At 62.5% G+C, this 55,703-nt stretch carries 54 protein-coding genes, 1 tRNA gene and 1 pseudogene (2 of these 56 cut by a window edge); 30 read left to right on the top strand and 26 right to left on the bottom strand.

Features of this window, described 5'->3' with window-relative positions; all coding sequences use genetic code 11:
* Both ABIE49_RS20485 and ABIE49_RS20480 read right to left on the bottom strand, forming a co-directional pair.
* Positions 1 to 236 carry the beginning of an ABC transporter permease gene (locus ABIE49_RS20485; RefSeq protein WP_192739014.1) on the bottom strand. It extends 2,335 nt beyond the left edge of the window, so only the first 236 of its 2,571 coding nucleotides appear in the window; it begins with the start codon at positions 234 to 236; its stop codon lies off the left edge, out of view.
* Complete coding sequence (locus tag ABIE49_RS20480) at positions 233 to 952, bottom strand: ABC transporter ATP-binding protein (protein WP_192739015.1); 720 nt, start codon at positions 950 to 952, stop codon at positions 233 to 235. Before ABIE49_RS20480 ends, ABIE49_RS20485 begins: the two co-directional genes overlap by 4 nt.
* A gap of 55 nt (positions 953 to 1,007) precedes the next feature.
* On the opposite strand from ABIE49_RS20480, the gene ABIE49_RS20475 reads away from it, so the two are divergent.
* The 12 genes and pseudogenes from ABIE49_RS20475 (at position 1,008) to ABIE49_RS20420 (ending at position 14,925) form a co-directional block, all read left to right on the top strand.
* Positions 1,008 to 1,655, top strand: coding sequence for an arylesterase (locus ABIE49_RS20475; protein ID WP_502916001.1), 648 nt, complete (start codon positions 1,008 to 1,010; stop codon positions 1,653 to 1,655).
* 145 nt (positions 1,656 to 1,800) lie between these two features.
* A complete protein-coding gene (gene thpR / locus ABIE49_RS20470) occupies positions 1,801 to 2,337 on the top strand; it encodes an RNA 2',3'-cyclic phosphodiesterase (protein WP_192739017.1) in 537 nt (178 codons plus the stop codon).
* A 175-nt stretch (positions 2,338 to 2,512) separates the two neighbouring features.
* Positions 2,513 to 3,700 carry a cell division protein ZapE gene (gene zapE / locus ABIE49_RS20465; RefSeq protein WP_192739018.1) on the top strand — a complete coding sequence of 396 codons (1,188 nt, stop codon included), beginning with the start codon at positions 2,513 to 2,515 and terminating at the stop codon, positions 3,698 to 3,700.
* Between the two features lie 238 nt (positions 3,701 to 3,938).
* Entirely contained in the window at positions 3,939 to 4,907 is a 969-nt protein-coding gene (gene mdh / locus ABIE49_RS20460) for a malate dehydrogenase (protein WP_192739019.1), read from the top strand.
* A gap of 132 nt (positions 4,908 to 5,039) precedes the next feature.
* Positions 5,040 to 6,237, top strand: a pseudogene (sucC, locus tag ABIE49_RS20455) (ADP-forming succinate--CoA ligase subunit beta).
* Between the two features lie 2 nt (positions 6,238 to 6,239).
* Positions 6,240 to 6,716, top strand: coding sequence for a DUF1579 family protein (locus ABIE49_RS20450; protein WP_192739021.1), 477 nt, complete (start codon positions 6,240 to 6,242; stop codon positions 6,714 to 6,716).
* A gap of 36 nt (positions 6,717 to 6,752) precedes the next feature.
* Positions 6,753 to 7,637: a succinate--CoA ligase subunit alpha gene (sucD, locus tag ABIE49_RS20445; protein ID WP_192739022.1), complete on the top strand. Its 885-nt coding sequence runs from the start codon at positions 6,753 to 6,755 to the stop codon at positions 7,635 to 7,637.
* A 136-nt stretch (positions 7,638 to 7,773) separates the two neighbouring features.
* Positions 7,774 to 10,731 carry a 2-oxoglutarate dehydrogenase E1 component gene (locus ABIE49_RS20440; protein WP_192739023.1) on the top strand — a complete coding sequence of 986 codons (2,958 nt, stop codon included), beginning with the start codon at positions 7,774 to 7,776 and terminating at the stop codon, positions 10,729 to 10,731.
* Positions 10,732 to 10,850: 119 nt separating this feature from the next.
* Entirely contained in the window at positions 10,851 to 12,095 is a 1,245-nt protein-coding gene (gene odhB / locus ABIE49_RS20435; protein ID WP_192739024.1) for a 2-oxoglutarate dehydrogenase complex dihydrolipoyllysine-residue succinyltransferase, read from the top strand.
* A 79-nt stretch (positions 12,096 to 12,174) separates the two neighbouring features.
* Positions 12,175 to 12,924 carry an SDR family oxidoreductase gene (locus ABIE49_RS20430; RefSeq protein ID WP_192739025.1) on the top strand — a complete coding sequence of 250 codons (750 nt, stop codon included), beginning with the start codon at positions 12,175 to 12,177 and terminating at the stop codon, positions 12,922 to 12,924.
* Positions 12,925 to 12,954: 30 nt separating this feature from the next.
* On the top strand, positions 12,955 to 14,358 hold the full coding sequence (lpdA, locus tag ABIE49_RS20425; RefSeq protein WP_192739026.1) for a dihydrolipoyl dehydrogenase: 1,404 nt from the start codon (positions 12,955 to 12,957) through the stop codon (positions 14,356 to 14,358).
* Between the two features lie 36 nt (positions 14,359 to 14,394).
* Positions 14,395 to 14,925 (top strand): hypothetical protein, encoded by a 531-nt coding sequence (locus ABIE49_RS20420; protein WP_192739027.1) that lies wholly within the window; start codon positions 14,395 to 14,397, stop codon positions 14,923 to 14,925.
* A 42-nt stretch (positions 14,926 to 14,967) separates the two neighbouring features.
* On the opposite strand, the gene ABIE49_RS20415 is transcribed toward ABIE49_RS20420, so the two are convergent.
* Positions 14,968 to 15,558 (bottom strand): DUF4337 domain-containing protein, encoded by a 591-nt coding sequence (locus tag ABIE49_RS20415; protein WP_192739028.1) that lies wholly within the window; start codon positions 15,556 to 15,558, stop codon positions 14,968 to 14,970.
* 111 nt (positions 15,559 to 15,669) lie between these two features.
* On the bottom strand, positions 15,670 to 16,641 hold the full coding sequence (locus tag ABIE49_RS20410) for a tyrosine recombinase XerC (RefSeq protein WP_192739029.1): 972 nt from the start codon (positions 16,639 to 16,641) through the stop codon (positions 15,670 to 15,672).
* A 163-nt stretch (positions 16,642 to 16,804) separates the two neighbouring features.
* Here ABIE49_RS20410 and ABIE49_RS20405 point away from each other — a divergent pair, with 163 nt between their 5' ends.
* On the top strand, positions 16,805 to 19,015 hold the full coding sequence (locus ABIE49_RS20405; protein WP_192739030.1) for a primosomal protein N': 2,211 nt from the start codon (positions 16,805 to 16,807) through the stop codon (positions 19,013 to 19,015).
* 30 nt (positions 19,016 to 19,045) lie between these two features.
* On the opposite strand, the gene ABIE49_RS20400 is transcribed toward ABIE49_RS20405, so the two are convergent.
* Together ABIE49_RS20400 and ABIE49_RS20395 are read right to left on the bottom strand one after the other, a co-directional pair.
* Positions 19,046 to 19,669: an MSMEG_1061 family FMN-dependent PPOX-type flavoprotein gene (locus ABIE49_RS20400; protein ID WP_192739031.1), complete on the bottom strand. Its 624-nt coding sequence runs from the start codon at positions 19,667 to 19,669 to the stop codon at positions 19,046 to 19,048.
* A gap of 265 nt (positions 19,670 to 19,934) precedes the next feature.
* Positions 19,935 to 20,432 (bottom strand): septal ring lytic transglycosylase RlpA family protein, encoded by a 498-nt coding sequence (locus ABIE49_RS20395; protein WP_192739032.1) that lies wholly within the window; start codon positions 20,430 to 20,432, stop codon positions 19,935 to 19,937.
* A gap of 681 nt (positions 20,433 to 21,113) precedes the next feature.
* On the opposite strand from ABIE49_RS20395, the gene ABIE49_RS20390 reads away from it, so the two are divergent.
* The 6 genes from ABIE49_RS20390 (at position 21,114) to ABIE49_RS20365 (ending at position 26,777) form a co-directional block, all read left to right on the top strand.
* Positions 21,114 to 21,674 (top strand): F0F1 ATP synthase subunit delta, encoded by a 561-nt coding sequence (locus ABIE49_RS20390; protein ID WP_192739033.1) that lies wholly within the window; start codon positions 21,114 to 21,116, stop codon positions 21,672 to 21,674.
* A complete protein-coding gene (atpA, locus tag ABIE49_RS20385) occupies positions 21,674 to 23,203 on the top strand; it encodes a F0F1 ATP synthase subunit alpha (protein WP_192739034.1) in 1,530 nt (509 codons plus the stop codon). The genes ABIE49_RS20390 and atpA overlap by 1 nt, the downstream gene beginning before the upstream one ends.
* Positions 23,204 to 23,413: 210 nt before the next feature.
* Complete coding sequence (locus ABIE49_RS20380) at positions 23,414 to 24,292, top strand: F0F1 ATP synthase subunit gamma (protein ID WP_192739035.1); 879 nt, start codon at positions 23,414 to 23,416, stop codon at positions 24,290 to 24,292.
* Positions 24,293 to 24,349: 57 nt separating this feature from the next.
* Positions 24,350 to 25,795 (top strand): F0F1 ATP synthase subunit beta, encoded by a 1,446-nt coding sequence (gene atpD / locus ABIE49_RS20375; RefSeq protein ID WP_192739036.1) that lies wholly within the window; start codon positions 24,350 to 24,352, stop codon positions 25,793 to 25,795.
* Between the two features lie 110 nt (positions 25,796 to 25,905).
* Entirely contained in the window at positions 25,906 to 26,313 is a 408-nt protein-coding gene (locus ABIE49_RS20370) for a F0F1 ATP synthase subunit epsilon (protein WP_192739037.1), read from the top strand.
* Positions 26,314 to 26,510: 197 nt separating this feature from the next.
* Complete coding sequence (locus ABIE49_RS20365; protein ID WP_502915916.1) at positions 26,511 to 26,777, top strand: hypothetical protein; 267 nt, start codon at positions 26,511 to 26,513, stop codon at positions 26,775 to 26,777.
* Positions 26,778 to 26,786: 9 nt separating this feature from the next.
* On the opposite strand, the gene ABIE49_RS20360 is transcribed toward ABIE49_RS20365, so the two are convergent.
* The 11 genes from ABIE49_RS20360 to proB all read right to left on the bottom strand — a co-directional run bounded on the left by ABIE49_RS20360 (position 26,787) and on the right by proB (position 37,372).
* Positions 26,787 to 27,455, bottom strand: a complete 669-nt coding sequence (locus tag ABIE49_RS20360; RefSeq protein WP_192739038.1) for an HAD family hydrolase — start codon at positions 27,453 to 27,455, stop codon at positions 26,787 to 26,789.
* Positions 27,456 to 27,465: 10 nt separating this feature from the next.
* Entirely contained in the window at positions 27,466 to 27,972 is a 507-nt protein-coding gene (locus ABIE49_RS20355; protein WP_192739039.1) for an RNA pyrophosphohydrolase, read from the bottom strand.
* A 60-nt stretch (positions 27,973 to 28,032) separates the two neighbouring features.
* Positions 28,033 to 28,536: an RNA pyrophosphohydrolase gene (locus tag ABIE49_RS20350; protein ID WP_192739040.1), complete on the bottom strand. Its 504-nt coding sequence runs from the start codon at positions 28,534 to 28,536 to the stop codon at positions 28,033 to 28,035.
* Positions 28,537 to 28,630: 94 nt separating this feature from the next.
* Positions 28,631 to 29,836 carry a divergent polysaccharide deacetylase family protein gene (locus ABIE49_RS20345; RefSeq protein ID WP_192739041.1) on the bottom strand — a complete coding sequence of 402 codons (1,206 nt, stop codon included), beginning with the start codon at positions 29,834 to 29,836 and terminating at the stop codon, positions 28,631 to 28,633.
* A gap of 265 nt (positions 29,837 to 30,101) precedes the next feature.
* Positions 30,102 to 31,457, bottom strand: coding sequence for a S41 family peptidase (locus tag ABIE49_RS20340; RefSeq protein ID WP_192739042.1), 1,356 nt, complete (start codon positions 31,455 to 31,457; stop codon positions 30,102 to 30,104).
* The gene (locus ABIE49_RS20335; protein WP_192739043.1) at positions 31,454 to 32,866 is read right to left on the bottom strand and encodes a murein hydrolase activator EnvC family protein; all 1,413 of its coding nucleotides are present in this window, start codon (positions 32,864 to 32,866) and stop codon (positions 31,454 to 31,456) included. The genes ABIE49_RS20340 and ABIE49_RS20335 overlap by 4 nt, the downstream gene beginning before the upstream one ends.
* A 36-nt stretch (positions 32,867 to 32,902) precedes the next feature.
* Positions 32,903 to 33,385: a 23S rRNA (pseudouridine(1915)-N(3))-methyltransferase RlmH gene (gene rlmH / locus ABIE49_RS20330; RefSeq protein WP_192739044.1), complete on the bottom strand. Its 483-nt coding sequence runs from the start codon at positions 33,383 to 33,385 to the stop codon at positions 32,903 to 32,905.
* Positions 33,386 to 33,488: 103 nt separating this feature from the next.
* The gene (rsfS, locus tag ABIE49_RS20325; RefSeq protein WP_192739152.1) at positions 33,489 to 33,845 is read right to left on the bottom strand and encodes a ribosome silencing factor; all 357 of its coding nucleotides are present in this window, start codon (positions 33,843 to 33,845) and stop codon (positions 33,489 to 33,491) included.
* Positions 33,846 to 34,056: 211 nt separating this feature from the next.
* On the bottom strand, positions 34,057 to 34,683 hold the full coding sequence (locus ABIE49_RS20320) for a nicotinate-nucleotide adenylyltransferase (RefSeq protein WP_192739045.1): 627 nt from the start codon (positions 34,681 to 34,683) through the stop codon (positions 34,057 to 34,059).
* A 49-nt stretch (positions 34,684 to 34,732) separates the two neighbouring features.
* On the bottom strand, positions 34,733 to 36,025 hold the full coding sequence (locus tag ABIE49_RS20315) for a glutamate-5-semialdehyde dehydrogenase (protein ID WP_192739046.1): 1,293 nt from the start codon (positions 36,023 to 36,025) through the stop codon (positions 34,733 to 34,735).
* 204 nt (positions 36,026 to 36,229) lie between these two features.
* A complete protein-coding gene (gene proB / locus ABIE49_RS20310; protein WP_192739047.1) occupies positions 36,230 to 37,372 on the bottom strand; it encodes a glutamate 5-kinase in 1,143 nt (380 codons plus the stop codon).
* Positions 37,373 to 37,514: 142 nt separating this feature from the next.
* Here proB and ABIE49_RS20305 point away from each other — a divergent pair, with 142 nt between their 5' ends.
* Positions 37,515 to 38,483: a Bug family tripartite tricarboxylate transporter substrate binding protein gene (locus ABIE49_RS20305; RefSeq protein ID WP_192739048.1), complete on the top strand. Its 969-nt coding sequence runs from the start codon at positions 37,515 to 37,517 to the stop codon at positions 38,481 to 38,483.
* Positions 38,484 to 38,529: 46 nt separating this feature from the next.
* Here the strand turns inward: ABIE49_RS20305 and ABIE49_RS20300 are convergent, their stop codons facing one another.
* From ABIE49_RS20300 to ABIE49_RS20285, 4 genes are all read right to left on the bottom strand, one after another.
* Positions 38,530 to 39,210 carry an ankyrin repeat domain-containing protein gene (locus ABIE49_RS20300; RefSeq protein WP_192739049.1) on the bottom strand — a complete coding sequence of 227 codons (681 nt, stop codon included), beginning with the start codon at positions 39,208 to 39,210 and terminating at the stop codon, positions 38,530 to 38,532.
* A 17-nt stretch (positions 39,211 to 39,227) separates the two neighbouring features.
* Complete coding sequence (locus tag ABIE49_RS20295) at positions 39,228 to 40,853, bottom strand: alkaline phosphatase family protein (RefSeq protein WP_192739050.1); 1,626 nt, start codon at positions 40,851 to 40,853, stop codon at positions 39,228 to 39,230.
* Between the two features lie 177 nt (positions 40,854 to 41,030).
* Positions 41,031 to 42,089: a GTPase ObgE gene (gene obgE / locus ABIE49_RS20290; protein ID WP_192739051.1), complete on the bottom strand. Its 1,059-nt coding sequence runs from the start codon at positions 42,087 to 42,089 to the stop codon at positions 41,031 to 41,033.
* A gap of 314 nt (positions 42,090 to 42,403) precedes the next feature.
* Positions 42,404 to 42,883 (bottom strand): MaoC family dehydratase, encoded by a 480-nt coding sequence (locus ABIE49_RS20285; protein ID WP_192739052.1) that lies wholly within the window; start codon positions 42,881 to 42,883, stop codon positions 42,404 to 42,406.
* 250 nt (positions 42,884 to 43,133) lie between these two features.
* Here ABIE49_RS20285 and ABIE49_RS20280 point away from each other — a divergent pair, with 250 nt between their 5' ends.
* The gene (locus tag ABIE49_RS20280) at positions 43,134 to 44,048 is read left to right on the top strand and encodes a DMT family transporter (protein WP_192739053.1); all 915 of its coding nucleotides are present in this window, start codon (positions 43,134 to 43,136) and stop codon (positions 44,046 to 44,048) included.
* 143 nt (positions 44,049 to 44,191) lie between these two features.
* Here ABIE49_RS20280 and ABIE49_RS20275 read toward each other — a convergent pair whose 3' ends face one another.
* The 3 genes from ABIE49_RS20275 to rplU all read right to left on the bottom strand — a co-directional run bounded on the left by ABIE49_RS20275 (position 44,192) and on the right by rplU (position 45,743).
* Positions 44,192 to 44,785: a GNAT family N-acetyltransferase gene (locus tag ABIE49_RS20275; protein ID WP_192739054.1), complete on the bottom strand. Its 594-nt coding sequence runs from the start codon at positions 44,783 to 44,785 to the stop codon at positions 44,192 to 44,194.
* A gap of 124 nt (positions 44,786 to 44,909) precedes the next feature.
* Complete coding sequence (rpmA, locus tag ABIE49_RS20270) at positions 44,910 to 45,179, bottom strand: 50S ribosomal protein L27 (RefSeq protein ID WP_192739055.1); 270 nt, start codon at positions 45,177 to 45,179, stop codon at positions 44,910 to 44,912.
* A gap of 90 nt (positions 45,180 to 45,269) precedes the next feature.
* The gene (gene rplU, locus ABIE49_RS20265; protein ID WP_192739056.1) at positions 45,270 to 45,743 is read right to left on the bottom strand and encodes a 50S ribosomal protein L21; all 474 of its coding nucleotides are present in this window, start codon (positions 45,741 to 45,743) and stop codon (positions 45,270 to 45,272) included.
* A 365-nt stretch (positions 45,744 to 46,108) separates the two neighbouring features.
* On the opposite strand from rplU, the gene ABIE49_RS20260 reads away from it, so the two are divergent.
* A complete protein-coding gene (locus ABIE49_RS20260) occupies positions 46,109 to 47,245 on the top strand; it encodes an ROK family protein (protein WP_192739057.1) in 1,137 nt (378 codons plus the stop codon).
* A 361-nt stretch (positions 47,246 to 47,606) separates the two neighbouring features.
* On the opposite strand, the gene ABIE49_RS20255 is transcribed toward ABIE49_RS20260, so the two are convergent.
* Positions 47,607 to 48,470, bottom strand: a complete 864-nt coding sequence (locus ABIE49_RS20255; RefSeq protein ID WP_192739058.1) for an alpha/beta fold hydrolase — start codon at positions 48,468 to 48,470, stop codon at positions 47,607 to 47,609.
* A gap of 137 nt (positions 48,471 to 48,607) precedes the next feature.
* Between ABIE49_RS20255 and ABIE49_RS20250 the strand changes: the two genes are divergently transcribed.
* The 8 genes from ABIE49_RS20250 to ABIE49_RS20215 all read left to right on the top strand — a co-directional run bounded on the left by ABIE49_RS20250 (position 48,608) and on the right by ABIE49_RS20215 (position 55,279).
* Positions 48,608 to 48,697, top strand: a tRNA-Ser gene (locus ABIE49_RS20250).
* 161 nt (positions 48,698 to 48,858) lie between these two features.
* The gene (locus tag ABIE49_RS20245; RefSeq protein ID WP_192739059.1) at positions 48,859 to 50,148 is read left to right on the top strand and encodes a tyrosine-type recombinase/integrase; all 1,290 of its coding nucleotides are present in this window, start codon (positions 48,859 to 48,861) and stop codon (positions 50,146 to 50,148) included.
* A gap of 185 nt (positions 50,149 to 50,333) precedes the next feature.
* A complete protein-coding gene (locus tag ABIE49_RS20240) occupies positions 50,334 to 50,726 on the top strand; it encodes a hypothetical protein (RefSeq protein WP_192739060.1) in 393 nt (130 codons plus the stop codon).
* A complete protein-coding gene (locus ABIE49_RS20235) occupies positions 50,723 to 51,379 on the top strand; it encodes a hypothetical protein (RefSeq protein WP_192739061.1) in 657 nt (218 codons plus the stop codon). The genes ABIE49_RS20240 and ABIE49_RS20235 overlap by 4 nt, the downstream gene beginning before the upstream one ends.
* Positions 51,380 to 51,466: 87 nt before the next feature.
* Positions 51,467 to 51,676: a hypothetical protein gene (locus ABIE49_RS20230; protein ID WP_192739062.1), complete on the top strand. Its 210-nt coding sequence runs from the start codon at positions 51,467 to 51,469 to the stop codon at positions 51,674 to 51,676.
* 58 nt (positions 51,677 to 51,734) lie between these two features.
* Entirely contained in the window at positions 51,735 to 52,862 is a 1,128-nt protein-coding gene (locus tag ABIE49_RS20225; protein WP_192739063.1) for a DNA-primase RepB domain-containing protein, read from the top strand.
* Entirely contained in the window at positions 52,862 to 54,478 is a 1,617-nt protein-coding gene (locus ABIE49_RS20220; protein WP_192739064.1) for a DNA primase family protein, read from the top strand. The genes ABIE49_RS20225 and ABIE49_RS20220 overlap by 1 nt, the downstream gene beginning before the upstream one ends.
* A gap of 333 nt (positions 54,479 to 54,811) precedes the next feature.
* Positions 54,812 to 55,279 (top strand): hypothetical protein, encoded by a 468-nt coding sequence (locus ABIE49_RS20215; protein WP_192739065.1) that lies wholly within the window; start codon positions 54,812 to 54,814, stop codon positions 55,277 to 55,279.
* Between the two features lie 130 nt (positions 55,280 to 55,409).
* On the opposite strand, the gene ABIE49_RS20210 is transcribed toward ABIE49_RS20215, so the two are convergent.
* Positions 55,410 to 55,703, bottom strand: the 3' portion of a protein-coding gene (locus ABIE49_RS20210; RefSeq protein ID WP_192739066.1) for a restriction endonuclease. 894 nt of this gene lie beyond the right edge of the window; the window shows 294 of its 1,188 coding nt (coding positions 895–1,188); its start codon lies off the right edge, out of view; the stop codon is at positions 55,410 to 55,412.

Raw genomic sequence — 55,703 nt, 5'->3', positions numbered from 1 at the left:
CGCTGGATCAGCGAGAATGCGACGTCGCCGCCCAACAAGGTGCGGCCCTCCCGGCTCAGGCCGTCGCTGAGGCTGGCCGCGACCGAGCCGACGCCGGCAATCGCCATCACGCCGAGCGCGATGCAGGCGATGAACACGTAAAAGCCGCGCAGGCCGCTGCGCAATTCGCGAAGCGCGTAGCGCAGCGCCAGCGAAGACGCGCGGCTGCCGCCAGCCGCTTCCGACGCCATGGTCATGAAGTGGATTGTCCGTCGATGCGGCCCGAGCGCAGCCGCACCACGCGGTCGCAGCGTTGCGCCAGCGAGGTGTCGTGCGTCACCAGCACCAGGGTCATGCCGCGCTCGGAATGCTTGGTGAAGAGCAGGTCGACGATCTGCTTGCCGGTCGCCTCGTCGAGATTGCCGGTCGGTTCGTCCGCGACGAGGATCGCAGGATCCGGCGCCAGCGCGCGGGCCAGCGCGACGCGTTGCTGCTCGCCGCCGGAGAGTTGCGTCGGATAATGATGCAGCCGATCGCCGAGGCCGACCGAAGTCAGCTCCTGCTCGGCTCGCTTGGCCGCATCGGGATTGCCGGCGAGCTCCAGCGGCACCGCGACGTTCTCCAGCGCCGTCATGGTCGGGATCAGATGGAACGACTGGAACACGATGCCGACCTGGCGGCCGCGGAAGCGGGCGAGGGCGTCCTCGTCGAGGGCATTGAACGGCGTGCCTGACACCACCACCTCTCCGCTGTCAGGCCGCTCCAATCCCGCCATCACCATTAGCAAGGTCGACTTCCCCGAACCTGACGGTCCGATCAGGCCGATCGCTTCGCCCTGTGCCACACGAAGGCTGATATCTTTCAGGATATGAACGCGTGCCGCGCCCGTGCCGAGCGAGAGATTGACGTTGGAAATGGAAATGGTGTCCGGCTCCAGGCCGGTTAGTGAAGAGGGTTCGATGAGACTGTCCATGGATCGGTCATATGGCAATTCCGCCGCCGGGGTCGAGGGCCGGATAGGCATGTTCGTGCACATACTCGTGTTGATTATGGCCTTGATGACGACACAGACGGTTTTTGCGCAGACCCCGGTCACACCCCCGGTAAAGCCTATCAAGATGGTCGTGCTCGGCGATTCCCTGAGTGCCGGCTATGGCCTGGCGGCGACCGGGGCGTTCCCCGTCCGCCTGCAAAAGGCGTTGGAAGCCAAGGGGATAAAGGTCGACATGATCAATGCCGGGGTGTCCGGCGACACCACGTCAGGCGGCCGCGACCGGCTCGACTGGTCGGTGCCGGAGGGAACCGAGGCCGTGATCCTCGAGCTCGGCGCCAATGACGCCTTGCGAGGTACCGACCCGGCCGTCACCCGCGCCGCGCTCACCGATATCCTGACCCGGCTGAAGGCCCGCAAGATCGCCGTCCTGCTGTGCGGGATGCTGGCGCCGCCGAACTATGGCAGCGAGTATGCGGCCCGCTTCAACGCGATCTACCCGGAGCTTTCGAAATCCTTCGGCGTGCCGCTCTATCCGTTTTTCCTGGAAGGCGTCGCCGCTGAGGCCAAGCTCAACCAGCCGGACGGATTGCATCCGACCGCTGAGGGCGTCGACATCATCGTGAAAAATATTCTGCCCAGTGTCGAGGCATTTCTTGGCGCGATGGCTGCGCAACGCAGCTGAAAATACAGCAGTGAATAACCCTGCCCGTAGTTTTCCCCGTAGCTTTCCGGTCCAGTGGCGCCGGCTGCTTCGCAGGGTCATATAACTCAGGTAGAAATTGGTGATCGGTGATTCGTCATCGGGTTTCAGCATCGGGAGTCAAGCGATGCCGCGTTTGTTTGCTGGACTGGAAATTCCGGCCGAGATTGGCCAGACCCTTTCCAATTTGCGTGGCGGCCTTCCGGGCGCACGCTGGATCGATCCCGAAAATTATCACGTCACCTTGCGTTTCATCGGCGACATCGACGGCATGTCGGCGAATGAAATCGCCTCGATGTTGTTTCGGGTCAACCGCAAACCGTTCGAGGTCAAGGTGCAGGGCCTGCAAAGTTTCGGCGGGCGCAAGCCGCGGGCGGTGGTCGCCTCCGTCGAGCCGAGCCGGCCGCTGATCGAATTGCAGGCCGAACTCGAGCGGATGATGCAACGCATGGGGCTCGATCCCGAGGGACGCAAATTCACCCCCCACGTGACGCTGGCGCGGCTGCACGACGCCTCGAGCCAGGATGTCGCCGACTATCTGTCGGTGCGCGGCTATTTCCCGAGCCGCACCTTCATGGCCTCGCGCTTCGTGCTGTTCTCGTCGCGCGCCTCCACCGGCGGCGGTCCGTACGTGGTCGAGGATTCCTACGCACTGAGTGCGTGAGGCGTTGCCGGTAGCCCGGATGGAGCGAAGCGAAATCCGGGGCTAGTTTCGCCAACGGGTGGAATCCCGGATTGCGCTGTGCTCCATCCGGGCTACGGGTCTGGACAGCCGCGCATACCTCCACCACCAATTCACGGCTTGCAATTTTCGCACGCTTGGGGCCGTAAGGTGAGCCATGCCGTCGACCACCCCACCCACCTCGTTCCGCGCCCATTATCAGGGCCTGGTCACCTCCGGAGCGATCGAGGCCGACCCGGCGCAGGCCCGTGCCGCGGACGCCTTTGCGGCGCTGGAAGACCGGCTGTCCAGCTACAAGCCGCGGCGCAAGCAAAGCCTGCTCGGCCGGCTGTTCGCCGACAAGGACGAGCCGCCGCCGCGCGGGCTTTACGTCCATGGCGAGGTCGGCCGCGGCAAGACCATGCTGATGGATCTGTTCTTTCAGCAGAGCGCCATCGAGCATAAGCGCCGCGCGCATTTCCACGAATTCATGGCCGAGGTGCATGAACGGATCTACGGCTACCGGCAGGACATCGCGCGCGGCGAGATCGCCGACGGCGATGTGATCGCGCTGACCGCGAACGCGATCTTCGATCAGGCCTGGCTGCTGTGCTTCGACGAATTCCACGTCACCGATATTGCCGACGCCATGATCCTGGGCCGGCTGTTCACAAAGCTGTTCGAACTCGGCACCGTGGTGGTGGCGACCTCGAACGTGGCGCCCGACGACCTCTACAAGGGCGGCCTGAACCGCGCGCTGTTTTTGCCTTTCATCGCGCAGATATCAGATCACATGGACGTGCTGCGGCTCGATGCGCGCACCGACTTCCGGCTGGAAAAACTCGCCGGCGTGAAGATGTGGCTGGTGCCGGCGGACGACGCCGCCGGTGACGCGCTCGACAAGGCCTGGCGCAAGATGACCGGCAACGCGCCCTGCAAGGCGCGCGATATCGCAATCAAGGGCCGCATCCTGCGGGTGCCCTGTTCGTCGCACGGCGTCGCCCGCTTTACCTTCGCCGAACTCTGCGAGCAGCCGCTGGCGGCGTCGGACTATCTTCGGCTGGCGCACGACTATCACACCATCCTCGTCGACCGCATTCCGGTCATGGACTACGCCGAGCGCAACGCCGCCAAGCGTTTCATCTCGCTGATCGATACGCTCTATGACAATGCCGTGAAGCTGATGGCGTCGGCGGAAGCCGATCCGGTGTCGCTGTATCTGGCAACCGACGGCAACGAGGCCAACGAGTTCAAGCGGACCTCGTCGCGGCTGATCGAAATGAGTTCCGAATCCTACCTGGCGCTCCCGCACGGGCGGAAGGATTCAGCCGCGAGCGGCTCCAGCACCGGCCTGGTCGAGACGTAGGTCGCTCCGGCGTCACTGCAAGCGAAGCAATCCACCCTTCCGCACGGGGATAGATGGATTGCTTCATCGCAAGTGCTCCTCGCAATGACGGTTGGGAACGCCCGTGGCATACCTGATCGAAATGAAGGCAAGGCCTACAATTGGGCACGCCGCGACTTGAACGTATCATTCGAAAGGGATAACCAGCCTCCCAGTTCACTCTCCATCCTCCTCTACGTCTCAGAAGGACAAATTTCCCATGGCGCGCGACAAGATTGCTTTGATTGGCTCCGGTCAGATCGGCGGAACGCTGGCTCACCTCATTGGCCTGAAGGAGCTCGGCGACGTCGTCATGTTCGACATCGCCGAGGGCGTGCCGCAGGGCAAGGCGCTCGACATTGCGCAGTCGTCGCCGGTCGACGGTTTCGATGCGCATCTCACCGGCGCCAATTCCTATGAGGCGCTCGACAATGCCAAGGTCTGCATCGTCACCGCCGGCGTGCCGCGCAAGCCCGGCATGAGCCGCGACGATCTCCTCAGCATCAACCTCAAGGTCATGGAGCAGGTCGGCGCCGGCATCAAGAAATACGCCCCCGACGCCTTCGTCATCTGCATCACCAACCCGCTGGACGCGATGGTGTGGGCGCTGCAGAAGGCCTCCGGCATGCCGCACAAGAAGGTCGTCGGCATGGCCGGCGTGCTGGATTCCTCGCGGTTCCGCTATTTCCTCGCCGACGAGTTCAACGTCTCGGTCGAAGACGTCACCGCCTTCGTGCTCGGCGGCCATGGCGACACCATGGTGCCGCTGACGCGTTACTCCACCGTGGCCGGCATTCCGCTGCCCGACCTCGTCAAGATGGGCTGGACCTCGCAGGCGCGGATCGACGAGATCGTCGATCGCACCCGCAATGGCGGCGCCGAGATCGTCAACCTGCTGAAGACCGGTTCGGCCTTCTACGCTCCGGCGGCTTCCGCCATCGCGATGGCCGAGAGCTATCTGAAGGACAAGAAGCGCGTGCTGCCCTGCGCCGCCTATCTCAACGGCGAATACGGCGTGAAGGACATGTATGTCGGCGTGCCGGTTGTCATCGGCTCGAAGGGTGTCGAGCGCATCGTCGAGATCGAGTTGGCCGGCAAGGACCGTGAAGCCTTCGACAAGTCGGTCGGCGCCGTGCAGGGGCTGGTCGACGCCTGCAAGAAAATCGCTCCCGATCTGCTGGGCCGGTGATTTTGTTGAGCTTTCGCCCTGGAAACGGGGCGAAAGCATTTTCGGGGTTGCAGTTCCTTTGGTATATGGTATGCCAACTACCAATATCGGCGGGCTGTAGAACTTGCCGCATAAGGTTTGGGGAGCGTCCAGATGAATATCCATGAGTACCAGGCCAAGGCGTTGCTGCATGAATTCGGGGTGCCGATTTCGCGCGGTGTGGCAGTCTTGAAGGCCTCGGATTCGGAAGCGGCGGGCCAGGGCGCTTCCCGGCCCGATCTGGGTTGTGAAAAGCCAGATCCACGCTGGCGGCCGCGGCAAGGGTAAGTTCAAGGAAGCTTCCGCTGGCGACAAGGGCGGTGTGCGCATCGCCAAGTCGGTCGCCGAGGTCAACGAGTTCGCCAAGCAGATGCTGGGCGCGACCCTCGTCACGATCCAGACCGGCGCCCACGGCAAGCAGGTCAACCGCCTCTACATCGAGGAAGGATCCGACATCGACAAGGAGTTCTATCTCTCGATCCTGGTCGATCGCGAAACTTCAGAAGTCTCGTTCGTGGTCTCGACCGAAGGCGGCGTCAACATTGAGGACGTCGCGCACAACACCCCTGAGAAGATCATCACCTTCTCGGTCGACCCGGCCACCGGCATCATGGCCCATCACGGCCGCACGGTGGCGAAAGCGCTGCAGCTTTCCGGCGATCTTGCCAAGCAGGCCGAGAAGCTGGTCGCGCAGCTCTACAAAGCCTTCACCGCCAAGGACATGGCGATGCTGGAAATCAACCCGCTCGTCGTCACCAAGCAGGGCGATTTGCGCGTGCTCGACGCCAAGGTCGCGTTCGACGACAACGCGATGTACCGCCATCCGGAAGTCGCGGTCCTGCGCGACGAGACCGAGGAGGACGCCAAGGAAATCGAGGCGTCGAAATACGACCTCAACTACGTCACGCTCGACGGCACCATCGGCTGCATGGTCAACGGCGCCGGTCTCGCGATGGCGACGATGGACATCATCAAGCTCTACGGCATGGAGCCCGCGAACTTCCTCGACGTCGGCGGCGGCGCGAGCAAGGAAAAGGTTGCAGCCGCCTTCAAGATCATCACCGCCGATCCGAACGTGAAGGGCATCCTCGTCAACATCTTCGGCGGTATCATGAAGTGCGACATCATCGCCGAGGGCGTGGTCGCGGCCGTCAAGGAGGTCGGTTTGAAGGTGCCGCTGGTGGTTCGCCTCGAAGGCACCAATGTCGACGCCGGCAAGAAGATCATCCGCGAATCCGGTCTCAACGTGCTGCCCGCCGATGATCTCGACGATGCCGCGCAGAAAATCGTGAATGCCGTCAAGGGAGGCTAGCGATGGCTGACCGTCTCGCCGCACCGACTGCCCTGGAGGAACACCGCAAGCTCGCCGTGTTTGCCGGCGAGTGGAGCGGCGAAGAGATGGTCTATCCCTCGCGCTGGAACGCGGGCGGCCCGGCGACCGCGCATGTCAAGGCGCGGATGGATCTCAACGGTTTCTACCTGATCCAGGACGCCGTCCAGATGCGCGACGGCAAGGAAACCTTCGCCACCCACGGTGTGTTCACCTACGACCGCGAGGACCGGCACTACAAACTGTTCTGGCACGATTCGCTTGGCTACTACTCGCCGGCGCCGGCCTCCGGCGGCTGGACCGGCAAGACGCTGATCCTCGTGCGCGGCTCGCTGCGCGGCAATGCGCGCCATGTCTACGAAGTCGTCGACGACAACAACTACACCATGAAAATCCAGTTCTCGCCTGATGCCGAAGGATGGGCCGACGTGCTCACCGGCACGTATCGCCGAATCCACTGATCCCGTTTCCGATCACCCAGGGAAGTAACATCCATCATGTCCGTTCTGATCGACAAGAATACCAAAGTCATCTGCCAGGGTTTCACCGGTAAGAACGGCACGTTCCATTCCGAAGCCGCGATCGCGTACGGCACCAAGATGGTCGGCGGCACCTCGCCGGGCAAAGGCGGTGCGACGCATCTCGGTCTGCCTGTTTTCGATACCGTCGCCGAAGCGCGTGAAAAAACCGGCGCAGACGCGAGCGTCATCTATGTGCCGCCGCCGGGCGCGGCGGATGCGATCTGCGAGGCGATCGATGCGGAAATCCCGCTGATTGTGTGCATCACCGAAGGCATCCCGGTGCTCGACATGGTCCGCGTCAAGCGTTCGCTGTCGGGGTCGAAGTCCCGCCTGATCGGACCGAACTGCCCGGGTGTCATGACCGCGGGCGAATGCAAGATCGGCATCATGCCGGCCAACATCTTCAAGCCAGGCAGCGTCGGCATCGTCTCCCGTTCGGGCACGCTGACCTATGAAGCCGTGTTCCAGACCACCCAGGAAGGCCTCGGCCAGACCACGGCCGTGGGCATCGGCGGCGACCCGGTCAAGGGCACCGAATTCATCGACGTGCTGGAAATGTTCCTTGCCGACCCCAAGACCACCTCGATCATCATGATTGGTGAAATCGGCGGTTCCGCCGAGGAAGACGCCGCCCAGTTCATCAAGGACGAGGCCAAGCGGGGCCGTATGAAGCCGATGGTCGGGTTCATCGCCGGCGTCACCGCCCCTCCCGGCCGCCGCATGGGCCATGCCGGTGCGATCATCTCTGGCGGCAAGGGCGACGCCGGTTCCAAGACCGCAGCGATGGAATCGGCCGGAATCACGGTCTCTCCGTCGCCGGCAAGGCTTGGACACACCCTTGCCGAAAAATTGAAGTCCTAATTCAATTCTTGGTTCTTTTGGGCGGGAAATTTCGCGCTAAATAGGTTAGAGGTGCTTTAACTCGCTGGTCCGGGCCTCCGGACCGGCCAAAGCGCCGTTTTCCACGCGCGAAGCCAAAAATTACCAGGACGCCATCATGTCTCGCCAGGACGCGAATGCCGCATTTGCCCTTTCCTCCTTTTTGCAGGGCACCAACGCCACCTACATCGACGATCTCTACGCCCGCTACGAGCAGGACCCCGCTTCAGTCGATCCCGACTGGCAGGAATTCTTCAAGAGCCTGAAAGACACCCCGGCCGACGTCCAGAAGAATGCCGAGGGCGCCTCCTGGGGCCGCGACAACTGGCCTTTGACGCCGCGCGACGAACTGACCTCGGCGCTGGACGGCAACTGGGCGCAGGTCGAAAAGGCTGTTGGCACCAAGCTGGCGGCCAAGGCGCAGGCCAAGGGCGCCGAAGTGGCGTCGGCCGACATCAACCAGGCGACGCGCGATTCGGTTCGCGCCCTGATGCTGATCCGCGCCTATCGCATGCGCGGTCATTTCCACGCCAAGCTCGATCCGCTCGGTATCGAGGCCCAGCGCGACCGCGAGGAGCTTGATCCGCGCACCTACGGGTTTGCCGAGGCCGATTTCGACCGCAAGATCTTCCTCGATCACGTGCTCGGTCTGGAATACGGCACGCTTCGCGAAATCGTCGCGATCTGCGAGCGCACCTACTGCCAGACGCTCGGCGTCGAGTTCATGCACATCAGCAACGCGGCGCAGAAGGCCTGGATCCAGGAACGCATCGAAGGGCCGGACAAGGAAATCAGCTTCACGCCGGAAGGCCGGCGCGCGATCCTCAACAAGCTGATCGAAGCCGAAGGCTTTGAGAAGTTCTGCGACATCAAATTCACCGGCACCAAGCGCTTCGGCCTCGACGGAGCTGAATCGCTGATCCCGGCGCTGGAGCAGATCATCAAGCGCGGCGGCAATCTCGGAGTGAAGGAAATCGTGCTCGGCATGCCGCATCGCGGCCGCCTCAACGTGCTGACGCAGGTGATGGGCAAGCCGCACCGCGCGCTGTTCCATGAATTCAAGGGCGGCTCCGCCAATCCCGACGCGGTCGAAGGCTCCGGCGACGTCAAATATCATCTCGGCGCCTCGTCGGACCGCGAGTTCGACAACAACAGGATCCATCTGTCGCTGACCGCCAACCCGTCGCATCTGGAAATCGTCGATCCCGTCGTGCTCGGCAAGGTGCGCGCCAAGCAGGACCAGCACGGCGATCCGCCGGACATGCGGATTTCGGTGCTGCCGGTGCTGATGCATGGCGACGCCGCCTTCGCCGGTCAGGGCGTGGTCGCCGAATGCTTCGGCCTGTCCGACCTGAAGGGCTACCGCACCGGCGGTTCGCTGCACTTCATCGTCAACAACCAGATCGGCTTCACCACCTATCCGCGCTACTCGCGTTCCTCGCCCTATCCGTCCGACGTGGCGAAGATGATCGACGCGCCGATCTTCCATGTGAACGGCGACGATCCGGAAGCCGTGGTGTTCGCGGCCAAGGTTGCGATCGAATTCCGGCAGAAATTCCACAAGCCCGTCGTGATCGACATGTTCTGCTACCGCAGGCATGGCCATAACGAAGGCGACGAGCCGATGTTCACCCAGCCGGTGATGTACAAGAAGATCGCGTTGCATCCCGGCACGGTCGAGATCTATTCCAAGCGGCTGATCGCTGACGGCGTGTTGACCGAGGGCGAGGTCGAAAAGGCCAAGGCCGACTGGCGCGCCCGGCTCGATGCCGAGCTCGAGGCCGGCTCGGGCTACAAGCCCAACAAGGCCGACTGGCTCGACGGCAAATGGGCCGGCTTCAAGTCCGCCGATCAGGAAGAAGACGCTCGTCGCGGCGTTACCGGCGTCGATACGGCTATCCTGAAGGATATCGGCCGCAAGATCACCAAGGTGCCCGACGGCTTCCGCGTTCACCGCACCATCCAGCGCTTCCTGGAAAATCGCGCCAAGGCGATCGACAATGGCGTCGGCATCGACTGGGCAACCGGCGAGGCGCTGGCGTTCTGCACGCTGATGCAGGAAGGCCGGCACGTCCGCCTGTCGGGGCAGGACTCCGAGCGCGGCACCTTCTCGCAGCGCCATTCGGTGCTGATCGACCAGGAGGATGAGAGCCGTTACACGCCGTTCAATCACCTTGGCCCCGATCAGGGCCACTACGAGGTGATCAACTCGCTGCTTTCGGAAGAGGCGGTGCTTGGCTTCGAGTACGGCTATTCACTGGCCGAGCCGAATGCGCTCGCGATGTGGGAAGCCCAGTTCGGCGACTTCGCCAACGGGGCGCAGGTGCTGTTCGACCAGTTCATCTCCTCGGGCGAGCGCAAATGGCTGCGCATGTCGGGTCTCGTCTGCCTGCTGCCGCATGGCTATGAAGGGCAGGGACCGGAGCACTCCTCGGCGCGGCTCGAACGCTTCCTGCAGATGTGCGCCGAAGACAACATGCAGGTGGTCTATCCCACCACGCCGGCGAATTACTTCCACGTACTGCGGCGTCAGCTGCATCGCGAAATCCGTAAACCGCTGATCCTGATGACGCCGAAATCGCTGCTGCGCCACAAGCGGGCAGTGTCGCGGCTCGACGAGCTCGGCAAGGACGCCACGTTCCACCGCATCCTCTACGATGACGCCCAGATGCTGCCGGACGAGAAGATCAAGCTGGTGGACGACGACAAGATCCGTCGCATCGTGCTGTGCTCGGGCAAGGTCTATTACGATCTCTACGAGGAGCGCGAGAAGCGCGGCATCGACGACATCTACCTGATGCGCGTCGAGCAGCTGTATCCGGTGCCGTTGAAGGCGCTGGTGCATGAACTCGCCCGCTTCAAGAACGCCGAAGTCGTCTGGTGCCAGGAAGAGCCGCGCAACATGGGTGCCTGGCACTTCATCGAGCCCTATCTCGAATGGGTGCTGAACCAGATCCACGCGCCGAACAGGCGTCCGCGTTACGCCGGCCGCGCGGCGGCGGCGGCCACGGCCACCGGTTTGATGTCGAAGCATCTGGCGCAGCTCAAGGCGCTGCTGGATGACGCGCTAGGCTAGACCACCATTCAACCGTCATGCCCCGCGACCTGTCCGCCGTAGCTCAACGAGCGAAGGCGGAAGGCGGGGATGGCGGTTACGATTTATGACCGCTTAAGGGTACTGAGGAAAAACAGACCATGACTGATATTCGCGTTCCGACGCTCGGCGAGTCCGTGACGGAGGCCACCATTGGCCGCTGGTTCAAGAAGGCTGGCGATGCCGTGGCGGTGGACGAGCCTTTGGTGGAGCTCGAGACCGACAAGGTCACCATCGAAGTCCCGGCGCCTTCAGCGGGCGTGCTGGGCGAGATCGCCGCCAAGGACGGCGAAACCGTCGCCGTCGGCGCGCTGCTCGGACAGATCAATGACGGCGCGGCAGGCGCCAAGCCGGCGGCCGCTCCCGCAAAGGCAGCTGCGGCGGCTGCCCCGCCGCCTGCCGCTGCCGCCGCACCTGCTGCGGCGCCAAAGGCCGCACCTGCGGACGCGCCGCTGGCGCCGTCGGTGCGCAAACTCTCCGCCGAAAGCGGCGTCGATGCCGCGACCGTGCCCGGCTCCGGCAAGGATGGCCGCGTCACCAAGGGCGACATGCTGGCTGCGATCGAGAAGGCGGCTTCCGCGCCGACACCGGTCAATCAGCCGGCTGCTGCCGTGCAGGTGCGAGCACCGTCGCCCGCCGACGATGCCGCCCGCGAAGAGCGCGTGAAGATGACGCGGCTGCGCCAGACCATCGCGCGCCGCCTGAAGGACGTGCAGAACACCGCGGCGATGCTCACGACCTTCAACGAGGTCGACATGAGCCACATCATGGCGATGCGGACACAGTACAAGGACGTGTTCGAGAAGAAGCACGGTACCAAGCTCGGCTTCATGGGCTTCTTCACCAAGGCTTGCGTGCAGGCGCTCAAGGACATTCCGGCCGTCAATGCCGAGATCGACGGCACCGATCTGATCTTCAAGAATTACTACCATGTCGGCGTCGCCGTCGGCACCGACAAGGGCCTCGTCGTGCCGGTGGTGCGCGACTGCGACCACAAGTCGATCTCCGACATCGAAAAGAGCATCGCCGATTTCGGCCGCCGCGCCCGCGACGGCCAGCTCAAGATCGACGAGATGCAGGGCGGCACCTTCACCATCACCAATGGCGGCATCTACGGTTCGCTGATGTCGACGCCGATCCTGAACGCGCCGCAGTCCGCTATTCTCGGCATGCACAAGATCCAGGAGCGGCCGATGGCGATCGGCGGCAAGATCGAAATCCGCCCGATGATGTATCTGGCGCTGTCCTACGATCACCGCGTCATCGACGGCAAGGAAGCGGTGACCTTCCTGGTTCGCGTCAAGGAGAGCTTGGAAGATCCGGCGCGCCTGGTGCTGGATCTCTGAGGCACGGCGCGTTCGAATGCCCGCTCCTCGGCGGGTATTTTGAGCGGTGTAGTGAGCGCGTGGATCAATGGGGGCGAATGTGACGGATCGTGTTGTTGTCATCACCGGCGGTAGCCGCGGCATCGGCCGCGCCACCGCGCTTGCCGCGGCGGCCCGCGGTTTTCGGGTCGTCGTCGGATACGCCAGTAACGAGGCGGCGGCGAACGAAGTCGTTAGCGAAATCGAGCGCAAGAACGGCAAGGCCGTCGCGGTGAAATGCGACGTTGCCGAGGAAAGCGACATTCTCGCGCTGTTCAAGGCTGCCGATCAGTTCGGTACGTTAGGGGCGCTCGTCAACAACGGCGGTATTGTCGGCCAGAGCGGCGTGCGCGTCGACGAGATGTCGGCCGAGCGTATCCAGCGCGTGATGGCGGTCAACGTCACCGGCTCCATCCTCTGCGCGCGCGAGGCGGTGAAGCGGATGTCGACCAAGCACGGCGGCAAGGGCGGCGTCATCGTCAATCTTTCCTCGGTGGCGGCCAAGCTGGGCGCGCCCAATACCTATGTCGATTACGCGGCGTCGAAGGGGGCGGTCGATTCGTTCACGGTTGGGCTCGGCCACGAAGTGGCCGGCGAGGGGATTCGCGTCGCCGCGATCCGGCCCGGGCTGATCGATACCGAAATTCATGCGGCCGGCGGCGAGCCGGATCGCGCGCACCGGCTGGCCCATATGGTGCCGATGAAGCGCGTCGGCACCGCGGAAGAAATCGCTAACGCCATCGTCTGGCTGATGTCGGACGACGCTTCGTACGTCACCAGCGCCATCCTCGATGTGTCGGGCGGCCGGTAATACCTCAGAACTCAGTACAGGACTTCAATCATGGCTTCCTACGATCTCGTCGTCATCGGCACCGGGCCGGGCGGATATGTCTGCGCGGTGCGCGCGGCGCAACTCGGCATGAAAGTCGCCGTGGTCGAGAAGAATGCGACACTGGGCGGCACCTGCCTCAACGTCGGCTGCATGCCGTCGAAGGCGCTCTTGCATGCGTCCGAGATGTTCGAGGAAGCCGGGCACTCTTTTGCGAAGATGGGAGTCAGCGTTTCCGAGCCGAAGCTCGATTTGCCTGCGATGATGAACTTCAAGCAGCAGGGCATCGACGGCAACGTCAAGGGCGTCGAGTTCCTGATGAAGAAGAACAAGATCGACGTCATCAACGGCACGGGCAAAGTTCTTGGAGCCGGTAAGGTCGAAGTGTCAGGGAGTGACGGCAAGGCGCAGACGGTCGAAACCAAAAACATCGTGATCGCCACCGGCTCCGACATCGCGCGGCTGAAGGGCATCGAGATCGACGAGAAGCGCATCGTGTCGTCGACCGGCGCGCTGTCGCTCGAGAAGGTGCCGTCGAGCCTGCTGATCGTCGGCGCCGGCGTGATCGGACTCGAACTCGGTTCGGTGTGGCACCGGTTAGGTGCGAAAGTCACCGTGGTCGAGTTTCTCGACCGCATCCTGCCCGGCACGGATGGCGAAGTGGCAAAACAATTCCAGCGTATTCTCGAAAAGCAGGGCTTTGCGTTCAAGCTCGGCGCCAAGGTCACCGGCGTCGACACGTCAGGCAAGACGCTGTCAGTCAAGGTCGAGCCAGCGGCCGGCGGTGCGTCCGAGGCCATCGAAGCCGATGTGGTATTGGTCTGTATCGGCCGCGTGCCCTACACCGAGGGCCTCGGGCTGAAGGAGGCCGGTATCGCGCTCGACAATCGTGGCCGCGTCGAGATCGACGCGCATTTCTCGACCAGCGTGAAGGGCGTCTATGCGATCGGCGACGTGGTGGCGGGTCCGATGCTTGCGCACAAGGCCGAGGACGAAGGCGTGGCGTGTGCTGAGATCATTGCAGGGCAGGCCGGCCATGTGAATTACGACGTCATTCCGGGCGTTGTGTATACCACGCCGGAAGTGTCATCGGTCGGCAAGACCGAGGAAGAGCTGAAGCAGGCGGGCGTGTCTTACACGTCGGGCAAATTCCCCTTCACTGCCAACGGCCGCTCCAAGGTCAACCAGACCACGGACGGCTTTGTGAAGATTCTCGCAGATGCGAAGACCGATCGCGTGCTCGGCGTGCACATCATCGGCCGTGAGGCCGGCGAAATGATCCATGAAGCCGCTGTTCTGATGGAGTTTGGCGGTTCCGCCGAGGATCTGGCCCGGACCTGCCACGCGCATCCAACCCGCTCGGAGGCCATCAAGGAAGCCGCGCTTGCGGTCGGCAAACGGGCCATCCATATGTGATCGATACCCGGCACACGTCGGGTCGAGATGACCCGGATGTTGCGCCGTCTACTTAAGCCTTTATGGGTTCTGCTTGCGGTCATCTTCCTGATCGAAGCATGGCTGTGGGATCATCTCGAGCCGATCGTCGAGCGCGTCGTTGCGTGGATTCCATTCCGCGCGTTCAAGCGATGGCTGGCCGAGCGTGTCGCTACGCTGTCGCCGGCGATGACGTTGATCGTATTCGCGGTGCCGGTGATCCCGCTGTTTCCGCTCAAGCTGGTCGGGCTGTGGCTGCTGGCGAATGAATATTGGATCAGCGCGATCTTCGTCATCGTTCTCGGAAAATTCGTCGGCGTCGGCGTCACTGCCTTCATCTTCGATGTGACGCGGCCGAAGCTGCTGAAGATGCAGTGGTTCAAGAAGATTTATGAGTTCATCATGATGCTGCGCGCCAGGGCAGCTGCATTGGTCGAGCCGGTCAAGCGCCGGATCGCCGAGATGCTGCGCGGCGACGGCGAGGGCTGGTCAGGTCGGATGCTGAGGCTGATCCAGCGCTTTCGCAAACGCGTGCACGAAGCGCGCTAGCGCCGGCCGGCTCCGCCTCTCCCGATGGGAGAGGCGGGCAAGCTACATCAAATGCACGGCATGCGGCGCGAACAGGCCGATGAAGGTGAAGCCAATCCCGATCACGGCGAGCAGGGCGGAACCCCAGGCCAGCACGATCATGCCGGTGATGATGGTCGCCGATGCCAGCACGATGCCGATCTGGAACGCGGCCGAGGCGACTTCGTAGTGATGGTATTTGGCCATCGCTTCGTCGCGCAAATGTTCGGCATGCTTGGCGCGCTTCATGAGTTCTTCCGAGCCCTCGCCGGTTTCCGGCTCCGAGCGATAGCGGGCCGCCGTCTTGGTCCAGTCGTCGATCTGCTTTTGCAGCGCCGCCTTTGCGGCCGGATCGGAGGTGACCCCGAGGCTCAGCTTGGCGTGCTCGGCGGTGGCCTGAACCGTGGTGCGGCGGATGCTCTTGGCCTGGAAGAACGCCCAGAGGTTCGACGCCTCGACATTCTTGCTGATCGATTCGGTCTGCGCGCCCTTGCCGAGGGTCTCCGACAGCGCAAGAAACAGCGCAATGACGGCGATCAGCAATGCGATTCTCTTGTTGGAGCTGGAAGCGTGCTCGGCGTGCTCCGCATGCTCCATGCTTTCATGTGCGCCCATGATTCCCTCCTGCCAGGTGACCTGCTTACGATTGCCGGAACCATTCGGCCAGCGCAAGGGGCGGGCAGGGGAAGTGCACGATGTGACGATAGTATGTCAGAGCGCCGGCGTTCAGCGGCGCGGGTGCGCGGTCTTGTACACCTCCAGCAGCCGCTCGCTGTCGATGCCGGTGTAGACCTGCGTGGTCGAGAGCGAGGCGTGGCCGAGCAATTCCTGGATCGCGCGCAGATCGCCGCCGCGCGACAGCAGGTGGGTGGCAAATGAATGCCGCAGCGCATGCGGCGTCGCGCTGTCGGGTAGGCCGAGCGCGCCCCGCAGCCGCTCCATGGTCAGCTGGATGATTCGCGGGCTGAGCGGCCCGCCGCGAGCGCCCACGAAAATCGGTCCCTCCGGCTTAAGCTGATGCGGGCAGACGGCCGTGTAATCGGCGATCAGCGCCAGCACGTTTTGCAGCACCGGGACCATGCGGGCCTTGTTGCCCTTGCCGGTCACGATGATGACGTCGCCTTCGCCGGGCCGCGGAACGTCACGCTTTTTCAGCCCCAGCGCCTCGGAGATGCGCAGGCCCGAACCGTACAGCAGCGCCATCACGGCGGCGTCGCGCGCCCAGATCCAGGGGTCGCGATCCTCGCCGGCGCGTTCGTCGGCATCGGCAAAACGCTTGGCGGCCGCCATCTGGATCGGCTTCGGCAGGCTCTTGCCGATTTTCGGCGCACGGATCGCCGAGAGCGCGCCGACCTTGCCCTTGCCTTCGCGCTCCAGAAAACGACCGAACGAGCGCAGCCCCGCCAGCGCCCGCATCAGCGAGCGGCCCCCGATGTCGTCGGCGCGGCGCATCGCCATGAAGGCCCTGATGTCGCTGGCTTCCAGCGCTGCAAACCCCTTGAGCGTAACTTTTCGGCCCCAGTGCTGGCTGAGAAAAATCAGGCATTGGCGGAGGTCACGGGCGTAGGCCTCCAGCGTCTTGGGGGACAGCCGCCGTTCGGCGCGCAGATGCGACAGCCAGCGCGTCATCTCCAGCGCCAGCGTCGCGTCGGCGCAATCGAGTTCGATCGGTTGAAGTGACGGAACAGGCTTGGTCATGGACTATGGGCGCCCTGATTCTCCTGATTATATCGCACCTCTTTCGTTTACCGTTCGCTAACTTGCCCCCACCAGCGCCGGTGCCACTGGTCCTCGCCGTCGCGCGCCCTTAACTTGAGCGCCTCTTAACTTGAGTCCCTGCACCCCTTAAGCCTGATTCCCGATGGACCATTCGACGCGCAGCACCAGTTCCTCCTCCACATCGACACGCGTCGTCGATGTGCTGGTGCCGGTTGCGCTCAATCAGGCCTATTCGTATCGCGTGCCGCGTGGCATGGAGCTGAAGCCCGGCGACGTCGTCTGCGTGCCGCTTGGGCCGCGCGAGGTGGTGGCGGTGGTGTGGGCTGACAACACCAACCCCGATCCGCGCCTGCATAACCGCCTAAAGGATGTCGGCGAAAAGCTCGACGTGCCGCCGCTGAAAGAGGAACTGCGCTCGCTCGTCGACTGGGTCGCCAATTACACGCTTTCCGCGCGCGGCATGGTGCTGCGCATGAGCTTGCGGATGGGCGAAAATCTCGGCCCCGAACGGATGCGGCTCGGCGTGCGGCTGGTCGGTGAGCCGCCACGGCGCCTGACGCCGGCGCGGCGGCGCGCGATTGACGTGCTGTCGGACGGCCTGCTGCACGGCAAGTCCGAAGCCGCGCGGGAAGCCGGCGTAAGTTCGGGCGTGATCGACGGGCTGGTCGACGAGGGCACGCTGCAGATCGAGGCGATGCCGCCGCCGCTGGCACCGCCAGCGCCCGATCCGTCGTTTGCCCAGCCTGAATTCTCCCGGCAGCAGCGCACCGCCGTCGATGCAATGCGGGCGCTGGCGGCGAGTGGCAGCTTTCACGTCGCGCTGCTTGATGGCGTCACCGGTTCAGGCAAGACCGAAGTCTATTTCGAGGCGATCGCCGAAATCATCCGCCGCGGCAAGCAGACGCTGATCCTGATGCCGGAGATCGCGCTGACAGGACAATTTCTCGACCGCTTCGCGCAGCGCTTTGGGGTGCGCCCCTTGGAATGGCATTCCGAGCTGACGCCGCGCACCCGCGCCCGCAACTGGGCGGCGATCGCAGCGGGCGAAGCGCCGGTCGTGGTCGGCGCGCGCTCGGCATTGTTTCTGCCCTATGCGGATTTGGGCTTGATCATCGTCGATGAGGAGCACGACCAGGCCTACAAGCAGGATGACGGCGCGCATTATCACGCCCGCGACATGGCGGTGGTGCGCGCGCATATCGCGAAAATTCCGATCATCCTGGCTTCCGCCACGCCGTCGATCGAGACCGAAGTCAACGCGCGCAAGGGGCGCTATCAGCGCATAGCATTGCCGTCGCGTTTCGGCGGCCAGCATATGCCGCATATCGAGGCGATCGATTTGCGCCGCGAGCCGCCGCCGCGCGGCCGCTTCGTCTCGCCGCGGCTTGCCGATTACATCGGGCAGGCGATCGAGAAGCGCGAGCAGGCGCTGTTGTTCCTCAATCGCCGCGGCTACGCGCCGCTGACATTGTGCCGCGCCTGCGGGCACCGTTTCTCCTGCACGATCTGCGACGCCTGGCTGGTGGATCATCGCTTTCGCCAGCGCCTGGTCTGTCACCATTGCGGCTTCTCGATGCCGCGCCCGAATATCTGCCCGCACTGCGCGGCCGAGGAATCGCTGGCTGCCATCGGCCCCGGCGTCGAACGGCTGCAGGAGGAGGCGGCGCAACTGTTTCCGAACGCGCGCACCATGGTGCTGTCGAGCGACCTGATCACCTCGATCGAAACCATGCGCAGCGAGCTGAACGAAATCGCCGAGGGCCGCGTGGACATCATCATCGGCACGCAATTGGTGGCGAAGGGACATAATTTCCCGCGGCTCAATCTGGTCGGTGTCGTCGATGCGGATTTGGGCCTGAGCAATGGCGATCCGCGCGCTGCCGAGCGGACGTTTCAATTGCTCAACCAGGTGATCGGCCGCGCCGGGCGCGACCAGGGCCGCGGCATCGGTTACCTGCAGACCCATCAGCCCGATCATCCCGTGATGAAGGCGCTGGTCGCAAGCGATCGCGAGGCGTTCTATGCCACTGAGATCGATCAGCGCGAACGATCGGGCTATCCGCCATTCGGCCGGCTCGCCAGCCTGATCATTTCCGCCGGCGACCGGCCGACCGCCGAAGGTTTTGCGCGCAAGCTTGCCGCCATCGCGCCGATCGACGAGCGCATCCAGGTGCTGGGTCCTGCCGAAGCGCCGCTGGCAGTGATCAAGGGCCGCTATCGCTTCCGGCTATTGGTGAAATCGCTGCGCAACGTCGATCTGTCGGACTATTTGCGCGAATGGCTTGCGGCGGGTCCGAAGACAAAAGGCAATCTCAAGCTCGAGGTCGACGTCGATCCGCAGAGTTTTTTGTAAAAGCCCATCATTGGCGGGTGGCAGTCTACGTCAGCCGTTCGACCACAGATTGGTCGTGTATCCCTGCTCGACAAAGGCATCGATTTTCGCCGCTTGATCCTCGTCGGCGCCGGCCCTCGCCGCGAAGACTTTTCCGAACGAGATGCGCTTGGGCTCCGGCCAATGCTCGGGTTGCCAGAGCTTCGACCGGAGCACCGAGCGCGCGCAGTGGAAATAGCTGCGTTCGATGTGGATCCGGATCGCCAGCAGCGCCGGGCGGCCTTCCTTGCCAAGTGTCGCCAGCAGTTCGGCATCGTCAAAGATCTCGGCCCGGCCCGAGAGCCGCAGCGTCTCGCCGGTCCGGGGTCGCAGGAAAATCATCCCGATCCGGCCGGTCTCGATGATGTTCTGCAGGCCGAACGCAAGGTTGTTGCCCGCCCGTTCCGGAAGCAGAACCGTTGTTTCATTTTCGACGCGGACAAACCCGGGCTCGTCGCCTTTCGGAGAGACCTCGATCGGCCCGTCGCGGCCGGCCGTGGCCATCAGCCCAAACGGGCACGTTTGCAGGAAGTCGATCGCCTGTTCGTCGAGATAGGGGGCGATCTTGGCCTTGGTGGTCGCCCGGGGTTCGGGAAGAACATTTCTCAGTTGTTCGACGGTTTTGATCTGGCTCATGATCGATCTCGTCAGTGCTGGTTCAAGGGCTGCGGAGGGCTATGCGATTGTTGCCTTCGGAAACCTAGCACGATCCTCCTGCCACCGTGGTGGCCAGAGTGGCTGCGCGCCGCGTGGGCGAGGTAGCAAGTCGGGCACGGCCAAATAAAAAGCCTGCCGTCATTTGCGACGGCAGGCTCTTATCGGTGCGTGAAAGATTCCGCGAACGTTACGCTACGCAACGCTTACCTCGTCTGTTGAACCGGAAACGGCGCTCGATCAGCGCTTAGGAGACGACCTCGGCGGTGATGCGGCCGATGCCCTTGGCGCGGGTCAGTCCGACCGCGCTGGCAGCGCCGGTCGAAAGGTCGAGCACGCGCCCCTTAATGAACGGGCCGCGGTCGTTGATGGTGACGATGACGCTGCGGCCGCCATGGGTCACCCGGAGCTTGGTGCCGAACGGCAGGCTGCGGTGGGCCGCGGTCATGGCGTTCTGGTTGAAGCGCTGGCCGGACGCGGTCTTGCTGCCGGATTCATTGCCGTAAAAGGAAGCCATGCCCGAGAAGCTGCGGCCGGTGCCTGAGCCGATCGAGGCGTTGGCGTCCTGCCAGTTGCTCTTGGCCTTTTGGGCGTGGTGGGAATGGTGATGGTGGTGACGGTGGTGCCTGGATTTGGCCGAAGCTTCGGTAATGCTGCCACCGGCCAGGAGAGTTGCGGCAATCAAAGCGAACGCTGTACGCGACCGGACGAGAGTTCCCGGCAGCAGGTTCTTCGTATTCAACATATAAATAATCCCTCAGACAGTATTGCCACAAATGTGACAAGTGGAACCCCCGTTCCCGTGTGTGAGATGGCCGTTTGATTAGGCAATGAGGCATGAATTGGGCAGTAATCCTCGTTTCTCTCCCGCTGACATATCTTGTTACCAAGATCAACTAATCGAATGGTAGTTATTAATACATTGCTTTAACGAATTTTTAACCACTCCAATACTTGGAGTTACTGATGAGTTAAGTGTTCGTTAGTGTTCGCGCCGTTACGGCAAGTAAACGGCGTGGAACCGGATTCGGGTTGTTCCGGAGATACATGGCGCCCATGCAAATACGGGCGGAACGTTTGAGCTTGTCGCTGACGCGCCGTGCCGGCGCGGGTTCGTGGCGGCAAAATCGTGACGGCTGTTTCGCTGCGAACTGGCGCAAAAAAACTGACCTGGAAACTGACCTTGGAAAATTGGATTAGAGGCCAACTAAAATAGTCGTGCGACAAGGCATCGCCCGCGCGCGCCGTCATGTTGCACCTGCGCGCTTGCTATGTTAGCAAAGCCGCGATTTTAACGATCCCGGCACCTCTCGTGCCGGTCGAAAATCGAAGTCCCGCTTGAATTCCAAGGGCTTGGATCGCTAGGCGCCGCTTTCGTGGCGACGGTTTTTCCCTTGCGAGTTTGACAGCAAAAAAGAGCGTCTCTGTGGCTGCTGAAGATCCGTCCGTTTCGGGAGTGTCAGGCCGTTATGCAACGGCCTTGTTCGAGTTGGCGCGCGACGAGAAATCGATCGACGCGGTAAAAGCCGATCTCGATAGATTCGAGGCCATGCTGGCCGACAGCGCTGATTTGAAGCGCCTGGTCCGCAGTCCGGTATTCTCGGCAGATGCGCAGTCGAAGGCGCTCACCGCGATTCTCGACAAGGCCGGAATTTCGGGCACTTCTGCCAAATTCCTCAAAGTCCTGACCGCCAATCGCCGGCTGTTCGCCGTCGGCGACGTGATCCGCGCCTTCCGCGCGCTGGTGGCGAAGTTCAAGGGCGAAGCTACGGCAGACGTCACCGTCGCCGAAGCGCTCAGCGACAAGAATCTCGACGCTCTCAAGACCGCACTGAAATCAGTGACGGGCAAGGACGTCGCGCTCAACGTGAAAGTCGATCCCTCTATTATCGGCGGCTTGGTGGTCAAGCTCGGCAGCCGCATGGTGGATAGTTCGCTTCGCACCAAACTCAATTCGATCAAGCACGCGATGAAAGAGGCAGGCTGATGGACATCCGCGCCGCGGAAATTTCCGCGATCCTCAAGGACCAGATCAAGAATTTCGGCCAAGAGGCTGAAGTTACCGAAGTCGGACAGGTGTTGTCCGTCGGCGACGGCATTGCCCGCGTCTACGGCCTCGACAACGTCCAGGCCGGTGAGATGGTCGAGTTCGAGAACGGCACCCGCGGCATGGCGCTCAACCTCGAAACCGACAACGTCGGTATCGTGATCTTCGGCGCCGACCGCGAGATCAAGGAAGGCCAGACCGTCAAGCGCACCCGCGCCATCGTCGATACGCCCGTCGGCAAGGGCCTGCTCGGCCGCGTCGTCGACGCGCTCGGCAACCCGATCGACGGCAAGGGCCCGATCCAGGCCACCGAACGCAAGCGCGTCGACGTCAAGGCGCCCGGCATCATTCCGCGCAAGTCGGTCAACGAGCCGATGGCGACCGGCCTCAAGGCGATCGATGCGCTGATCCCGGTCGGCCGTGGCCAGCGCGAGCTGATCATCGGCGACCGCCAGACCGGCAAGACCGCGATCGCGCTCGACACCATTCTGAACCAGAAGCCGCTCAACGCGCAGCCGGACGAGAACATCAAGCTGTATTGCGTGTATGTCGCGATCGGCCAGAAGCGCTCCACCGTCGCCCAGTTCGTGAAGGTGCTCGAAGAGCAGGGCGCACTGGAATACTCGATCATCGTTGCGGCCACCGCTTCCGATCCGGCGCCGATGCAGTACATCGCACCGTTCACCGGCTGCACCATGGGTGAATATTTCCGCGACAACGGCATGCACGCCGTCATCATCTATGACGATTTGTCCAAGCAGGCCGTCGCCTACCGTCAGATGTCGCTGCTGCTGCGCCGCCCGCCCGGCCGCGAAGCCTATCCCGGCGACGTGTTCTACCTGCATTCCCGCCTGCTCGAGCGCGCCGCCAAGCTCAACAAGGACCAGGGTTCGGGTTCGCTGACCGCGCTGCCGGTCATTGAGACCCAGGCCAACGACGTGTCGGCCTACATTCCCACCAACGTGATTTCAATTACCGACGGTCAGATCTTCCTGGAAACCGACCTGTTCTTCCAGGGCATCCGTCCGGCTGTGAACGTCGGTCTGTCGGTGTCGCGCGTCGGATCGTCGGCGCAGACCAAGGCGATGAAAAAGGTCGCCGGCAAGATCAAGGGTGAGCTGGCGCAGTACCGCGAAATGGCGGCGTTCGCGCAGTTCGGTTCCGACCTCGACGCCTCGACACAGCGCCTCTTGAACCGCGGTTCGCGCCTGACCGAACTCCTGAAGCAGCCGCAGTTCTCGCCGCTGAAGATGGAAGAGCAGGTCTGCGTGATCTGGGCCGGCACCAACGGCTATCTTGATGCGCTTCCGCTCAACAAGGTGCGTCCTTTCGAAGACGGCCTGCTGTCGCTGCTGCGCGGCAAGAACGTCGAGATCCTCAACAGCATCCGCGAAACTCGCGATCTCAGCGACGACACCGCGGGCAAGCTGAAGGCGGTTGTCGAGAGTTTCTCCAAGACGCTTGCATAATTCGTCATGGCCGGGCTTGTCGTCGCAAGTCGGGTTTACCCGACTTGCGCAAACTAAATCGAAGACGGAACTCGTGAAACGAGTTCCTACGCCATCCACGTCTTTTGGCGTGGAGAAAAGACAAGACGTGGATGCCCGGCACGAGGCCGGGCATGACCAACGAGGGGTTCGCGGCCGGGCTGAAAAGCAGGTCGCAAGGGTGAACTAAGAATGGCTTCACTGAAAGACATGCGGGTCCGCATCGCCTCCACCAAGGCGACGCAGAAGATCACCAAGGCCATGCAGATGGTCGCAGCCTCCAAGCTGCGCCGCGCGCAGACCGCCGCCGAAGCGGCACGGCCCTACGCGGAAAAAATGGACGCGGTGATCTCGAACATCGCAACCGCAGCCGCGGGTTCGCCCGGCGCGCCGGCGCTGTTGGCCGGTACCGGTAACGATCAGGTTCATCTGCTGCTGGTTTGCACCGGCGAGCGCGGTCTGTCGGGTGCCTTCAATTCGTCGATCGTCCGTCTAGCGCGCGAACGCGCGCTGTCGCTGATCGCCCAGGGCAAAGAGGTCAAATTTTTCTGCGTCGGCCGCAAGGGCTACGAGCAGCTCCGCCGCCAGTTCGACAAGCAGATCGTCGAACATCTCGACCTGAAATCGGTGCGTCAGCTCGGCTTCATCAATGCAGAAGACATCGCCAGGAAGGTCCTGGCGCGTTTTGACGCCGGCGAATTCGACGTCTGCACGCTGTTCTATTCGCGCTTCAAATCCGTGATCTCCCAGATCCCGACCGCGCAGCAGATCATCCCGCTGGTGGTTGAAGCGCCGGCCGCGAATGCCGGTCCGTCGACGTCCTACGAATATGAGCCGGAAGAAGACGAGATCCTGACGCGCCTGTTGCCGCGCAATCTCGCGGTGCAGATTTTCCGCGCGCTGCTGGAAAACAACGCTTCGTTCTACGGCGCGCAGATGAGCGCGATGGACAACGCCACCCGCAACGCCGGCGATATGATCCGCAAGCAGACCCTTATCTACAACCGCACCCGTCAGGCCCAGATCACCAAGGAGCTGATCGAAATCATCTCCGGCGCCGAGGCACTCTAGCCATTCGCGCGACACCCTGACGGACTTCCAGAGACAGAATTCGAAGGAGAGAGTTTTATGGCCGCAGCACCAGCAAACCAGACCGGACACATCGTCCAGGTCATCGGCGCCGTCGTCGACGTGCAGTTCGAAGGGCATCTGCCCGCCATTCTGAACGCGATTGAGACCACCAACAATGGCAACCGTCTGGTGCTTGAAGTCGCCCAGCATCTCGGCGAATCCACGGTGCGTACCATCGCCATGGACACCACCGAGGGCCTGGTCCGCGGCGGTGAGGTTACCGATACTGGCGCGCCGATCATGGTGCCGGTCGGTGCCGGCACGCTCGGCCGCATCATCAACGTGATCGGCGAACCGATCGATGAAGCCGGTCCGGTGGTGTCGGAAGGCATGCGGCCGATCCATGCGGAAGCGCCGAGCTATACCGACCAGTCCACCGAAGCTGAAATTCTCGTCACCGGCATCAAGGTCGTCGACCTCTTGGCGCCCTACGCCAAGGGCGGCAAGATCGGCCTGTTCGGCGGCGCCGGCGTCGGCAAGACCGTGCTGATTCAGGAACTGATCAACAACGTCGCGAAGGCGCACGGCGGTTACTCGGTGTTCGCCGGCGTCGGCGAGCGTACCCGCGAAGGCAACGACCTCTATCACGAGTTCATCGAGTCGAAGGTCAACGCCGATCCGCACAATCCCGATCCGAGCGTGAAGTCGAAATGCGCGCTGGTGTTCGGCCAGATGAACGAACCCCCGGGCGCCCGCGCCCGCGTCGGCCTCACCGGCCTGACCGTCGCCGAGCATTTCCGCGATCAGGGCCAGGACGTGCTGTTCTTCGTCGACAACATCTTCCGCTTCACCCAGGCAGGCTCGGAAGTGTCGGCGCTCTTGGGTCGTATTCCTTCGGCGGTGGGTTACCAGCCGACGCTCGCCACCGACATGGGCGCGCTGCAGGAACGCATCACCACCACGCACAAGGGCTCGATCACCTCGGTGCAGGCGATCTACGTGCCGGCCGACGATTTGACCGACCCGGCACCCGCGACCTCGTTCGCCCATTTGGACGCGACCACGGTGCTCAACCGCGCGATCTCGGAAAAGGGCATCTATCCGGCGGTGGATCCGCTCGACTCGACCTCGCGCATGCTGTCCCCGCTGGTCGTCGGTCAGGAGCACTATGAGACCGCGCGTATGGTTCAGCAGGTGTTGCAGCGCTACAAGTCGCTGCAGGACATCATCGCCATTCTCGGCATGGACGAACTCTCCGAAGAGGACAAGATCGCGGTTGCCCGCGCCCGCAAGATCGAGCGCTTCCTGTCGCAGCCGTTCCATGTCGCCGAAGTGTTCACCGGCTCGCCCGGCAAGTTCGTCGACCTCGCCGACACCATCAAGGGCTTCCGCGGATTGTGCGAAGGCAAGTACGACCATCTGCCGGAAGCGGCGTTCTACATGGTCGGCAACATTGAAGAAGCCGTCGAGAAGGGCAAGAAGCTGGCTGCCGAGGCAGCCTAAGCTTGATGTGTCATTGCCGGGCTTGACCCGGCAATCCATCACGACAAAGTTTTTGCTGATGGACCCGCGGGTCAAGCCCGCGGATGACAGCGGAAAGAACGGAAAGATCCATGGCCACCTTCCACTTCGATCTGGTTTCCCCCGAAAAACTCTCCTTCTCCGGCGAGGTCGATCAGGTTGACGTCCCCGGCGTGGAAGGCGATTTCGGCGTGCTGGCCGGCCATGCGCCGGTTGTGGCGGCGGTCCGTCCCGGCATCCTGACCATCACCTCCGGCGGCACGCATCAGAAGATGATCGTGCTCGGCGGTCTCGCCGAAATGTCGGAGAAGGGCCTGACCGTGCTGGCCGACGTTGCCACCTCGATTCAGGACATCGATCGGGCCCAGTTCGCCGAGACGATTGCCGAGATGGAAGCCAAGCTCGCCGAGAAGGAAGGCTCCGAACTCGACCACGCGATCGAGCGGCTCGATCACTTCAAGAGCATCGAGCATCAGATCAGCTCCACGGCGATGCATTAAGCCCCGGGGTCCCGCTCCGGGGCGCAATGAAGGCCCCTGATAACACCAGCGCTCGTCACACCGTGACGGGCGCTGAATTTTTTGCGGAAGTATTTCCTTCGAGAGCCACCCCGGCTGTCCGGGGAGCCGCTATAGTTGCGCCCGGGAACTACTAACGGCATTCTCCCGTACCAAAACGTGGTTCGGGGCTTTTTTTTATGAAGCGCAAGATCGCGGCGATTTTTGCAGCCGATATTGCCGGCTACAGCCGCCTGATGGCCGAGGACGAAGAGGAAACGCGCAGACTTGCCGATGCCGCGAGTGGATGGAGCGCGGTCGCCGTAGGCGCCGCCAGGCGGCCTGGTCTGGGATTGAAGCAAGCCAGTGAGCAAGCCGCAGTCAACGAAGCCCTCAGCGACTGTGCCAAGCGCGACAGCGATTGTCGCGTTGTCGCGATCGGGCCGTTTACGGTCGGGCCCAATTAGCGGCCGATATCAGCTCTGGCGCTTCGTCCCGCGCAGCATGGCCGGCAATCCGGCCAGATCTTTCAGTATGAAATCGGCGAGCGCGGCATCGGGCCAGCGTACATGGTTGCGGCCCCAAGGGCCGCGTTCAAGTAAGGCAGTCTTCATGCCAAAATTCCGTGCCGGAATGACGTCGTTATCGAGACGGTCACCGACATAAAGCACTTCGGCTGGATCGAACTCGGACAATGCGCGGGTCTTGGCGAGGGTCTTGCGATAGAAATCAAGCGAAGGCTTGTCGACACCGAGCTCCGCCGAGGTCGTGATCAATCTGGCCTCCAGCCCGAACGACTCGAGCGCCGCCTTGGCCGTGGGCGGCTGATTGCCGGCGATACCGACAAACCAGCCGTCTTGCGTCAGTTCGGACAGGCAGGGCTTGGCGTCGGCGTAGAGATCGCGCGCTTCAATCCTGAAATCAGTTCCGGTTTGCTTGCGCTCGGCGGCGGCGGCGCGGACGTCAAAACCCGGCCGCAGCCGCTCGAAGATCAGGCGGTAATTTTCGCCTTTGGCGATGATATCGTCGAGCACGGCCAGAAACTCGGCCCGATCGACGCCCATGGTGTCGGCCCAGCCGTGGAGCAGGCGCGTTTCGTCGATCAGCGTCTCGCCAACGTCGAAAAATACTGCACGGATCGGCATAGGCACTTTCTCAAGTAGGCGCGGCTGCAAATCGAGCGAACACCGTGGCGACGGCCATGTACACCTCGCGCCGGAACGGCACCACGAGACCGGCAACGCGGTCGAGCCGTTCCCAGCGCCATTGGTCGAATTCGGCCGGCTGCCCGTTGCGCGGCGTCAGCGGGTCGATCTCGTCGTCGCGCCCGGTGTAGCGCAGCGCGAACCATTTCTGCCGTTGGCCGCGGAACTTGGCGAGGCGATGCGAGGGAGGACCGTCATAGGGCGGAAATTCGTACGTCATCCAGTCGGTTTCAGCGAGATGCTCGGCGCTGACCGCGCCGGTCTCCTCCCAGAGTTCGCGCATCACGGCATCGCGCGGGTTCTCGTTAGCGTCGATGCCACCCTGCGGCATCTGCCATTCAAGGCCGGGGAGGATGATCTCGGGTCCATCGTCGCGGAAGCGCCGGCCGATCAGCACCTGACCGGCGGCGTTGAACAAGGCGATCCCGACATTGGGGCGGTAGGGTTTGTCTGACATGGCGTTCTCGAGCGAAGTGGGCACTGGTTCGCGTTGAGAAAACGCGTCAAAACTAGACAACTACAAGCCCGCGAGGCCGGAAAATTCCTTCACCACGCGCTCATAGACCGGCCGCTTGAACGGCACGATCAGGCTCGGCAGGTTCTTCATCGGCTCCCAGCGCCAACTGATGAACTCGGCCTTGTGGCCGCCGCCGGGGCTCGCGACATTGATCTCGCTGTCCTTGCCGGTGAAGCGGACCGCGAACCATTTCTGGCGCTGCCCGCGGTAGCGGCCCTTCCAGGTACGGCCGGCCACGGTGCGCGGAATGTCGTAGATCAGCCAGTCGGCGATCTCGCCGAGTTTCTCCACCGATCGAACGCTGGTTTCCTCATAGAGCTCGCGCTTGGCCGCCGCCCAGGTGTCCTCGCCGGGATCGACGCCGCCTTGCGGCATCTGCCAGACGTGCGTTTCGTCGACATGCTCGATGCCTCCGGCGCGGCGACCGATGAAGACCAGCCCCGCTGCGTTGATCAGCATCATGCCGACGCATGTCCGGTAAGGCAGGTCTTCGTAGCGCGCCATTCCGTCGATTTTCCTTGCAGGTTTCCTACACACAATTCGAGCGAGCAGGCGGGCGGAATCCGGCAATGCCGGATTGGCCCCATCAGGTTGATCCCTAGCCTGATTTTGATTTCAGCATCGCCGTTGTCAATGGCACAAGCAGGATGCCGCGGGTCTCGAGCGTCTTGATCCAGGCGGCGAGCCGCTCGATCGAAATCGGCAGGGCAGAGGCGACGCCGACGGCCAGGCCGCGTTCCTTGGCCAGGGTTTCGAGCTTGAGCAGCGTCCGGTCGATCTCGGCCGAGGTCGGCACCGCGTCGATGGTGAAATCGGCCTTGGTGAAGGGTATCGCCTGCCCCGCCGCCAATGCGGGGGCGGCGCTGCGCGGGGTGGAGCCGTCATCGAGATAGCCGAGGCCGCGCTTGGCCGCCTCGCGGATGATCGGCTGCATCACGGCGTCCGTCGCCACGAAGCGCGCGCCCATGAAGTTGGCGATCCCCGCATAGCCCTGGATCCGGCTCATATGCCAATGCAGACGGTCGATATTCTGCTCGGGCGCCAGTGTCGTCAGCAGGGTCTGCGGGCCGGGATCGTTGTCGGGATAATCGAACGGCTCCATCGGGACCTGCAGCAGGATCTCGTGGCGTTGCGCCCGCGCGCGCTCGGCGAGTTTCGTCGGGTCGGCTCCGTAGGGCGTGAACGCCAGCGTCACGGCGGGCGGCAACTTCATGATGGCATCAACCGTCTTGGCGGCGCCGACACCGAGGCCCCCGACGACGATGGCGATCACCGGCATTTTGGCGGCCTTGGCGCGGTCGGCGTCGGCGGCATAGACCGTAAACGGCTTCAGGCCGTCGGCAACCACCGGAATCATGCCGTAGCGCGACTTCTCCAACAGGCGCGGATCGATGCCGGCCATCGCAGTTGCGGGCGCTGTCTCGGCATCGTTCTTGTTGCCGGCATCGCCGCCGATCACGACGTCCTGCCGCTTGCCGCTGGATCCGTCGATGATGGTGACGGTCTTGTTCTCGCCGGCCGCAGCCTGTTTGGGCGCGGATGTCGCAGCCTGCCCGGCGGGACCGGACGCGGCCGCGGTGGCTTTCTCGTCAGCCACGGGCGTCTTGCGCATGGCGACGTGCGCGACCGGCTCGCCGCCAAAAGGATTGTCCGTAAACAGGGCGATGGTGGCAAAGCCGACCAGGAACAGGCCGAGCAGGACGGCCAGCGCCTGCATCGCGGTGAACGGCAGCCGGAACCGGCGCTTCTTGCGCTTGGTGTCCTGTCCGAGCGGCGTGCTCAGCTCGTCGGCCGTTTCCGTCATGAACCTCCCCGAATCAACCACGCCGACGATACCACGATGGACCTGATTCGAGCGCTCGCGACCCGCTCAAAAGCCGTCCACCCAGGGATGGCGCGGGGATCTAGCGTTTTCGAGCGAAGTGGGACCCGGTTCGCGTAGCAATCGAGCTTGCGCAGATTGCGTAGACTTATCTGCGGTAGAAAACGCGTCAAAACAGGGATCTGGCACCGGCAACAAAAAGGGCGGCCCGAAGGCCGCCCTTTTCACGGGAATTGGCGTGGTTCGATCAGTTCGCCGCCTTGGTGGCGGGCTTGTCGATCGCCGCCTTGTCGCCGGTCGCGGGCGCCGCGGTGGACTTGATGCCGTGCAGCAGGTCGGCCGCGGTCTTCAGCGCCTTGTCGTCCTTGGCGTCCGGCGGCACGTAGGATTGCGAGCCGGTCTTCTCGTCGCCGTCGTTCTTCAGATGGCCGCGGAGCGAGGCTTCGCCCTTGGTGTCGGTACGCGACTTCAGCTCGTCAGGGACGTCCTGCAGCACCTCGATATCGGGAACGATGCCTTTGGCCTGGATCGATTTGCCCGACGGCGTGTAATAGCGCGCGGTGGTCAGACGCAGCGCGCCGTTGCCGCTGCCGAGCGGGATGATGGTCTGGACCGAGCCTTTGCCGAACGAGCGGGTACCGATCAGCGTCGCGCGCTTGTGGTCCTGCAGCGCACCCGCCACGATTTCGGAAGCGGAGGCGGAGCCACCGTTGATCAGCACGATCACCGGCTTGCCCTTTGTCAGGTCGCCGACATGCGCGGCGCGGCGCTGGGTTTCCTCGGCATTGCGGCCGCGGGTCGAGACGATCTCGCCGCGCTCGAGGAAGGTGTCGGAAACCGTCACCGCTTCCTCCAGCAAGCCGCCGGGGTTGTTGCGCATGTCGATGATGAAGCCCTTCAGCTTGTCGGCGCCGATCTGATTCGTCAGATTGCCGATCTCGCGCTTGAGGCCCTCGGTGGTCTGCTCGTTGAAGGTCGTGATGCGGATATAGGCGATGTCGTCCTGTTCGACGCGGGCGCGCACCGAACGGACGCGGATATTGTCGCGCACCAGCGTGACTTCGATCGGATTGTCCTGGCCCTTGCGGATGATCTTGAGCCGGATCTTGGTGTTGACCGGCCCGCGCATCTTCTCGACGGCCTGGTTGAGGGTGAGACCCTGCACGGCTTCGTCGTCGAGATTGGTGATGATGTCGTTGGCCATGATGCCGGCCTTCGACGCCGGCGTGTCGTCGATCGGGGACACGACCTTGATCAGACCGTCTTCCATCGTGACTTCGATGCCGAGGCCGCCGAACTCACCGCGGGTCTGCACCTGCATGTCGCGGAAGCTCTTGGCGTCCATGTAGCTGGAATGCGGATCGAGACCGGCCAGCATGCCCGAGATGGCGGACTCGACCAGCTTGGAATCGTCTGGCTTCTCGACGTAGTCGCTGCGCACGCGCTCGAACACATCGCCGAACAGATTGAGCTGGCGATAGGTGTCCGAGGTCGCCGCACGCGCGACCGATCCCATCAGCACAGAACGAGGCTGCGTCACGAAGAGCGTCAATGCTGCGCCGGTGGCGGCGCTGAGGAGAATTACTGAAGTCTTGCGCATCATCCGCGAACCTTTTCGCCTTCATTTGCGGCCCACCATGGGCCTGGATCGATTGGAGTGCCGTCCTTACGGAACTCAACATAGAGCACGGGTTGACTCGCGGTGGTGGCGAGAATCGATGCAACCTGGGATGTCGACCCCATGGTCGCGACCGGCTCCCCCGTAAGTACAAACTGGCCGATGTTAACCGAAATGCGCTCCATCCCGGCGATCAGGACATGATACCCGCCACCGGCATTGAGGATCAAGAGTTGTCCGTAGCTGCGGAACGGCCCGGCGTAAACAACCCAGCCGTCACACGGGGTTGTGACCTGGGCACCGGCCCGGGCTGCCAAGGAAATGCCTTTTTCGACGCCACCCGCGCCGTCGGAACCGCCAAAATCGCGAATCTTGCGGCCATTGACCGGCAGGGCGAACAATCCCTTGGCGGAGGCAAAGGCGATCGCCGGGCTGAGCCGGGCAGGATCCTTCAGCGCCCCCAGATTGGGCTTGCCGCCGGGGGTCACCGGGGCCCCCTTCAGGCTGGCGGTGGCGGCCGCCTTGGCGGCGCTTTTCAGGTCCTGCTCCAGTTTGGCGATCAGGCCCTGCAAACTGTCGACCTGTTTGGACAGCGAGATGGCGCGGGCGGCTTCCGCTTCCATGTCCTTTTCGATCGCGCTCTGCTTGCGCTGCCGCTCCTCGACCAGCGCCGCCATCCGGATCTGATCGTCTTTCAACTTGTCACGGTCGAGCGCCAGCGCATCGCGCTCGGTGGCGATGGTCTTGCGGAGCGCGACGAGTTCGCCGAGATCGTTGGCCAATCTTTCCGCGCGACCGCGGAGCTCGGGCACAACAGATCCGAGCAGCATGGCGGTGCGGAGCGATTGCAGCGCGTCTTCCGGTCGGACCAGCAGCGCCGGCGGTGTGCGCCGTCCGGCACGCTGCAGCGCCGCCAGCACCTCGATGATCTCGGCGCGGCGCGAGTCGAGGGAGCTGCGAATCTGCTGCTCCCGGCTATCGAGCGGACGCAGCCGCGCTTCGGCGTCGCCGATCCGCGTTTCCACGCCGCGCACCTGGGCGGCGATGTCGATCAACTGCGCGTTGAGCTTGCTGCGGTCCTGCCCGATCGCTGCGATATCGGCTCTCAGCTTCTGCTGCAGCTCGGCGGCCTTCTTCTGCTGCTCGCGCGCGGCTTCCAGTTCCTGCTCGCGTTCCTTGATGGCTTCGGGGGAGGGCGCGGCGGCTTGTTGGGCAGGTGACTGTTGGGTCGGCGCAGGCTGAGCGGGCGCCGTCACCTGCGCGGCCGCCGGCGAAAGCGAAAGACCGATCAGGCTTGCGGACAACAGCACGACGCAAAGCGGAACACGCGACGCCAACGGACCAACATGGCCGATGGCGTCAGGGCGTACTTGAATGTCCCGTGTTGTGTGCATCCAGTTATTCAGCGCTCTCTATTCACGCTACCGTGCCTAAGCGCGGTGATAGGGGTGGCCCGACAGAATCGTCGCGGCCCGGTAAATCTGTTCCAGAAGCATGACGCGGACCATTTGATGCGGCCAGGTCGCCGAGCCGAACGCAATGCGCAGTTTGGCTCTGCGCTGCAAATCGGGCGAAAGTCCGTCCGCGCCGCCGATTGTGAAAATTGTGTTGGCGACCGCCTCATCCCGCCAGCGGCCGATCTGCTGGGCGAAGCTTGCGCTGTCGATGCTCTTGCCGCGTTCGTCGAGCGCCACCAGCACGCATTTCTCCGGGATCAGCGCAGTAATCGCAGCCGCCTCTTCGGCGATCCGGGTCGCCGCGTCGCGCGCGCGGCTTTCCGGAATTTCATGAATCTCGAGGCCGCGAAAGCCGAGCTTGCGGCCGATGTCCTCGAAGCGCTCGCGATAGCGTTCGGCCAGTTCCCGCTCGGGGCCCTGTTTCAGCCGGCCGATTGAAACGACGACGATCTTCATTCAAAGCATGCCGCGCCGAAAAAAAGCGTCAAATCGTTTACTCGCGCGCCAACGGCGCGCGCACGCGACATGCGCTGCAGCCGATTTGCATCGGCTCAAAAACTCAGATCGCCTCGGCCGCCGCCGGGTTTTGCGTCCACAACCTTTCCAGATTGTAGAATTCGCGCACCTCGGGTCTGAATACGTGCACGACCACATCGCCGGAATCGATCAGCACCCAGTCGCAATTGGGCAAGCCCTCGACATGAATGCCTTTGATGCCGGTTTCCTTCAGGGCTTTGGTGACGTTTTCCGCGATCGCGCCGACGTGCCGGTTGGCCCGGCCCGTGGTGACGATCATGTAGTCGGAAAAAGCCGATTTGCCGCGAAGGTCGATGGTGACCGTTTCTTCCGCCTTCATATCGTCGAGGCGGGAGAGGATCATATTCAGCGTCTTGTCGGCGTCGGGTTGCGCCTTCAAGGCCGCAGCTTTGGTCGATGTTTTGCGCGCGGTTTTTGCAGCAGGCTTTGCAGCAGAAGTCTTGGAAACCTTGGGCAAAACAGACTTGGACAATACAGATGTGGCCAGGGACCATTCCTTTCACTGTATCGCGAACGCCGAATCTTGGTGTCCACGGGCTATATTAGGCATGTGGGGTTAACGGTTTCAACATTCCAGTGAGACCCCACCCTCACTTCGTCCTCCAGCTTCCGTCCGAGTTCCGAAGGCCGGTCGAAGACAGGTTCAGTTTCATGCCGGTAAGGAACGCCCAGGCGGGCGTGCGCTGTTCCGCCAACCGGGCAGCCTGATTCTCGGGCACCCGGTACCGCGCCAGCGCCTGTGCGGCAGGGGCGGCAAGCGCCCGGAAACTCTGTGGGGGGCGGTCGATCACAGCGATCGGCACCTCGGACGCGATGCGCCGCCAATCCTTCCAGCGATGGAACTGCGCGAGATTATCAGCGCCCATGATCCAGACAAAATGCACACCGGAGACGCGGCGCCGCAAATGGATGATCGTGTCGATAGTATAGCGGGTGCCGATGACAGCTTCGAGACAGCTGATATCGATGCGCGGATCGTCGGCGACTTTCCGCGCGGCATCGGCGCGTTCGGACAGGTCATGCAGCCCGCCATTATCCTTCAGCGGATTGCCCGGTGTCAGCAGCCACCAGACGCGATCGAGCTTCAGGCGCTTCAGCGCGAACTGGCTGATGGCGCGGTGCGCCGTGTGCGGCGGATTGAACGAGCCGCCGAGCAGGCCAACGCGCATGCCGTTGGTGTGGAACGGGATCGCTTGCGAAGCGGATTGCGGCGGCATCAATGCCGCCACTGCGCGCGCGAGGGTTTGCTCGAAAGCGTTGTTGAGGTCACGGCCGCGTCTGCCCGGTGCCGCGCACGCGATATTTGAAACTGGTCAGTTGCTCGGCGCCGACAGGGCCGCGGGCGTGGAATTTGCCGGTGGCAATGCCGATCTCGGCGCCGAAGCCGAATTCGCCGCCATCGGCGAATTGCGTCGATGCGTTGTGCAGCACGATCGCCGAGTCGACCTCGCTCAGGAATTTCTCGGCGGCATCGGCGTCTTCCGTCACGATCGCATCGGTGTGGTGCGAGCCGTGATTGTGGATATGCGCGATCGCTTCATCGAGCCCATCGACAACTTTCGCCGCGATGATCGCGTCCTCATATTCGGTGTCCCAGTCTTCGTCGGAGGCGGGTTTCACCCTGCTGTCGACGCGTTGCACGGCGGCGTCGCCGCGCACTTCGCAGCCGGCATCGATCAGCATTTCGACCAGCGGCTTCAGGCTGACAGACGCACCGGCGCGATCGACCAGCAATGTCTCGGCGGCTCCGCAAACGCCGGGGCGGCGCATCTTGGCATTGAGCACGATCGATTTGGCCATTTCGAGCTTGGCGGTGTGATCGACATAGACGTGGTTGACGCCTTCGAGATGCGCAAACACCGGCACGCGCGCTTCGGCTTCGACGCGCGCGACGAGGCTCTTGCCGCCGCGCGGCACGATCACGTCGACGCCGCCGTTCAGGCCGGTCAGCAGCAGGCCGACGGCGGCACGATCACGGGTCGGCACCAGCGTGATCGCGGCCTCGGGCAGACCGGCTTCGCGAAGACCCTGCACCAGGCAATCATGGATCGCGCGGCAGGAACGGAAACTGTCGGAGCCGCCGCGCAGGATCACGGCGTTGCCGGACTTGAGGCACAGCACGCCGGCGTCGGCGGCGACGTTGGGACGGCTTTCGAAGATCACGGCGATGACGCCAAGCGGCACCCGCACGCGCTCGATGGTCATGCCGTTGGGGCGCTGCCAGCTTTCGGTGACGGCGCCGATCGGATCGGCAATGCCGCGCACGGTCGCGACACCCTCGGCCATCGCTTCGACCCGGGCCGGCGTCAGCGTCAGGCGATCGATGAAGGCCGAGGTCGCGCCGCCGGCGCGCACTTCGGCGACGTCCTCGGCATTGGCAGCGAGGATATCAGGCGCACGGCTGCGGATCGCGGACGCGATAGCGTCGAGCGCCCGGTTTTTCTGTTCGGGCGAAGCCAGCGCCAGCACCCGCGCAGCTGCGCGCGCGCGGGCAGCGAGTTCGGTCATCAAAGCGGGTAAATCGGCGTTGCCGTCGATGGCTTTCAGCGGCGCGGTCATGGCGGTCCCAAACATCAGGCAGGTATCAGGTTAAGGCCATGTCCTAGCACGGAAATCCCGCATTTGCGAGGTGCGGACCCGGCATGGCTGGTGGGCTGGGCAGGGTGGAGAGGTCGGCCATTGACCTAGAGCCCCGTTGGGCTCTAGGTCTTTGTTGGTCGCGTTTTCTTCACGCGAACCGGTGCCCACTTCGCCCGAAAACGCTTATTTCGCCGGAATGGCCCCGGCCGGCCCCACCACCAAATCGTCGCGGTGGATCATCTCGGCCCGGCCGCTGATGCCCAGAATGGCCATGACATCAGGCGAGGAGCGGCCTTTGATCTTGTCGGCGTCCTCGGCGTCGTAGGCGACAAGGCCGCGGCCGATCTCATGGGTGTCGGGACCGCGCACCACCACGGCGTCGCCGCGGGCGAACTGGCCGTCGATCCGGATCACGCCGGCCGGCAGCAGGCTCTTTCCGGCGCGCAACGCGGTGACCGCACCGGCGTCGATGGTCAGCGTGCCCTTGGGCTCCAGCGAACCCGCGATCCAGCGTTTTCGCGCCGTGACGGGGTTGGCTGGCGTCAGGAACCAGGTGCAGCGTCCGCCGTCGGCGATGGCCTGCAGGGGATGTTCGATCTTGCCCGACGCAATCAGCATGTGCGTCCCGGCGGTGGTCGCGATCTTCGCCGCCTCGATCTTGGTGTACATGCCGCCGCGCGACAGCTCGGATTCGGCAGCCCCCGCCATCGCCTCGATTTCCGAGGTGACGGATTCGACGACCGGAACCAGTTTGGCATCGGGATTGGCGCCGGGCGGCGCATCGTAGAGGCCGTCGATATCGGACAGCAGGATCAGCAAATCGGCGCTCGTCATGGTGGCGACGCGCGCGGCGAGGCGGTCGTTGTCGCCGTAGCGGATTTCGTTGGTGGCGACGGTGTCGTTCTCATTGATGACGGGCACTGCGCGCCATTCCAGCAGTTTGGCGATGGTCGAACGGGCGTTGAGGTAGCGCCGGCGCTCCTCGGTGTCCTGTAGCGTCACCAGGATCTGCCCGGCCCCGATGCCGTGATCGCCGAGCACTTCCGACCAGATCCGCGCCAGCGCGATCTGTCCGACCGCCGCAGCCCCCTGGCTTTCTTCAAGTTTTAACGGCCCGCGCGGCAGCTTGAGGCGGCTGCGTCCGAGCGCAATCGAGCCCGATGAAACCACCAGCACGTCGCGGCCCTGGCCATGCAGCTTGGCGATATCGGCGGCCAGTGCTGATAACCAGGACGAGCGCACCTCGCCGGCGTCGGAATCGATCAGCAGCGACGAGCCGACCTTGACGACGATACGGCGAAAATTCTTGAGCGCGGGGCGGGCCATGGATCAGGTCTTCGAATGCTGTGGAAGGAGGCTGTTTTGCAGCAGGACGGGGGCCGGTGCAAGCGACCCGGCACCGTATGAGCCATGTTTCAATGGTGGCCGCAGTCTGGTGTAATGGGGCAAATCTTGCGGGGGGAAGGTAATGGATCGTCGCAGTTTTTTGACGGGAAGCATCGGATGGTCGTTGGCAGCGGGTGCCGGTGAGGCGTTCGCCCAATCCGGTCCCCTGACGAGGATCATCTTCCCGTTCGCGGCCGGTGGCAGCGGCGACATGTTGTGCCGCCAGCTGGCGCAATATCTTCCGCCGCTGATCGACCGCAGCGTCATCGTCGAGAACCGTACCGGCGGCGACGGGCTGATCGGCATCCGGGCCGTGAAGGGCGCCGCCCCCGACACCACCACCGTCCTGGTCACCACTGGCCCGACCATGTACCTGCTGCCGATGGTGGAGAACCAGCCGAGCTACGACTCGGCGAAGGATTTCATCCCGGTCTCACAGATTGCCCGCTTCGAATTCGTTGTGGTGGTGAGCCCCTCGATCGGCGTGACGGACTTCAAGCAATTGGTGGCCTGGATCAAGGCCAACCCCTCGAAAGCCAGTTACGGCGTGCCATCGAGCGGCACCATTCCGCATTTCACGGGATGGCAGCTCGAAAAGGCGCTCGGCCTTTCCATGACGCGTGTGGCGTATCGCGGCTCGGCACCGATCATCACCGATCTCGTCGGCGGGCACATCCCATTCGCGGTCACAACGCTTTCGGACACCATCACGCAGCATCGGGCCGGCGGCATCCGCATCGTGGCGGTGAGCGGCCCGGCGCGCTCGCCCTTCCTGCCCGACGTTCCGAACCTGAAGGAGGCCGGCGTCGATCTGGTGGCGGACGGCTGGTACGGCATGTGGCTGCCGGCGGGCAGTTCGCCGGATTTCGCCAGGAAGCTGAGCGCTGCTGCAGCGGAAGTGCTGGCCAAGCCTGACGTCAAGGAGAAGCTGAATGCTGTCTCGCTGATTCCGGTCGGCTCAACTCCGGAGGATCTGACCAAGGCGCTCGCGGCCGACACCGCGTTCTGGCAGCCGATCGTGAAGGCCACGGGTTACAAGATCACGAATTGAGGCTGGCGCTCGGATATCGGCCTGAGGATTCGTTCAGGACTGCCCCTCACTTCGCTCCGGCCTTTTCCAGGATGGCCACCATCTCGCGATAGCCGCGACCTTTCGCGAGTTTGAGCGGTGTCGCGCCACTGCCGTCCGGAATGTTCACGTCGGCGCCGGCCTCGACCAGGGCGCGCAGCGTCTCGGTGTGGTTTTTGCCGCCGTCGCCAAGCACGATGGATTCGATCAGCGCGGTCCATTTCAAATTGTTGACATGATCCAGCGGTGCCTTCGCGGCGATCAGCATTCGCACCACCTCAGCATGGCCAAGATGTGCGGCCGCGATCAGGGCGGTCCCGTCGTAGCGGCTGGTGACGGCCTTCGGGTTGCCCCCGCCCTCGATCGCGATTCGAAGCATCGGCACATCGTTGGCGACCGCCGCGATCGTGATGATGTCGTAACGGTCGGCTTCAAGCTTGTTCGGATCGGCGCCGAGCCGGATCAGAGCGCGGGCGGCATCGTGCTTTTTCAGGTAGACGGCAACGTGCAGCGGCGTTCGCTGCCGGCTGTCGACCGCTTCCCTGTTTTCATTTGAGCCGATACGCCGTTCGATTTCGGCGATGTCGCCGCGGGCGGCCGCGGCATGCAGGCCGCTATAGGCGCGCACTTCCGGCTCGGTCGGTGCGATCTGGGCGAAGGCGGATAGGGTGGTAACGAGCACGAGAAGCAGGACAGCGAGGACATGCATGGGAGAGCCTCCCGGCGCTATTGCGTTGCAATCCGCTTGCGGATCGCGGCCAATTCCGCTTCGTCCCAGATGCCGATCAGGACGCCGTTCTTGACCTGAAGCTGGTTCTCCGCGTAGGCCGCGATCTTCACGTTTGGCGTGGTAATGTGCATCTTGGGATGCAGCGCCCAGTCGAACAGCGCCGCTTGCAGCCGCGCGATCACGTCAGCGCATGCGGGATCCTCGCCGCGATCGGCGAATTCCTGTGGGTCGCTTTCGAGGTCGTACAGCATCGGGCGGAAGCCTGAGGCCTGAACATATTTCCAGCGGCCGTCGAACACCATGAACAGGCGGCATTGCTCGATCGGCTGGTTCAGCTTCAAGCGAACGTCCTGCATGCAATAATCATATTCTGAAAAAACCACCTTGCGCCAATCGGCGGGCGCTGCGCCGTGCAGCAGCGGCATCAGGGAGCGGCCTTCGAGAATATGATCCGGCGCCTTGCCGCCGAAATACTCGATGAAGGTCGGCGCCAGATCGATCGCCTCGACCAGCGCATCGCTGATAGTGCCGCGCGTCGCGTCGGCCTCGTGCGACGGATCGATCACGATCAGCGGAATTTTGGCGGATTGATCGTGGAACAGATCCTTCTCGCCCATCCAGTGGTCGCCGAGATAGTCGCCATGGTCGGAGGTGAACACGATCATTGTGGTGTCGAGCAGGCCGCGGCTCTCCAGGTATTGCATCAGCACGCCCATCTGGTCGTCGATCTGCTTGATCAGGCCCATATAGGTCGGGATGACTTTTTCCCGCGCCTCGTCGCGCGCCATGTTGCGGGAGTACCGCATGTCCATATAGGCGGCGAACACCGGATGCGCTTCCTGGCGCTCCTTCTCCGAACGCACCGCCGGCAAGATGTCGGCCGCGCTGTACATGCTGGCGTAGGGTTCGGGCGCGATGTAGGGCCAGTGCGGCTTGATGTACGACAGATGCAGGCACCAGGGACGTCCGTCCGCTTCGGCTTCTGTGATAAAATCCATCGCGCGGCGCGTCATGTAGGGCGTTTCGGAATGCTCTTCCGGGACGCGGGCCGCCTTGTCGGCGTGCACCAGTAGCCAGCCGTTCTGCAGCGCGCCATCGTCATCCGCGCCTGAATTGGCCCAATGCTCCCAGGGGTTGGTGGCCTCGTATCCCTGCTCACGCAGATAATTGTCGTATCGCGGGCGAGGACGGTTGTCGGGATGCAGGCCGTCGTCGCGCTCGTAAGGCTCAAAACCGCATTCCGAGACGTGCACGCCGATGATGGAATCCGGCGCGATCCCGAGCGCCTTCAGGCCTTCGATGTCGGGCGCCATGTGGGTCTTGCCGACCAGCACGTTGCGGACGCCGATCTTGTTCAGGTGATCGCCGAGCGTGGGCTCGCCCACCCGCAGCGGCCAGCCGTTCCAGTGCGAGCCGTGCGAGCGCATGTAGCGGCCGGTGTAGAACGACATCCGCGAAGGGCCGCAGATCGGTGACTGCACATAGGCTTTTGAAAAGCGCACGCCGCGTTTCGCCATCGCATCGATGTTCGGCGTGGTCAGCGTCGGGTGGCCGGTACAGCCCAGATAATCATAGCGAAGCTGATCGCACATGATCCAGAGGACGTTCTTCGGCTGCGGCATGCTTCACACAGGGTACGATTTCAATCGTCCGATGCTGCAATATCGAACGACCGATTGCAAACCGCGTTGCGCCGCAAACTCTAGAGCCTTGTTCCGATTGAATCGGAACGGGCTCTAGATTCTCGATTTGACGCGTTTTCTTGACGCGAACCGGTGTCCACTTCGCTGGAAAACGCTTTAGCTCTGCGGCGTCGCCGGGGTCCAGGGCTCGGCCTGTGCCGCGCCGCCCTTGGCCTTCAGCGAAACCGGGGCCTCGCCGATCACCTCGACCAGCGCCTTCAGCGCTTCCGGCATGCCTTCGCCGGTCACCGCCGAGATCAGCAGTGGCGTCTTCTTCGCAGCGCGCTTCAACCGGTCCTTTTGCTTCTTCAATTCGTCCGGCGTCACGGCATCGATCTTGTTGAGCGCGACGATTTCGATCTTCTCGGCGAGATGGCCCTCATAGGCATCGAGCTCGGTGCGGACCGTCTTGTAGGCCTTGCCGGCATGTTCGCAGGTCGCATCGATCAGATGCAGCAGCACACGGCAGCGCTCGACATGGCCCAAGAATCTGTCGCCGAGCCCGGCGCCTTCATGCGCGCCCTCGATCAGGCCCGGAATATCCGCCAGCACGAATTCACGGCCCTGCGCGTTCACGACGCCGAGCTGTGGGTGCAATGTGGTGAAGGGATAGTCCGCGATCTTCGGCTTTGCCGCGCTGACCACGGAGAGGAAAGTCGACTTGCCGGCATTGGGCAGGCCGACGAGACCTGCATCCGCGATCAGTTTCAGCCGCAGCCAGATCCAGCGTTCCTCGCCTTCCTGGCCGGGATTGGCGTTGCGCGGCGCGCGGTTGGTGGAGGATTTGAAATGCGCGTTGCCGAAGCCGCCATTGCCGCCCTCGGCCAGCACGAATTTTTCGCCGAGCGTAGTGAAGTCGTGGATCAGCGTCTCGCGGTCTTCGTCGAAAATCTGCGTGCCGACCGGGACCTTGAGCACGATCGACTTGCCATTGGCGCCATGGCGGTCCTTGCCCATGCCATTGGTGCCCTTCTGCGCCTTGAAGTGCTGCTGATAGCGATAGTCGATCAGCGTGTTCAGACCATCGACCACTTCGATGACGACATCGCCGCCGCGGCCGCCATTGCCGCCGGAAGGACCACCAAACTCGATGAACTTCTCGCGGCGGAACGCCACGCAGCCGTTGCCGCCGTCGCCGGAGCGGATATAGACCTTTGCTTCGTCAAGGAATTTCATAATGGCTTCTATGGCGTTTCGAGCGAATTGCGCAGCGGATCGCGATGCAATCAAGTTTACGCAGATTGCGTAGACTTATCTGCGGCAAACGCGTCAAAACGAGCGCTGGAGCCTCGTTCCGATCAATCGGTGCAGAATAGGTTCTAGGTAAGGCAGGGGGGCCGCTGCGGCAACCCTTAAGCCGTCAAACATTACCGAAAAGCCTTAATTTTCGGGACTTTTTGCCGCCTTGGGCGATATTTCGGCCTCCCAAGCGGCTTATCGCTCCAACCAGCGCATATCGGGGCTCGCGGCGATCGAATGAGACGACGCGATCAGGTGGGCCGCTTGCGGATCAAAAACTTCTGCATGCCCTCCAGCACCAGCTCCTTGCGCTGATTGAACACGGTCGAACGCAGCGTCACCACGCCGGTGCTGCGGCCGGGGACGAGCTCGGTTACTTCAAGCGCGGGATAGATGGTATCGCCGGCATAGACCGGCTTGAGGAACCGACTCGACTGTTCGAGAAATCCGATCAGCGATTCCTCGACAATGTAGGGAAACAGCCCGGCGCCCGGCGCGGTGTGGACCAGGGTCTGGAAACCATGCGCGAGCAGGTCCGGCATGCCGCGGGCGCGGCAATATTCGACATCGTAGTGGATCGGGTGGGTATCGCCGCTCGCGGTCTGGAACGCGGCGAACACGGCCGAGGTCTGGGTCCGGCTCGGGATCACGAAGCGCTCGCCGAGCTTGAAATCCTCGAACCAGCGCTGTTCAGGCACCATACGATGCTGTGCGGGGTCGAAGTCGGTCATGACGGGCTCCTGCGGAATGGGATGGTTGCAGGAATACCGGTAGCGCAGAGGTCGTACTGCGACAATTGGTTCGGTTCGACAGTCCCGAACCGGGCTCCATTCTATCTTTGCATGGGGTTGTTTTCGCGATTTTGTATTCCGGGCACCGGCGGTGTACCGCTGATGCTCTGGACATCACCGGCGTCTACGTCTTTAAAACAGCAACGCACGAATAATACGGAAGACCGGCGCAAGCCGGCACTCTGAGGAAATGTCCCTGTTCGCAAAACCATCCACCTATGACGAGCGTTCCGCGCGGTTGGCCGGCATCGGATTGATGCTGCTGTCGATCTTCATGTTCTCGTTCGGCGACGCGCTCGGCAAGTTCATGGTCGCGACCTATTCGGTCGGGCAATTGCTGTGGCTGCGCGCCTGCGCGGCGCTGCTGGTGCTGCTGCCGATCATCTGGAGGCAGCGCGCCGAATTCACGCGCCTGGAACGGCCCTGGTTGCAATTGCTCCGGGTGACGCTCTCCACGCTGGAAGTTGCCGCCTTCTTTATCGCGACCGTCTATCTGCCGCTCGCCGACGTCATCACCTATTATCTGGCGGCGCCGATTTTCGTCACGGCGCTGTCCGGGCTGGTGCTGGGCGAGCGCGTCGGCTGGCGGCGCTGGAGTGCGATTCTGATCGGCTTCGCCGGCGTATTGATCGCGCTGCGGCCATCGGCACAGACCGTGAGCTGGCCCGCAATGATCGCGCTCGGCGGCAGCTTTTCATTCGCGTTGCTGATGCTGATCACGCGCTCGCTGCGGGCGACGCCGGATATCGTGCTGACGACAACGCAGTTTGGCGGCACGTTCCTGCTCGGCGCGGTGATGTCGCCGGTTGGTTGGGTAACGCCGACGCTTGGCAGCCTCGGCATGTTCGCCGCCGCGGGAGTGATTTCGGTGTGCGCGCTGCTGTGCATCAACCGTTCGCTGAAGCTGGCGCCGGCCAGCGTCGTGGTGCCCTATCAATATTCGATGATCGTGTGGGCGGTGATTTTCGGCTTCGTGGTGTGGGGAGACGTGCCGTCACCGGCGACCATCATCGGTGCCGCGATCATCATCGGCGCCGGACTTTACATCTTCCTGCGCGAGCAGAAGCTGGGGCGCGAGGAGACGGTGGTTAATCCGCCGGCGTAGCTCCATTGTCGTCCCGGCCTTGAGCCGGGACCCATACGCCGCGGCCTCTCGATGTAAGAAAGCTGTTCGCCGACTTTCGCTCCACCACAAACGCCTGTGGTTATGGGTCCCGGCTCAAGGCCGGGACGACGGTGGAGAGAGCGTTACCGCTCCCGCCGCGTCGAAGTGCCCCAGTTCTTCAGCGACGACCAGACGCTGCGCGAGAGGCGAAAACAATCGACCGGGGTCGAGGATCCCAGCGCCTCGAAACGGTGCAGTTCGACGCCGCTCCACTGGAAGCCGCATTTCTCCAGGATGTTGCGCGAGGAGGGGTTGGCGACGCGGGCGCCTGATATCAGGTGCTCGGCATCGAACTCCTCGAAGTGAAAATCGATCACCGCGCGCGCGGCTTCGGTGCCAAAGCCCTGGCCCCAATGCTCGACGCCAAGCCAATAGCCGAGTTCCGGCGCGTCCGGCTCGCGCCAGTCGATGCCGACCATGCCGAGCGGCGAATGGTTGTTCTCGATCAGGAACACGGTCGCGCGGCCGCCGCCCAACGCGCGCACGAATTCGACGGCGTGATCCCGCGAGTACGGATGCGGCAGGCGGCGGGTGTTCTCCGCAATGCGGCGATCGTTGGCGAGGTAGGCAATTGCTTTTACGTCCGCGAGCGTCGGCCGGCGCAAGGTCAGCCGTTCGGTCTCGAGGACGCAGGGACTCGCTTCACGCAATATCGGGGTCGGAATATCCTGCAACATGTCGGGCTCCTGAAATGCGAAAACATACGCAAACAAAAAGGGAGGCCGGTTTCCCGCCTCCCCTTGGAGCCTTTTTTGACTCCGCCGGTTCAACAGGACCCGGCGGACTCATGTTGTCCACCGTCTATTCGGCCGCCTCCGCCATCGGAACAACCGATACGAAAGTGCGGCCATTGCCTTTTGCACGGAACTCGACGTGACCTTCGATCTTGGCGAACAAAGTATGGTCGGTGCCCATGCCCACATTAAGGCCGGGATGCCAGGTGGTGCCGCGCTGACGCGCGATAATGTTGCCGGGGATCACGTGCTCGCCGCCATACGCCTTGATGCCAAGGCGCTTGCCTGCTGAATCACGTCCGTTCCGCGATGAACCGCCTGCTTTTTTGTGAGCCATGGCCCGTCTCCAACTTCGCCGTAATCTGGATCAATTCCTTGACGGAATCATTTCACGCTTTGTCACGCATCAAATCCTGATGCGCTGATATCACTTCTTGGCTGCGGCCTTCTTGGCCGGAGCCTTCTTTGCGGCGGGCTTTGCCGCAGCCTTCTTGGCGGGAGCCTTCTTGGCCGCCGGTGCCTCGTCGCCCTCGGCGGGCGCCGCGACAACCTTTTCCTTCTTCGGCCGCGGGCCGATCGAAGGCTTGGCGTTATCGGCCAGGATCTCGGTGATGCGAAGCACCGTGAGCTCGTCGCGATAGCCGCGCTTGCGGCGCGAATTCTTGCGGCGGCGCTTCTTGAACGCGATCACCTTGGCGCCGCGCTTGTGGTCCAGCACTTCTGCCGCGACCGAGGCGCCGGCAACCGTGGGCATGCCCAGCACCGGCGTGTCACCGCCGAGCACCAGAACTTCGCCAAGTTGCACGATCGTGCCGACTTCGCCGGCGATCTTGCCTATCTCGAGTACATCATTCGGAACGACCCGGTATTGCCGGCCGCCGGTTTTGATGACTGCGAACATCGTTTTATTCCTTCGTGTTCGATCCCGGCCTCGGACGTCGTCCCCACAGGGTCATGTCCGGGTCGGCTTTTTGGTCAGTCGTTATGGGTACGATTTTCGCACGGTCGGGGTGTGATCCCTCAAATTCGCGCAAAAACAAGCGGCGCGAGAAATCCCGCGCCGGATGCCGGGACTTATAGCCGCTGGCAGCCCCGAGTCAAGGCAAAGGAGCCCAAAAACCGGGCCAAATGAAGGATTTGGATCAGGAAACGGCGAATAGGCGGCCCATTCACGGCTCGCCCTTCGCCATTGGCCACTCGCCCGAGTGAAACCAATGGGTTCCCCGCCCGTTGTGTCAGCGAAATCCGGTTGGGCTAAGGGCAAAAATGGCAGAAGACACAGTCACGACAACGGGCATCGCCCGCCACGGCGCAGGCCGTCTACCGTCCGTCGAGGTCGACAGCTTTAATATAGAGCTGAAGGACGATGACGGGTTCCTCGGTGACCGCGCCAGCAAGGGCGCGTTTCGCAAGATATTGGATACGCTGCGCAAGCCGCTGAAGAAAAACGGCGACGATCCGTTGGGGAAAAAATCCACCGACGAGATCGCCAAGGGCGACCTCGACGAGGCGCTGGTGGGCGACGATCTCGCTGCCGCCGCGCTGGTGCATGGCGCGATCGAGGAATTCGCGCAGGAGCTTGCCTATGTGACCGGGCGCTTCCTCAAGACCAAGGCATGGGCTGATACCGAGCGCATCGTGGTCGGTGGCGGATTCCGGCAAAGCCGGGTTGGCGAACTCGCGATCGCCCGCACCGGGCTTCTCCTCAAGGCCGAGGAATATGACGTCGATCTGGTGCCGATCCGTTTTCATCCGGATGACGCCGGCCTGATCGGCGCGCTGCACCTGGCGCCGTCATGGATTTTCGAGGGCTATGACAGCATCCTGAGCGTCGACATCGGCGGCACCAACATCCGCTGCGGCGTGGTCGAGACGCGCTGGAAGAAGACGCCCGATCTTTCGAAGGCCGAGGTGTGGAAGTCCGAACTGTGGCGGCATGCCGACGACGAGCCGACGCGCGAGGGTGCGGTAAAACGGCTGGTCAAGATGCTGAAGGATCTGATCTCTGAAGCTGAAACAGAAGGCCACAAGCTGGCGCCGTTCATCGGCATTGCCTGTCCCGGTGTGATCAACGGGGACGGCTCGATCGAAAAAGGCGCACAGAATCTGCCGGGCAATTGGGAGAGCAGCAAATTCAATCTGCCGGCAAGTCTCGTGGAAGCCATACCGATGATCGGCGATCACGACACGGCGGTGTTGATGCATAATGACGGCGTCGTGCAGGGGCTTTCCGAGGTCCCTTACATGCAGGATGTCGAACGATGGGGCGTGCTGACCATCGGCACCGGTCTCGGCAATGCGCGCTTCACCAATCGCAGGAAAGAAAACGGCAGGGGCGAAAAGGCCAAAGACAAGGGCGACAGCGACAAGGACGACAAGAAAGCAAAGAAGGGTAAAGATTAACGGGCGCGTTCGAGTGCGGTTAACGCCGGCACACATCGCGCAAAAACCCTTGAAAACAAGGCTCCGGAGCGATCTTCCCGAGTCCAGCGCTGCGCGCGATGAGAGTTCGCATCACGCGCGGTAAGGTTGACTGGTTAGGTTAAGACCGGGATCGCGTTGCCCTTTCCGCGCGCGCCGCTACCGTCAAATCGTCGCTCCAGCTGACCGGCGAAGCCGCACTTCCCGGCCAGAATTTCAAAGTAGCGGCACGGGGCCGTCAGTGTTTTGTCGCGTCTGGCGGCCCCACCTTTATCTCCCACTCATAGCGTTTTCGAGCGAAGTGGGTACCGGTTCGCGTGAAGAAAACGCGTCAAAAAAAGAATCATTTCCAGCCGATCCGCTGAAAGAACGCCGCGATCTCGGATGCCGCGCGATCGGGATCTTCGCGATGCGCGAAGTGCCCGACGCCTTCAAACATCGCAAGATCGAGATTTGAAAAAGTCTCGCCGAGCCGATCGGTCCAGGCGTAGGGAAACAGCGGGTCGTGTTCGGCCCAGCGAACGCAGGTCGGCAGATCGATCGGCGCGAGCCTGGGCGCCTCGCCCTTCAGCATGCGGATCCGCCCGGCATGCGCGCCGCGATAATACGCAAACCCGCCGGCGAGGTTTCCGTCTTTGAGGAAATTATCGACGAAAGCTTCGAGCACGTCGTCGAACGCTTGGTTGCGATGGCTCCAATGTTTCAGGAAATAGCCGATATAGGCGCGGCAGCTCTCGCGGCTGGCGCCGATCAGCATGGGTGCGATCTCCAGCTGGTTGAGCGACTGGTACCAGATATGGTTCAGCCGGTCCGGCTCCGCCATCCGCCGCCCGATGCCGGGATAGAGAAAATCGAAGAAGAACAATCCGGCGATGCGTTCCGGCGCGGCGCGTGCCATCGGCTGCATCAGCCCGCCGCCGACGTCGTGGCCGACAATGCCGGCCTGCGCGAGGCCGAGCGCGTCCATCAGCGCCAGCATGTCGGCGGCGTGCTGATCGGGACCGTGCGGCCCATTCGGCTTGTCGCTGTCGCCGAAACCGCGCAGGTCGGGCGCATAAAGCGTGAAGCGATCGGCGAGCTGCGCCATGACCGGCTCCCAAGTCAGCCAGAATTCGGGCCAGCCATGCAGCAATAACAGCGGCTGCCCGTTCCCGGCGCGGACGACATGGAACGCCGCACCATTGGCACGAATCGTCAAATGCTCCATTTTTCGGCTCCTTTTTTTGGGTCCTGGGTCCGCTTGGGGACCAGCGAAAATCTTGCCCCCGCGCCTTGTCTGGCCCGCCGTCCTCGCCTAGAACTCGCCCCGACCGCGGGCTGAGGAATCACCCCGAAATGGCGCCTGGAGAGGTGGCAGAGTGGTCGAATGCACCGCACTCGAAATGCGGCATAGGTGCAAGCCTATCGGGGGTTCGAATCCCTCCCTCTCCGCCAGACCTCAGTTTCACGATATTTCATTCAGTCTCAAACTGATCAGTAAGCCATTCTTAAAACGGTGGTTTACGCCGAAATCCATTTCAGGTCGGCTCAGTTGGGATCGACAAATCTCACGCCTAAATGTATGTAAGAGTGTAGGTAACGGCGAGGGACGTTTCATGGCGCGGGGTTACGGCAAGCTGAACGCCAAGCAGGTCGAGAAGCTGACTAAACGTGGCCTCTATGGTGATGGCGGCGGTTTATACCTGCAGGTTGCCAAAGGCGGCAGCAAGTCGTGGCTATTTCGGTTCAAGAGCGACGGCCGCAGCCGATGGCATGGGCTTGGTTCGGCGCGCGATGTTACCCTTGCGGACGCTCGGATCAAGGCCGGGGATGCTCGCCGCCTCAGACTGAATGGCGGCGATCCCATCGATGCCAAGCGCGCGGTGAAAGCCGCGGCTCGTGTTGATGCCGCGAAAGCGATTACGTTCGGAACGGCTGCCAAGCGGTTCATCAAGGCGAACTCTCCAGGCTGGAAGAACGCGAAGCATTCGGCGCAGTGGACGATGACGCTGCTCGGCATCGATCCCAACGGCAAATCGACCAAGCACGATTACTGCAGAGCCATTCGCGATCTCCCGATTTCAAGCATCGACACCACCTTGGTGTTGCGGATCATTGAGCCGATTTGGGCAACGAAGACTGAGACCGCGAACCGTATTCGCGGTCGCATCGAGACCGTGATTGACGCTGCCAAGGCCAAGGGCGAGTTCAAAGGCGAGAACCCAGCGCGCTGGAAAGGTCATCTGGATAATTTGCTTCCCGCAACCTCGAAGGTCCGGAAGGTTCGCAATCATCCTGCGCTGCCATACCAACAGCTATCTGCTTTTATGCGCGAGCTACGCAAGCGCGATGGTGTCGCTGCCGCAGCTCTCGAATTTCAAATCCTGACTGCGGTCCGACCGGGTAATGCCGTTGCGGCGAAAAAGGATCAGATTGATCGTAAGGCGGCGGTCTGGACCATCCCGGCTGTTCTGATGAAGGCCGATACCGAGCATAAAGTCCCACTCAGTCAGGCTGCTCTCGACGTATTGGATCGCATGGAAGCTCTCAATGAAGGCAGCGAGTACATTTTTCCCAACTCGAAGGGCAAGCCGTTGAGCGACGCATCCGTTGCTGCCGCAATCGATAGAATGAACGAGCAAGGGCGGCAATGGGTTGATCCGAAGTCAGATCGCGAGATCGTGCCGCACGGCTTTCGTTCTTCATTCCGGGACTGGGCTGCCGAGCATGGTTACGACGATGCGGCTGCCGAGGCTGCACTCGCGCATAAAGTTAGCGATGATGTGATCGCGGCATACAAGCGAACCACATTCTTCGAACTTCGCAAGCAGATGATGAAGGACTGGGCCGACTACTGTGCTCGGCCTGTCGCCGGCGATGACAATGTCGTGCCACTGCGGGCCTAGCGATTTGGCCTGCGGATGAAAAGGTGAGTGCTCGCAGCGCAATCGACGCGCCGCGAGGTCTGGCGGTCCGGTGCGCCGAGTAACAGTAGCCAACTGTGCGCTTACTTTTAGCTGACCGTGCGTTACATGTAGCTAACGTGCGTTTACATGTAGCCGACTGTTAGTACCAATGGCTAACTCGGGCTATGCTTCCTCAAGCCTTCATCACCGGCTCCGCTAAGATTTTTTTGACGGTCCCTGGTCAAAAATGGCAATCGTTTCAATCAAACCATCAACCTGCGCCGGTGCTTCAAAGCACGGCAGATACAAGGTTGTTTGACGGCGTTGGCGACACGCGGTTTGCTGCCCCGGCGCAAGACAAACAGTGTGATGAAGACATGAGCATTTGTACGCTGAAGAGCGGGCGGCGACATTATGTCAACCATTTGCCGATGCCGAAACTGCTTCGAGGGCACGTTCTTGGTTCTTATGGCTTTAGGCGCGCGCACGACCATGACCCGCCGCTGACCGAATGCCATTGCGATTTCGGTGGCAATCCGAATGCCGGAAAAAATAGGTCCTATCGAGTGCGACGATGAGGAAAGAGCCGCCAGATCGGAAAATCCAACTCAGAGAGATTGGTGCGCTTGAAAAAAGGATCGCGACGCGAGGACTGCTCGATCAGACCCGCGATGATTTTCTGATTGACGCGTTCGCGCTTGGCGTTGGCAGAAGCAAACGAGAGTTGCGATCCGACGTTGAAGAGATCGGCCGAAACGCAGTGATGGTGGCCGCGATGTTCCTGCGAACAATACCCTCGGAAAGGGAACTGGCTTTGCGAATGCTGACTGTCCTCAAGAACGTGGACAACGTCGCGAAACCGCTGCGCACCAAGGACGCGTCGGACTTTGCGTCGGCCTTCGTTAATCCCGTGCCAGGACCGGGGCAGCAGTTCATTTCAGCCAACCAAGTATGGACAAAAATTAACGAGCTTGTGAAGGAGCTGCACGAACTACGGCAGCGTGCGGAGCATTTCGAGCTGGTGGAACCTTTGGCCGGTCGCTCAGAGATGCTGGCGCGCGCATTTGTAATGCAGATGCGCGAGTTCTACGAACGTCGTACTGGTCGGCGCGCTCCGAAAGCGAGATCAGGCAAGCTCGTAGATTTGATGCAAGCGGCCTGGGACGACCTTCAATTTCCTGCAATACCCGAAACTCGATTGGGTCATATTCTGGAAACTTTACCGCGTTAGGTCGCCGTTTTTTTTCGGTTTAACGCGTCAAGCGGGTCCGTCACCGGAAGATACGATCTGAGCCATCTTGAACAAGGGATGGCTTGAATGGCCCACGTTACTCACAATGACCAACGTTCGCGCATTGCTCCGGATCGCCTCTGCTGGCGACTTCCGGAATGGATCCAGCTGACCGGCACCTCGCGCCCTACGCTCTGGCGTCAGATTAAGCGCGGCGATTTGAAAATTGTTCGCGTCGGCACCATGCCGATGGTGCCGCGCTCTGAGGCCGTCCGCCTCGGCTTCATCAACGAATAACATCAACAGAAAGCCCGGTGCGTGTGGTGCGCGCCGGGCTCAATATTTTGGAAACATCATGTATCACATCTATACCAGTGACCAAACACCGGCACAAGTTATCGCCGACGAAACGGCATCGCGGCCGAGCGAACCAGCGCGGCCGACTGCCGTGCAGTTCCTTGATGCGCTGTTCGCTCATATCGACGAGCAGATGATCTATCTTTGCTCGTTTCCCAACGAGCGCCACGACGAGACGCAGCCGAGCGAGCGCCATCTGTTGATGCGCGCGTCGGGCCAGATGGCGTCATCGTTCATCACCAAATGGGACAAGTCTGGCCGCGGCATGTTCGTTTGTGTCTCCGCTCTGAAGGCAGGATCGCAAAAGCGCAAAAAGGAAACCATCGCTCAAACGGTCTGCTTGCATGCCGACATCGACTTCAAGGATGTCGATCTGCTCGGTGCCGAGCCGCTCAACGATGTGTTGCGCCACCTCGCACGCCTGCGCATGCAGCCGAGCATCACTGTGTCGTCTGGCAACGGCGTCCACGCCTACTGGCTGCTGACCGAGCCGCTGGATACGCAAGCGAACTTGGACCGCATCGAGGCTACGCTGCGCCAGCTCGCCGACCTCGTCGCGGGCGATCTCTCGGTGTGTGAGGTCTCGCGCGTGCTGCGTTTGCCTGGCTCGCACAACACCAAGAACGGAGCATGGCATGAGGTTGTGATCACGTCGTTCCACCCTGCGCGCCGATACGAAATCGATGATATGGAGGAGTGGCTGAGCGAGCAGTCCCCCGTCATGCTGCGCCGCAGCCGCGAACGCGCAAAGACTGCTGGCGAGTATATGATCGCCCCAGAACGCTCGCGCGTTGAGACCGAGCCTGACTTCTTTGCTGAGTACGCCAAGCGCGTCGGTTTCAAGCCCCCGGTCAACGTGGAGCAGCGCTTGCGCGCCATGATGTACATGGCTGGCGGCGACAACTCTATTCACACCACGCAGCTCTCGGTCACGGCATCGTTGCTGAATGCCGGTGTGCCTATTGATGGTGTGGTCGAGCGTGTGCTGGTCGCGACGCGGTTGGCGGCCGGTGAATATGGTGCTCGCTGGAATTGGCGCCGCGAAGAGCGAAAAGTTCGTGGCATGTGCGAGACATGGCTGAAGAAGCATGCGTCGCGCTACCGCAAGCGCCGGGAGGCCCCGTGATGGAGATGGCCATGGATGGCAACGGCAAGGCCGGTTCCGACAATGTCGTGGAGTTTCCGCGGGCAGTCGGAGTTCCCAAAGGCGAGCTTCACGTCGTGATCGGCGATGCGGTGCTGGAGCACATGCGCGCGCTCGGTGAAGCGCTGATCATCACCGAGAGCAAGGGCGAATGGCTCTATTCCGGTGGCATCTGGGAGATGCGTACCGACGTAAATGCCTGGTTGGGCATGCGTATTGAGGCGGCGTGCGAAGCCATGGGCGTCACGAACACCAATAAGCTGACCTCAGAAGCTCGCAACCGTATCTTGCGTCGACCGGAGCTGTGGCGCCATGGTGAAATCCCATGGGATCAGCATGGCAAAATCCCGACGCGTTCTGGTCTGGTCGATCCCATGACCGGCGAGCTGGAACCTGCGCGGCCCGATCACCTCTGCACGTGGCGTATCGAGGTCGATTATGATCCGGCGGCCGAATGCCCGTGGTGGCTGACTATGATCAACGACATGTTCGGCGACCGGCTTACCGATGAGCAGGCGGCCCTGGTCCGCGTCGTGCAAGAATGCATGGGCGCAGCGCTGATTGACAAAAAGCCGCGCTCACTGTCGAAAGCGTTGGTTTTCTGGGGGGTCCAGAACCTCGGCAAGTCGGGACCTCTCGACGTCGTCGCTGGCCTGTTCGGTGGCAGCATTGCCGCGCCCATCGGGTCTCTCGAACAAGCCCACGGCTCGATGCCGTTTGTCAAACGGCTACCGTGGGTTTTGCATGAAGCCTTCGGCGGCGCCTGGCACTTGTCCAGCGTTGTGAAGTCGATCATCACGCAGGAGCCTGTCCAGATCAACGTGAAGAACGGCCCAATGCTGACGCAGACCGTGCGCGTGCCGATCTTCTGGGCAACCAACTTCCAGCCGCAGTTCAAGGAAGCGACGCGTGCGATTGTCAACCGCATGATCGTGATCGAGGTCTCGCGCCGCTTCGACGACAGCCGCCCGGTCGGCGCTGCTGCTGAAGCCCGTCGCCGTGGCTACGCGAAGCCCGGCGAAATGGTTGTCGCGACCGAACTGCCGGGTGTTCTCAATTGGGCAATTGCAGGACTTCGCACAGCGCTCCAGCGCGGTTCTATCGAGACCACCACCGGCATCGATGCGACGGCTGACGCGATCCATCGCGACAGCAATCTCGTTGCGGGTTTTCTGGAAGATTGTGTCGAATTTGATCCCATGGCCCGTGTCCGGGTCTCTGACTTCTGCCTCGCTCATTCGGCCTGGTTCGTGGAGCAGAAGGGTGAAGATCGGCGTATGCCGACCAACGACGGCATTGGCAAAGCCTTGAAGGCCATCGGCGACGGTCGCATCGGTATGGACGCTGAAATGCGCGACAATCGCAGCCGTTACTATTGCGGCGTTGCTCTCAACAATATGGGGCTCGAATATCACAAGGCTGCTACGGAGCGCCGCTTGTTCGAGGGCAAGACTGTGATGGCGTCAACCTCGACCGCCGAGGTGAATTCCCTCATCCCGGCGAACTGGGATCAAAAGGAGAGCGTCGAGAAAATGCGTTCGTGTCACGAGCGTGTCACCGCCGAGTGTCGCACGTCACCGATTGCGCGTGACGCGTGACGCGATCGAATGGTTCGGTCGATTGCGCGTCACCACCCGCGTCACCGGCCGAAGCGATTGAAAGCGCAAGTAATTTCCGAGTGGGTGACGCGAGTGACGCGCTCTTATTGGTATTTAAGAGGAAGAAAGGATGGAAGGTATCCGCGGACGACTACGGCAGGTCTGTCGGAATAGGACATTTCTCGCGTCACCCGCGTCACGCGTCACGGCGTCGTACCAGCTGGCGCGAGCGGGTCCTTCCCGACCCTCCGGCAGTGCGGGTCGCGCTCGCGCCCGCGGTAGGGCTAGGGCCAGCAATTTACAAAGAGACAACGACAACAGAAGGAGTTGGATATGAAACTGGTTTCCGCGTTCGGAGCGGCTGACATGCTGGAACTTGACCGACAAACGGTCCGCCGCGCATTGCGTCAAGTGCCGCCGGACGGCTACGAAAACAAACAACCGCGTTGGCGGATGAAGACAGTCATTGTGGCCGTGGACCAGCATTTTGGCCGGCACGTCACCGCGCCTGCTTACACGTCGTTGGACGCTCTCTTTGAGGAGTTCGATAACGGCTGCAAAAGCCTTGCCCTGCTGCCTAACCTAGCAGCCCGACGCCGCGACGCCCGCCGCCTTATGGCTTTGTTGGTCGAGGTGGACCAGGCGATGCGGGCAGATGCTCGCACGCGTCGTGAGGACGAGCTGCGGGCTTCCTTGCGCTGTGATGAGCATTTCCGGCTCGCGATGCGCAATTTCGAAGTGCCGTGTGAATGGACGCTGGATCAGTGCTGGGCGACCCTGGCGCAGGGAATGGCGCAATGAAAACGCTCGCCGCCGACTGGACCAGCTGTCCGCTCATGCGACGTAGCTTGCAGACCTTGCGTCGGCTCGGCAAGGATGGTGACGCCGATGGCTCAAGCGGCCGAGTGTGGTACGATCTAAAATCTCTCACTTACAGGCACACTCCCGCAGCAGGTTTCCGCATGGCGGTGAGCCATCGCAGAACCTCGTTACGGTTAGCAACCGTGACAGGGTAGGCCCGAGCTTCCACGACTTTCGCGGCTCCCGGACTGATATCATTCGTAGTAACTATTAGGCCGGCGTATGCACTCTCAGCATGCACATCGGCCCAAAGTGCCTTCACGACAACTTTGCCGATCTTGCGCTTCTCCCGCTTGCATTGGACGATCAGGACCGGCGGGCTACCAGGCTTGGCGTCTGCGTTCCAGGCACGCACGTCCACGCC

Origin of the sequence: Bradyrhizobium sp. OAE829 (assembly GCF_040546575.1) — a bacterium.
Classification (GTDB): Bacteria; Pseudomonadota; Alphaproteobacteria; order Rhizobiales; family Xanthobacteraceae; genus Bradyrhizobium.
Note: the sequence above shows the minus strand (reverse complement) of the source record. Positions and strands in the feature narration are given on the sequence as shown.

Excerpts from the sequence above, each read along its gene's own strand:
- ABIE49_RS20480 (WP_192739015.1), bottom strand. The coding sequence starts at position 952 with ATGGACAGTCTCATCGAACCCTCTTCACTAACCGGCCTGGAGCCGGAC.
- thpR (WP_192739017.1), top strand. The coding sequence starts at position 1,801 with ATGCCGCGTTTGTTTGCTGGACTGGAAATTCCGGCCGAGATTGGCCAG.
- zapE (WP_192739018.1), top strand. The coding sequence starts at position 2,513 with ATGCCGTCGACCACCCCACCCACCTCGTTCCGCGCCCATTATCAGGGC.
- mdh (WP_192739019.1), top strand. The coding sequence starts at position 3,939 with ATGGCGCGCGACAAGATTGCTTTGATTGGCTCCGGTCAGATCGGCGGA.
- ABIE49_RS20450 (WP_192739021.1), top strand. The coding sequence starts at position 6,240 with ATGGCTGACCGTCTCGCCGCACCGACTGCCCTGGAGGAACACCGCAAG.
- sucD (WP_192739022.1), top strand. The coding sequence starts at position 6,753 with ATGTCCGTTCTGATCGACAAGAATACCAAAGTCATCTGCCAGGGTTTC.
- ABIE49_RS20440 (WP_192739023.1), top strand. The coding sequence starts at position 7,774 with ATGTCTCGCCAGGACGCGAATGCCGCATTTGCCCTTTCCTCCTTTTTG.
- odhB (WP_192739024.1), top strand. The coding sequence starts at position 10,851 with ATGACTGATATTCGCGTTCCGACGCTCGGCGAGTCCGTGACGGAGGCC.
- lpdA (WP_192739026.1), top strand. The coding sequence starts at position 12,955 with ATGGCTTCCTACGATCTCGTCGTCATCGGCACCGGGCCGGGCGGATAT.
- ABIE49_RS20420 (WP_192739027.1), top strand. The coding sequence starts at position 14,395 with ATGTTGCGCCGTCTACTTAAGCCTTTATGGGTTCTGCTTGCGGTCATC.
- ABIE49_RS20415 (WP_192739028.1), bottom strand. The coding sequence starts at position 15,558 with ATGGGCGCACATGAAAGCATGGAGCATGCGGAGCACGCCGAGCACGCT.
- ABIE49_RS20410 (WP_192739029.1), bottom strand. The coding sequence starts at position 16,641 with ATGACCAAGCCTGTTCCGTCACTTCAACCGATCGAACTCGATTGCGCC.
- ABIE49_RS20405 (WP_192739030.1), top strand. The coding sequence starts at position 16,805 with ATGGACCATTCGACGCGCAGCACCAGTTCCTCCTCCACATCGACACGC.
- ABIE49_RS20400 (WP_192739031.1), bottom strand. The coding sequence starts at position 19,669 with ATGAGCCAGATCAAAACCGTCGAACAACTGAGAAATGTTCTTCCCGAA.
- ABIE49_RS20395 (WP_192739032.1), bottom strand. The coding sequence starts at position 20,432 with ATGTTGAATACGAAGAACCTGCTGCCGGGAACTCTCGTCCGGTCGCGT.
- atpA (WP_192739034.1), top strand. The coding sequence starts at position 21,674 with ATGGACATCCGCGCCGCGGAAATTTCCGCGATCCTCAAGGACCAGATC.
- ABIE49_RS20380 (WP_192739035.1), top strand. The coding sequence starts at position 23,414 with ATGGCTTCACTGAAAGACATGCGGGTCCGCATCGCCTCCACCAAGGCG.
- atpD (WP_192739036.1), top strand. The coding sequence starts at position 24,350 with ATGGCCGCAGCACCAGCAAACCAGACCGGACACATCGTCCAGGTCATC.
- ABIE49_RS20370 (WP_192739037.1), top strand. The coding sequence starts at position 25,906 with ATGGCCACCTTCCACTTCGATCTGGTTTCCCCCGAAAAACTCTCCTTC.
- ABIE49_RS20365 (WP_502915916.1), top strand. The coding sequence starts at position 26,511 with ATGAAGCGCAAGATCGCGGCGATTTTTGCAGCCGATATTGCCGGCTAC.
- ABIE49_RS20360 (WP_192739038.1), bottom strand. The coding sequence starts at position 27,455 with ATGCCGATCCGTGCAGTATTTTTCGACGTTGGCGAGACGCTGATCGAC.
- ABIE49_RS20355 (WP_192739039.1), bottom strand. The coding sequence starts at position 27,972 with ATGTCAGACAAACCCTACCGCCCCAATGTCGGGATCGCCTTGTTCAAC.
- ABIE49_RS20350 (WP_192739040.1), bottom strand. The coding sequence starts at position 28,536 with ATGGCGCGCTACGAAGACCTGCCTTACCGGACATGCGTCGGCATGATG.
- ABIE49_RS20345 (WP_192739041.1), bottom strand. The coding sequence starts at position 29,836 with ATGACGGAAACGGCCGACGAGCTGAGCACGCCGCTCGGACAGGACACC.
- ABIE49_RS20340 (WP_192739042.1), bottom strand. The coding sequence starts at position 31,457 with ATGATGCGCAAGACTTCAGTAATTCTCCTCAGCGCCGCCACCGGCGCA.
- ABIE49_RS20335 (WP_192739043.1), bottom strand. The coding sequence starts at position 32,866 with ATGCACACAACACGGGACATTCAAGTACGCCCTGACGCCATCGGCCAT.
- rlmH (WP_192739044.1), bottom strand. The coding sequence starts at position 33,385 with ATGAAGATCGTCGTCGTTTCAATCGGCCGGCTGAAACAGGGCCCCGAG.
- ABIE49_RS20320 (WP_192739045.1), bottom strand. The coding sequence starts at position 34,683 with ATGCCGCCGCAATCCGCTTCGCAAGCGATCCCGTTCCACACCAACGGC.
- ABIE49_RS20315 (WP_192739046.1), bottom strand. The coding sequence starts at position 36,025 with ATGACCGCGCCGCTGAAAGCCATCGACGGCAACGCCGATTTACCCGCT.
- proB (WP_192739047.1), bottom strand. The coding sequence starts at position 37,372 with ATGGCCCGCCCCGCGCTCAAGAATTTTCGCCGTATCGTCGTCAAGGTC.
- ABIE49_RS20305 (WP_192739048.1), top strand. The coding sequence starts at position 37,515 with ATGGATCGTCGCAGTTTTTTGACGGGAAGCATCGGATGGTCGTTGGCA.
- ABIE49_RS20300 (WP_192739049.1), bottom strand. The coding sequence starts at position 39,210 with ATGCATGTCCTCGCTGTCCTGCTTCTCGTGCTCGTTACCACCCTATCC.
- ABIE49_RS20295 (WP_192739050.1), bottom strand. The coding sequence starts at position 40,853 with ATGCCGCAGCCGAAGAACGTCCTCTGGATCATGTGCGATCAGCTTCGC.
- obgE (WP_192739051.1), bottom strand. The coding sequence starts at position 42,089 with ATGAAATTCCTTGACGAAGCAAAGGTCTATATCCGCTCCGGCGACGGC.
- ABIE49_RS20285 (WP_192739052.1), bottom strand. The coding sequence starts at position 42,883 with ATGACCGACTTCGACCCCGCACAGCATCGTATGGTGCCTGAACAGCGC.
- ABIE49_RS20280 (WP_192739053.1), top strand. The coding sequence starts at position 43,134 with ATGTCCCTGTTCGCAAAACCATCCACCTATGACGAGCGTTCCGCGCGG.
- ABIE49_RS20275 (WP_192739054.1), bottom strand. The coding sequence starts at position 44,785 with ATGTTGCAGGATATTCCGACCCCGATATTGCGTGAAGCGAGTCCCTGC.
- rpmA (WP_192739055.1), bottom strand. The coding sequence starts at position 45,179 with ATGGCTCACAAAAAAGCAGGCGGTTCATCGCGGAACGGACGTGATTCA.
- rplU (WP_192739056.1), bottom strand. The coding sequence starts at position 45,743 with ATGTTCGCAGTCATCAAAACCGGCGGCCGGCAATACCGGGTCGTTCCG.
- ABIE49_RS20260 (WP_192739057.1), top strand. The coding sequence starts at position 46,109 with ATGGCAGAAGACACAGTCACGACAACGGGCATCGCCCGCCACGGCGCA.
- ABIE49_RS20255 (WP_192739058.1), bottom strand. The coding sequence starts at position 48,470 with ATGGAGCATTTGACGATTCGTGCCAATGGTGCGGCGTTCCATGTCGTC.
- ABIE49_RS20245 (WP_192739059.1), top strand. The coding sequence starts at position 48,859 with ATGGCGCGGGGTTACGGCAAGCTGAACGCCAAGCAGGTCGAGAAGCTG.
- ABIE49_RS20240 (WP_192739060.1), top strand. The coding sequence starts at position 50,334 with ATGCTTCCTCAAGCCTTCATCACCGGCTCCGCTAAGATTTTTTTGACG.
- ABIE49_RS20235 (WP_192739061.1), top strand. The coding sequence starts at position 50,723 with ATGAGGAAAGAGCCGCCAGATCGGAAAATCCAACTCAGAGAGATTGGT.
- ABIE49_RS20230 (WP_192739062.1), top strand. The coding sequence starts at position 51,467 with ATGGCCCACGTTACTCACAATGACCAACGTTCGCGCATTGCTCCGGAT.
- ABIE49_RS20225 (WP_192739063.1), top strand. The coding sequence starts at position 51,735 with ATGTATCACATCTATACCAGTGACCAAACACCGGCACAAGTTATCGCC.
- ABIE49_RS20220 (WP_192739064.1), top strand. The coding sequence starts at position 52,862 with ATGGAGATGGCCATGGATGGCAACGGCAAGGCCGGTTCCGACAATGTC.
- ABIE49_RS20215 (WP_192739065.1), top strand. The coding sequence starts at position 54,812 with ATGAAACTGGTTTCCGCGTTCGGAGCGGCTGACATGCTGGAACTTGAC.